The organism is Curtobacterium sp. BNK-1, from assembly GCF_048685235.1.
GTDB classification, from domain to species: Bacteria; Pseudomonadota; Gammaproteobacteria; order Enterobacterales; family Enterobacteriaceae; genus Pantoea; species Pantoea agglomerans.
In genome coordinates this window covers 2,749,805-2,807,475 of record NZ_JBLQTJ010000001.1, presented here as the reverse complement: position 1 = coordinate 2,807,475, position 57,671 = coordinate 2,749,805, and the positions used below count along the sequence as shown (strand labels likewise).

General features: G+C 53.8%; 54 protein-coding genes, 1 other RNA gene and 1 pseudogene (2 of these 56 running past the window's edge). 38 read left to right on the top strand and 18 right to left on the bottom strand.

All coding sequences use genetic code 11. The features are described from left to right. Together ACMGGP_RS13210 and ACMGGP_RS13205 are read right to left on the bottom strand one after the other, a co-directional pair. On the bottom strand, positions 1-708 hold the 5' portion of the coding sequence (locus tag ACMGGP_RS13210; protein WP_498798520.1) for a UvrD-helicase domain-containing protein. It extends 957 nt beyond the left edge of the window; 708 of the gene's 1,665 nt are visible here — the first part of the coding sequence; the start codon lies at positions 706-708; the stop codon falls past the left edge of the window. Then, on the bottom strand, positions 705-2,609 hold the full coding sequence (locus ACMGGP_RS13205; protein ID WP_498798519.1) for an ATP-dependent nuclease: 1,905 nt from the start codon (positions 2,607-2,609) through the stop codon (positions 705-707). Before ACMGGP_RS13205 ends, ACMGGP_RS13210 begins: the two co-directional genes overlap by 4 nt. A 1,234-nt stretch (positions 2,610-3,843) precedes the next feature. On the opposite strand from ACMGGP_RS13205, the pseudogene ACMGGP_RS13200 reads away from it, so the two are divergent. Then, a pseudogene (locus tag ACMGGP_RS13200) lies at positions 3,844-4,206 on the top strand (GrpB family protein); the annotation flags it as partial. Positions 4,207-4,546: 340 nt separating this feature from the next. Here ACMGGP_RS13200 and ACMGGP_RS13195 read toward each other — a convergent pair. Beyond that, the gene (locus ACMGGP_RS13195; protein WP_498798518.1) at positions 4,547-6,103 is read right to left on the bottom strand and encodes a phage/plasmid primase, P4 family; all 1,557 of its coding nucleotides are present in this window, start codon (positions 6,101-6,103) and stop codon (positions 4,547-4,549) included. Positions 6,104-6,124: 21 nt separating this feature from the next. On the opposite strand from ACMGGP_RS13195, the gene ACMGGP_RS13190 reads away from it, so the two are divergent. The 5 genes from ACMGGP_RS13190 (at position 6,125) to ACMGGP_RS13170 (ending at position 9,692) form a co-directional block, all read left to right on the top strand. Further along, positions 6,125-6,352: a hypothetical protein gene (locus ACMGGP_RS13190; protein WP_311979110.1), complete on the top strand. Its 228-nt coding sequence runs from the start codon at positions 6,125-6,127 to the stop codon at positions 6,350-6,352. 54 nt (positions 6,353-6,406) lie between these two features. Then, positions 6,407-6,766 (top strand): phage polarity suppression protein, encoded by a 360-nt coding sequence (locus tag ACMGGP_RS13185; RefSeq protein ID WP_498798517.1) that lies wholly within the window; start codon positions 6,407-6,409, stop codon positions 6,764-6,766. Positions 6,767-7,360: 594 nt separating this feature from the next. Beyond that, positions 7,361-8,299 (top strand): GIY-YIG nuclease family protein, encoded by a 939-nt coding sequence (locus tag ACMGGP_RS13180; RefSeq protein ID WP_498798516.1) that lies wholly within the window; start codon positions 7,361-7,363, stop codon positions 8,297-8,299. Positions 8,300-8,344: 45 nt separating this feature from the next. After that, entirely contained in the window at positions 8,345-9,214 is an 870-nt protein-coding gene (locus tag ACMGGP_RS13175) for a hypothetical protein (protein WP_311972851.1), read from the top strand. After that, on the top strand, positions 9,201-9,692 hold the full coding sequence (locus ACMGGP_RS13170) for a hypothetical protein (RefSeq protein ID WP_498798515.1): 492 nt from the start codon (positions 9,201-9,203) through the stop codon (positions 9,690-9,692). Before ACMGGP_RS13175 ends, ACMGGP_RS13170 begins: the two co-directional genes overlap by 14 nt. A 95-nt stretch (positions 9,693-9,787) precedes the next feature. Here ACMGGP_RS13170 and ACMGGP_RS13165 read toward each other — a convergent pair whose 3' ends face one another. The 3 genes from ACMGGP_RS13165 to smpB form a co-directional block, all read right to left on the bottom strand. Beyond that, the gene (locus ACMGGP_RS13165; RefSeq protein WP_311972853.1) at positions 9,788-10,984 is read right to left on the bottom strand and encodes an integrase domain-containing protein; all 1,197 of its coding nucleotides are present in this window, start codon (positions 10,982-10,984) and stop codon (positions 9,788-9,790) included. A gap of 193 nt (positions 10,985-11,177) precedes the next feature. Then, positions 11,178-11,539: a transfer-messenger RNA gene (gene ssrA / locus ACMGGP_RS13160) on the bottom strand. A gap of 43 nt (positions 11,540-11,582) precedes the next feature. Then, positions 11,583-12,065: an SsrA-binding protein SmpB gene (gene smpB / locus ACMGGP_RS13155; protein WP_010257694.1), complete on the bottom strand. Its 483-nt coding sequence runs from the start codon at positions 12,063-12,065 to the stop codon at positions 11,583-11,585. A 158-nt stretch (positions 12,066-12,223) separates the two neighbouring features. Here smpB and ACMGGP_RS13150 point away from each other — a divergent pair, with 158 nt between their 5' ends. Both ACMGGP_RS13150 and ACMGGP_RS13145 read left to right on the top strand, forming a co-directional pair. After that, positions 12,224-12,658 (top strand): type II toxin-antitoxin system RatA family toxin, encoded by a 435-nt coding sequence (locus ACMGGP_RS13150; protein ID WP_010257692.1) that lies wholly within the window; start codon positions 12,224-12,226, stop codon positions 12,656-12,658. Next, positions 12,651-12,944 (top strand): RnfH family protein, encoded by a 294-nt coding sequence (locus ACMGGP_RS13145; RefSeq protein WP_033758668.1) that lies wholly within the window; start codon positions 12,651-12,653, stop codon positions 12,942-12,944. The genes ACMGGP_RS13150 and ACMGGP_RS13145 overlap by 8 nt, the downstream gene beginning before the upstream one ends. A gap of 95 nt (positions 12,945-13,039) precedes the next feature. Here the strand turns inward: ACMGGP_RS13145 and bamE are convergent, their stop codons facing one another. From bamE to nadK, 3 genes are all read right to left on the bottom strand, one after another. Continuing rightward, the gene (bamE, locus tag ACMGGP_RS13140) at positions 13,040-13,387 is read right to left on the bottom strand and encodes an outer membrane protein assembly factor BamE (protein ID WP_010672176.1); all 348 of its coding nucleotides are present in this window, start codon (positions 13,385-13,387) and stop codon (positions 13,040-13,042) included. A 186-nt stretch (positions 13,388-13,573) separates the two neighbouring features. Beyond that, on the bottom strand, positions 13,574-15,235 hold the full coding sequence (gene recN, locus ACMGGP_RS13135; RefSeq protein ID WP_498798514.1) for a DNA repair protein RecN: 1,662 nt from the start codon (positions 15,233-15,235) through the stop codon (positions 13,574-13,576). A gap of 84 nt (positions 15,236-15,319) precedes the next feature. After that, positions 15,320-16,198 (bottom strand): NAD(+) kinase, encoded by an 879-nt coding sequence (gene nadK / locus ACMGGP_RS13130; protein ID WP_010672178.1) that lies wholly within the window; start codon positions 16,196-16,198, stop codon positions 15,320-15,322. Between the two features lie 122 nt (positions 16,199-16,320). On the opposite strand from nadK, the gene grpE reads away from it, so the two are divergent. Further along, positions 16,321-16,902 carry a nucleotide exchange factor GrpE gene (grpE, locus tag ACMGGP_RS13125; protein WP_010257683.1) on the top strand — a complete coding sequence of 194 codons (582 nt, stop codon included), beginning with the start codon at positions 16,321-16,323 and terminating at the stop codon, positions 16,900-16,902. Between the two features lie 59 nt (positions 16,903-16,961). On the opposite strand, the gene ung is transcribed toward grpE, so the two are convergent. Next, the gene (gene ung, locus ACMGGP_RS13120) at positions 16,962-17,642 is read right to left on the bottom strand and encodes a uracil-DNA glycosylase (RefSeq protein WP_307379003.1); all 681 of its coding nucleotides are present in this window, start codon (positions 17,640-17,642) and stop codon (positions 16,962-16,964) included. A 242-nt stretch (positions 17,643-17,884) separates the two neighbouring features. On the opposite strand from ung, the gene grcA reads away from it, so the two are divergent. Beyond that, positions 17,885-18,268, top strand: coding sequence for an autonomous glycyl radical cofactor GrcA (gene grcA / locus ACMGGP_RS13115; RefSeq protein WP_010257678.1), 384 nt, complete (start codon positions 17,885-17,887; stop codon positions 18,266-18,268). A gap of 217 nt (positions 18,269-18,485) precedes the next feature. On the opposite strand, the gene srmB is transcribed toward grcA, so the two are convergent. Beyond that, positions 18,486-19,814: an ATP-dependent RNA helicase SrmB gene (gene srmB, locus ACMGGP_RS13110; protein ID WP_010257676.1), complete on the bottom strand. Its 1,329-nt coding sequence runs from the start codon at positions 19,812-19,814 to the stop codon at positions 18,486-18,488. Positions 19,815-19,979: 165 nt separating this feature from the next. Here srmB and trmN point away from each other — a divergent pair, with 165 nt between their 5' ends. After that, complete coding sequence (gene trmN / locus ACMGGP_RS13105; protein ID WP_061901197.1) at positions 19,980-20,729, top strand: tRNA(1)(Val) (adenine(37)-N(6))-methyltransferase TrmN; 750 nt, start codon at positions 19,980-19,982, stop codon at positions 20,727-20,729. Here the strand turns inward: trmN and nadB are convergent. Continuing rightward, positions 20,714-22,336, bottom strand: a complete 1,623-nt coding sequence (gene nadB, locus ACMGGP_RS13100; RefSeq protein ID WP_498798513.1) for an L-aspartate oxidase — start codon at positions 22,334-22,336, stop codon at positions 20,714-20,716. The genes trmN and nadB overlap by 16 nt on opposite strands. A 303-nt stretch (positions 22,337-22,639) precedes the next feature. On the opposite strand from nadB, the gene rpoE reads away from it, so the two are divergent. The 11 genes from rpoE (at position 22,640) to acpS (ending at position 32,203) form a co-directional block, all read left to right on the top strand. After that, positions 22,640-23,326: an RNA polymerase sigma factor RpoE gene (gene rpoE / locus ACMGGP_RS13095; protein ID WP_498798512.1), complete on the top strand. Its 687-nt coding sequence runs from the start codon at positions 22,640-22,642 to the stop codon at positions 23,324-23,326. A gap of 27 nt (positions 23,327-23,353) precedes the next feature. Beyond that, a complete protein-coding gene (gene rseA / locus ACMGGP_RS13090) occupies positions 23,354-24,007 on the top strand; it encodes an anti-sigma-E factor RseA (RefSeq protein ID WP_010257667.1) in 654 nt (217 codons plus the stop codon). Continuing rightward, entirely contained in the window at positions 24,007-24,963 is a 957-nt protein-coding gene (rseB, locus tag ACMGGP_RS13085; protein WP_010257666.1) for a sigma-E factor regulatory protein RseB, read from the top strand. The genes rseA and rseB overlap by 1 nt, the downstream gene beginning before the upstream one ends. Continuing rightward, positions 24,960-25,424, top strand: a complete 465-nt coding sequence (rseC, locus tag ACMGGP_RS13080; protein WP_498798511.1) for a SoxR-reducing system protein RseC — start codon at positions 24,960-24,962, stop codon at positions 25,422-25,424. The genes rseB and rseC overlap by 4 nt, the downstream gene beginning before the upstream one ends. 218 nt (positions 25,425-25,642) lie before the next feature. Beyond that, positions 25,643-27,442, top strand: coding sequence for a translation elongation factor 4 (gene lepA, locus ACMGGP_RS13075; RefSeq protein WP_010257661.1), 1,800 nt, complete (start codon positions 25,643-25,645; stop codon positions 27,440-27,442). A 9-nt stretch (positions 27,443-27,451) separates the two neighbouring features. Continuing rightward, positions 27,452-28,426, top strand: a complete 975-nt coding sequence (lepB, locus tag ACMGGP_RS13070; protein WP_010257658.1) for a signal peptidase I — start codon at positions 27,452-27,454, stop codon at positions 28,424-28,426. 131 nt (positions 28,427-28,557) lie between these two features. Continuing rightward, positions 28,558-29,238, top strand: a complete 681-nt coding sequence (rnc, locus tag ACMGGP_RS13065; protein ID WP_010257656.1) for a ribonuclease III — start codon at positions 28,558-28,560, stop codon at positions 29,236-29,238. Positions 29,239-29,380: 142 nt separating this feature from the next. Beyond that, a complete protein-coding gene (gene era / locus ACMGGP_RS13060) occupies positions 29,381-30,286 on the top strand; it encodes a GTPase Era (protein WP_010257653.1) in 906 nt (301 codons plus the stop codon). Continuing rightward, positions 30,240-31,019, top strand: coding sequence for a DNA repair protein RecO (gene recO, locus ACMGGP_RS13055; RefSeq protein ID WP_498798510.1), 780 nt, complete (start codon positions 30,240-30,242; stop codon positions 31,017-31,019). Before era ends, recO begins: the two co-directional genes overlap by 47 nt. A 72-nt stretch (positions 31,020-31,091) precedes the next feature. Next, positions 31,092-31,823, top strand: a complete 732-nt coding sequence (gene pdxJ / locus ACMGGP_RS13050; RefSeq protein WP_010257647.1) for a pyridoxine 5'-phosphate synthase — start codon at positions 31,092-31,094, stop codon at positions 31,821-31,823. Then, positions 31,823-32,203, top strand: a complete 381-nt coding sequence (acpS, locus tag ACMGGP_RS13045) for a holo-ACP synthase (protein ID WP_010257645.1) — start codon at positions 31,823-31,825, stop codon at positions 32,201-32,203. Before pdxJ ends, acpS begins: the two co-directional genes overlap by 1 nt. Here the strand turns inward: acpS and ACMGGP_RS13040 are convergent. Together ACMGGP_RS13040 and ACMGGP_RS13035 are read right to left on the bottom strand one after the other, a co-directional pair. Further along, on the bottom strand, positions 32,200-32,448 hold the full coding sequence (locus ACMGGP_RS13040) for a YfhL family 4Fe-4S dicluster ferredoxin (RefSeq protein ID WP_187500644.1): 249 nt from the start codon (positions 32,446-32,448) through the stop codon (positions 32,200-32,202). The two genes, acpS and ACMGGP_RS13040, sit on opposite strands and share 4 nt — an antisense overlap. Positions 32,449-32,503: 55 nt before the next feature. Continuing rightward, a complete protein-coding gene (locus ACMGGP_RS13035; protein WP_010257643.1) occupies positions 32,504-33,343 on the bottom strand; it encodes a MurR/RpiR family transcriptional regulator in 840 nt (279 codons plus the stop codon). Between the two features lie 154 nt (positions 33,344-33,497). On the opposite strand from ACMGGP_RS13035, the gene yfhb reads away from it, so the two are divergent. Both yfhb and tadA read left to right on the top strand, forming a co-directional pair. Beyond that, a complete protein-coding gene (gene yfhb, locus ACMGGP_RS13030; protein ID WP_010257641.1) occupies positions 33,498-34,136 on the top strand; it encodes a phosphatidylglycerophosphatase C in 639 nt (212 codons plus the stop codon). A gap of 63 nt (positions 34,137-34,199) precedes the next feature. Beyond that, positions 34,200-34,691 carry a tRNA adenosine(34) deaminase TadA gene (gene tadA, locus ACMGGP_RS13025; RefSeq protein ID WP_010671307.1) on the top strand — a complete coding sequence of 164 codons (492 nt, stop codon included), beginning with the start codon at positions 34,200-34,202 and terminating at the stop codon, positions 34,689-34,691. On the opposite strand, the gene mltF is transcribed toward tadA, so the two are convergent. Then, positions 34,688-36,154 carry a membrane-bound lytic murein transglycosylase MltF gene (gene mltF, locus ACMGGP_RS13020; protein WP_010257637.1) on the bottom strand — a complete coding sequence of 489 codons (1,467 nt, stop codon included), beginning with the start codon at positions 36,152-36,154 and terminating at the stop codon, positions 34,688-34,690. The genes tadA and mltF overlap by 4 nt on opposite strands. 267 nt (positions 36,155-36,421) lie before the next feature. Between mltF and purL the strand changes: the two genes are divergently transcribed. From purL to glnB, 5 genes are all read left to right on the top strand, one after another. Continuing rightward, positions 36,422-40,309: a phosphoribosylformylglycinamidine synthase gene (gene purL, locus ACMGGP_RS13015; protein ID WP_498798509.1), complete on the top strand. Its 3,888-nt coding sequence runs from the start codon at positions 36,422-36,424 to the stop codon at positions 40,307-40,309. A 579-nt stretch (positions 40,310-40,888) separates the two neighbouring features. Further along, the gene (locus ACMGGP_RS13010; RefSeq protein ID WP_010257633.1) at positions 40,889-42,316 is read left to right on the top strand and encodes a sensor histidine kinase; all 1,428 of its coding nucleotides are present in this window, start codon (positions 40,889-40,891) and stop codon (positions 42,314-42,316) included. A 3-nt stretch (positions 42,317-42,319) separates the two neighbouring features. Further along, positions 42,320-42,988, top strand: a complete 669-nt coding sequence (gene qseG / locus ACMGGP_RS13005) for a two-component system QseEF-associated lipoprotein QseG (RefSeq protein ID WP_342606355.1) — start codon at positions 42,320-42,322, stop codon at positions 42,986-42,988. After that, positions 42,988-44,322, top strand: coding sequence for a two-component system response regulator GlrR (glrR, locus tag ACMGGP_RS13000; RefSeq protein WP_010257627.1), 1,335 nt, complete (start codon positions 42,988-42,990; stop codon positions 44,320-44,322). Before qseG ends, glrR begins: the two co-directional genes overlap by 1 nt. 184 nt (positions 44,323-44,506) lie before the next feature. After that, positions 44,507-44,845 (top strand): nitrogen regulatory protein P-II, encoded by a 339-nt coding sequence (gene glnB, locus ACMGGP_RS12995; RefSeq protein ID WP_003848647.1) that lies wholly within the window; start codon positions 44,507-44,509, stop codon positions 44,843-44,845. 236 nt (positions 44,846-45,081) lie between these two features. Here the strand turns inward: glnB and hmpA are convergent, their stop codons facing one another. Continuing rightward, the gene (hmpA, locus tag ACMGGP_RS12990) at positions 45,082-46,266 is read right to left on the bottom strand and encodes an NO-inducible flavohemoprotein (RefSeq protein WP_064690321.1); all 1,185 of its coding nucleotides are present in this window, start codon (positions 46,264-46,266) and stop codon (positions 45,082-45,084) included. Positions 46,267-46,593: 327 nt separating this feature from the next. Here hmpA and glyA point away from each other — a divergent pair, with 327 nt between their 5' ends. Further along, positions 46,594-47,847, top strand: coding sequence for a serine hydroxymethyltransferase (glyA, locus tag ACMGGP_RS12985; RefSeq protein ID WP_010257616.1), 1,254 nt, complete (start codon positions 46,594-46,596; stop codon positions 47,845-47,847). A gap of 128 nt (positions 47,848-47,975) precedes the next feature. Then, the gene (locus ACMGGP_RS12980) at positions 47,976-49,124 is read left to right on the top strand and encodes a 3-phenylpropionate MFS transporter (RefSeq protein WP_498798508.1); all 1,149 of its coding nucleotides are present in this window, start codon (positions 47,976-47,978) and stop codon (positions 49,122-49,124) included. Here the strand turns inward: ACMGGP_RS12980 and csiE are convergent. After that, positions 49,106-50,374 carry a stationary phase inducible protein CsiE gene (csiE, locus tag ACMGGP_RS12975; protein WP_045139747.1) on the bottom strand — a complete coding sequence of 423 codons (1,269 nt, stop codon included), beginning with the start codon at positions 50,372-50,374 and terminating at the stop codon, positions 49,106-49,108. The two genes, ACMGGP_RS12980 and csiE, sit on opposite strands and share 19 nt — an antisense overlap. 203 nt (positions 50,375-50,577) lie before the next feature. Here csiE and ACMGGP_RS12970 point away from each other — a divergent pair, with 203 nt between their 5' ends. From ACMGGP_RS12970 to ACMGGP_RS12960, 3 genes are all read left to right on the top strand, one after another. Then, positions 50,578-51,156 carry a DUF1007 family protein gene (locus tag ACMGGP_RS12970; protein WP_498798507.1) on the top strand — a complete coding sequence of 193 codons (579 nt, stop codon included), beginning with the start codon at positions 50,578-50,580 and terminating at the stop codon, positions 51,154-51,156. Beyond that, a complete protein-coding gene (locus ACMGGP_RS12965) occupies positions 51,147-52,127 on the top strand; it encodes a nickel/cobalt transporter (RefSeq protein WP_498798506.1) in 981 nt (326 codons plus the stop codon). The genes ACMGGP_RS12970 and ACMGGP_RS12965 overlap by 10 nt, the downstream gene beginning before the upstream one ends. Positions 52,128-52,331: 204 nt before the next feature. Further along, positions 52,332-53,345, top strand: a complete 1,014-nt coding sequence (locus tag ACMGGP_RS12960; protein ID WP_010257601.1) for a TIGR04086 family membrane protein — start codon at positions 52,332-52,334, stop codon at positions 53,343-53,345. 63 nt (positions 53,346-53,408) lie between these two features. Here the strand turns inward: ACMGGP_RS12960 and suhB are convergent, their stop codons facing one another. After that, positions 53,409-54,203, bottom strand: a complete 795-nt coding sequence (gene suhB, locus ACMGGP_RS12955; protein WP_003848661.1) for an inositol-1-monophosphatase — start codon at positions 54,201-54,203, stop codon at positions 53,409-53,411. A gap of 141 nt (positions 54,204-54,344) precedes the next feature. On the opposite strand from suhB, the gene trmJ reads away from it, so the two are divergent. The 4 genes from trmJ to pepB form a co-directional block, all read left to right on the top strand. Continuing rightward, a complete protein-coding gene (gene trmJ / locus ACMGGP_RS12950) occupies positions 54,345-55,097 on the top strand; it encodes a tRNA (cytosine(32)/uridine(32)-2'-O)-methyltransferase TrmJ (protein WP_010257594.1) in 753 nt (250 codons plus the stop codon). Positions 55,098-55,227: 130 nt separating this feature from the next. Beyond that, positions 55,228-55,725: a Fe-S cluster assembly transcriptional regulator IscR gene (gene iscR / locus ACMGGP_RS12945; protein WP_010257591.1), complete on the top strand. Its 498-nt coding sequence runs from the start codon at positions 55,228-55,230 to the stop codon at positions 55,723-55,725. Positions 55,726-55,813: 88 nt separating this feature from the next. Further along, complete coding sequence (locus tag ACMGGP_RS12940; RefSeq protein ID WP_498798505.1) at positions 55,814-56,974, top strand: IscS subfamily cysteine desulfurase; 1,161 nt, start codon at positions 55,814-55,816, stop codon at positions 56,972-56,974. Positions 56,975-57,135: 161 nt separating this feature from the next. Continuing rightward, positions 57,136-57,671 carry the beginning of an aminopeptidase PepB gene (gene pepB / locus ACMGGP_RS12935; RefSeq protein ID WP_010257585.1) on the top strand. It continues 751 nt past the right edge of the window, so only the first 536 of its 1,287 coding nucleotides appear in the window; the start codon lies at positions 57,136-57,138; its stop codon lies beyond the right edge, outside the window.

Genomic DNA, 57,671 nt, shown 5'->3' with positions numbered 1-57,671 from the left:
TGGTTTTGAGCGGAAATTGCGATACATGTTGAGCGGCACTGCATTAAAGTCCTTTGTGAAGGACTGGAAAATACCGTCCAGAGCACCTGCCCAGGCCATAATTTTCTGTTTTGTGTCTCCGACTGCAGTTATTCGAATTTTGGTTCCCTGAAAAGCGAGCTTTACCAAGTCATATTGTAAATGTGTGCAGTCCTGAAATTCATCAAGGAAAATGTCACTATAAGTTTGACGGATTGCATTTCGGGCTATTTTTGACGTTTGCAATATCTTAATTGCATAGGGAACCAGTTCGCCGAACGCTATTTCGTGACGAGACGCCCGGTTTTTCTTGTCCACAATAGTGTAACCAGCTTCTAAGGCATATTCTCCCGTGAGTACCGTTCTGAATCGATCTATTATGCGCTTAGCAAATGCGTGGAAGGTAAAACTGTCAAAGCGAGCAGCAAGATCCCGTCCACACCTGCGTTCAACGCGTTCCGTAAGGTTTCGGCTGGCATCAACCTTAAATGATATCGCTAAAATCCTTTTGGGGTATCGACACGTTCCTGTTCGTAAAAGAAAGTCAGCACGTTGTGCGAGCATTTCCGTCTTACCCGCGCCTGGTCCGGCAGTTAATGCCAGGCAACGTTTGCGCGTTTTTGCTGCTCGTTTTGCATTAGGTTCCAGCGTCAATCCATCCGCGGGCTGCCATTCATCCACTTTAATCATTCTGGCAGCTCCGTGAGTTTATCAATAACCGCATCAGCCAGCCTGTCCAGTGAATCCGGCATGCTTGCAAGCAAATCAGCATCGTCTAAATTAGTTAACGCCTCGATGTGTGCTGCGGGTTTACTGCCAAGTTTGAAGCGCTGATGGTAGGTGTTAAAAAGCGCTAATTCATCTTCGTTGTACTGAGTCGGATCGTAATGACTTTTTCCAAGAACAGCTTTAATGGTTGCCTCGTCGGGTTCATCTTCATCAACGTCATAGGCTTCCGGATACGCAAGTAACATTGAGAAATCTAAATCCATCGGATAGGAGAAAAACACACCGCGCTCTTCAAGTATGTTGAGATAGTTTTCGAAGTCGCGAACTTTATACTTTTCAGCATTCCATTTTGGAATTTTGTACTTTTCAGGAAGTTTATTATGCGGTTGATGTATCGCAAACTGTTCGTTTACGTACTTAAACCGCCCCCATCCTGCCGCATATCGTGCAACATCAAGATCAAGCAGTGTAAAATAGGGGATCTTTAATGCTGCAAGCAAACGCCAGAAATGGTTTACATGCCGCCCACCCAAAGGCGCTATTGTAATGGCGGACTCATCAACGGGTGCCCCCTTGGCCTGAAGCAAGCGTGGCAACACAATTTCTTCGCTGTCACCTTCACCAAGCACGACCAGCCGTGAAAAATAGATCTCCGGAAATGCCTGCACGGCTTCCCGCACAAATTTATGTGCATCATCAGTTTCATCAGGCAATTTGATACAAGTTACACACGTCTCTCGTGACTTATCCAGACGAAGATAACGTATAAGCTCAGGTGGTACCCGGCGCAGCATTGTGGGTGCATGTGTCGCAATGAGAGCTTGTGCATCCATGTTTTTTGTCATGACATTCAGGGAGCTTACAATGCGCCCCAGATAATATGGTGAAAGGCTGTTTTCTGGCTCCTCTAGTGCTACCAGCGTGAAGACCGGGGGACGTAATTTATCGGGATCAAACGATGCATCTTCTTCCGCAAGAACAGACCTGCCAATAGCTTGTGACGATAAGACAAGAGAAAGGTAAAGCATGGACTTTTGGCCATCGCTCAGCCTGGAGAAATCCACAAGTGAGCCGTCGTGACCGGGTGTAAATGAAACCGAAATATGCCTTAACAGCGATTCAATTTCTGATGCGACAAAGGTAATTCTAGGATCGGTAAAAAATTTCCCTTTATGCAGTGTTGCCCATGTTGCCTTTAAACTCTTACTGAAAGCATTCACTGAGGGGTTTGCCGCAAGGCTATCACTTATTTGATCGGTCAGCCCTTTAATCGTTTCGCGCTCAGCGTCCCAACGCACAGCCCGAAGTAACCGCCCGAGTAATGCGTTTGCACCGTAAGCAATATGGTCAGCGGGGTCGCGTCTGGCTGGCAGGTAGTGTACCTGGATATGATTACGTTCAGCCCGTGGGACCTGAGCGAAACTCAGGGGCGAATCATCTTCATTAACATCCAGGACATATACCAGAGTGTCTTCAATATCGCCATCCAGCCCCATAGTCGCATTAAGGCGAAAACGTACGCGCGGAATCCCATCCGGCTCGTCCAGTCGCATATGACTAAAATGGGGAGCTACGGTACTGTTGTCCTCGTCCTCTTCCAGTTCAGGAAACAGAAAATCAGCTTCTATCCACAGCTGGCGCTCAAGCGGGACCTCCTCCTCATCAAAGGGGACATGGAAGTCTGAACGCTGGATCCGCTTTAATGCGGGGTCGAATGCAAAGAGTCGACACAAAGCTTGGAGAACTGCAGTTTTACCTGAACCATTAGGACCAATGATATATGTTATATCTTCAAGGCTTAGTTCGGTTGATTCATGTCCAAACGACTGAAAACCAGATAAACGAATCGCTTCAAGCTTCATGCGCATCCCTACTAAGGTTAATTAAAATCTTTAAATCAGATATTTAAGTGACTTCTTATCTAACAGCGACATTCTGTTAAACTCATACTCAGATACGGTAAATACAGAAACTTCTTATTACTTTTGCTTAATAAATTTCAATATCAGTTTTTATGAAAACATTAAAGTCATTTTTGTTAATCCAGTCATTCGGTAATCTCGATTCCCGACAGCAGAACTGATACTTGGGGTTAGGGCTGAACGCTAATAGGTAAGTGAGTGACAAAGCGACTCTTGCATAAGGTCGCCCAGATGGCAGATTTCTTCACAGCTCAAGTACCGGGAAGCGAAGCAGTATGCGGAGATATGAACCGTGCAAAGCCCCGGATCGCGTCAGTGTGTTGTTCTAAAACTTAGTGGCCACTAAATTCGCTATTAGGAAGTTAGCTGCATGCGTCTTATTTACCATTAGACGCAAGCCACTAGGCCCGAAATGCTGCCTCTAGTGTTCCAGCTGACCTGCTCCCAAATGATTTACAAATATTCATACTAGTAAATCGCAAAGCTGCCAATCATGAAGGTTCGCTCTTCGCTCATAGCAGACGTTATGTTCCTTAGGCTTGGTCGCTTCGTGCAGAAGCAGAAGTAGCACATGCACTGTTATGGTAAATTTGAACGTCCGGCATGCTCACTTGAGGATAAGCATAATGCTTCAGGAAAAGCTCAGATTGCTTGAGTGCAGCCTTCACGGCAACAGGCGCAACGATCGGGAGTGGCTTGAGCTGATTCATCATCCTGGATGCCGGGAAATCACCCGGTCAGGCGTGATGGTGACCGTTCAGAGACCATTATGTCGCTGTTAAGCGAGAGGACTGCATCGTATATTCTCAGTAGCGATTTCCGACTCACCGAAATGGGGTGCGGCTGCGCCATACTTCATTACCGGACGTTTTACGCTGATGGCAGCTGCCCTGCATTGCGTTCCTCTCACTGGCTGTGTTCGGATAAAGGTCAGTGGACTCTGGTTTTTCACCAGGGAACGCCAGCAGCAGGCACTGCGTAGGTTTGCGGCTGAGCTCTTAAGTTAAATACTCAGGGCAGGGAGGATATATTTATGCGGAAAGTTATTGTTGTGCCTTACGATGATAAATGGCCTGAGATGTTTTGAAGATGAAAATTTACTGATAAAAACACTGCTCGATGGAGTGGCTAAAGATGTCCATCACATTGGCAGCACGTCAGTGCAGGTCTCTCAGCAAAGCCCGTAATTGACATTCTGCTCGAAGTCTCCGACATCAATGAACTTGATACATACAACTCTGCAATGGCTCGCATCGGATGTGTCGCTCGCGGTGAGAACGGGATTCCGGGGCGTAGATATTTCATCAAGGGTTGTAATCAGCGTAGTCATTAAGTGCATGCGTTTGCTATGGGAGATATGCAGGTATTAAAACATCTTGCTTTCCGTAATTTTCTTCGAAAAAACAGAGACATTGCAGGAAAGTATGCTGAGATAAAACACTCAGCAGCATTACTCGGTAGGAATGATGTTCATCGCTACAGCGCGCTTAAAGCGAACTTCATAGAGCATCATCTACGACTGGCGCTGGCTGTCTAAGAACGATAGAGATTGAGTTCATTGCCGGGGTGGTATGTTTAATGTGACAGAACTACCCTGTCATAATGATTTTGATGACTACTGTTCGCTCATGGCAGGCTAAACTCATTTAAAATATGGCAAGCTACATTTTCTTATAAAACAGAGAATGTATTGTTATAGGCAGCTGGATGAATTTAGCGCCACTGAAGATCGAAAAAAACCGGCTTTAGCCGGTTCTTATTATTTATGAAGTTAAGGCGGCATCGCACTTTGGCAGCCAGTCGCTGCTGCTTTCCTCAGTCAGATCGAGATTGGTCTGCATCCCCAGCTTCGTGCGCCGCTTCATGTAGTGCTGTCCTTACCCCCGCATGATGCTTTCCAGCGACAGGCCGAACATCTTCATGCTGAGCGGATTCTTGAAACCGTTGGCCTCCATGTAAGCAAGATAAGCGTGATAGAGATAACGTCTGGGCTGAAGCGGCCTGATGCTGGCGTTCCCCATATAAAGCGCGTTTGGCTCCGGCGTGGTAAACAGGTAGCCGCAGAAGTCCACCATCGGATCCGCGTCGCGCTTGATGCGCATCGCCTCGTCGGAGTTCTGCTGCGACTGAAGCAGCGACCGGGCCTGCTGTGGCTGGCTGAACTGCTGCATCAGCTGGCGCACGATAACGGCCAGCTCACCGCTGATTTTTTCCTTCAGCTGTGGGTCGCGCTCGTCTGCCGGGATAATTTCCGGGAAGTGCAGTATCACCCGGCGGCGCGACACGCCCCCGCTGCGGTCGGTGAAGCGCATCGGGTTGTTGTTCACCGCCAGAATCACCGCCGGAATGTGCGTTGAGTAGGCGTCGCGGTACTTCGGGTCCACGGAAACCGCATCACCGCCGGTTATGGCCTTGATGCCCGCGCCATCACCGCTCCACTTTTCCTGGTCGGGCAGGATAATCAGCGAATAGCCAATCACCGCCGCGCGTTCGCGCGACGACTCCAGCGTTTCGATGGTGGCGGAGGTGGTGTTGTCCGTTCCGGCCAGCATGGTGGCGATTTCCGCCATGATGCTTTTACCACTGCCGCCGGGGCCGGTAACTTCCAGAAACAGCTGCCAGTCGTAGCGGTTTGCCAGCACCATAAACAACGCGGCCAGAATGATGTCGCGTTTGGCAGGGTCACGTCCGGCGGCGCGGTCGAGCCACTGCCAGAAGTGCGGCGCGTGGTCCGCCAGCGTTTCGCCCTTAACAGGCTTTGTATAATCCACCTCGCTGACCGTGCGCAGCCAGAAGTTTTTACTGTGCGGGCTGAAGCCGCCGGTGCGGGTATCCAGTACGCCGTTACGGAATCCAATCAGGCGGCGTGCCGGGTCAGCCTGCTGCGGCAGCATCAGCTTCAGCGTGTCCACCACCCCCGAAATCTTACCCGCCGAAAACGGCGCGCGCAGGCGCTGGAACAGCTTCGCCACGTCACGCTCGAACTGCTTCCCGGAAATTACCTTCCACGCGCCGGAGCGGTAACGGGACAAAATTTTCCCGCTGGCGTCCATGGCCAGAGCGCTGTGGTACTGCTCCGCCACGTGCTCTGCCTTCTCACTGGCGCTCATGGCCGAAAATTCCGCCTCGCTCATCACGTCGAACGGACTGGCGGCGGGCGGCGTGGCAGCTTCGGCCAGCGCCCGTCGGGTTGTTTCCTCACCGTGCTGCATAAAGGCGTCATTCCAGTCACCGAACACCGGCGGCAGGGCCACGGCTGCGCGGCTGGCTTCGGCGGCCTGCTTCGCCTTCACCTGACCGTCACCATTCAGGTCGCGGTCAGCGGCAATCAGCAGCGGCAGCGTGGCGTGCTTTTCACGGGCAAGGCCAGCCAGAGAAAGGAGGTTAACGGACGACAGTGCTATCCACACCTCGTCACCGGTCAGATTATGCACGGTCAGGCCGGTGTCCTCTGAGTGGCGGCTGCGTATCGAAGACCTCAATACAAAGATGCTGCCTGGCTGGAGGCAAGACAGACCGAAAACGCCGCCACTGAAAATCTCAGCGAGCTGCGCCAGCGTAAGGCCGAGATGGAGCAGGCAAGCCGGGAAAACCGGGCACGCTTCCGTGAACTGCTGGGACAGAATGGCGGCAATGTCACGCCGGAGATGAAGACGCTGCGCGTGGAGTATCTGGAGCAGTAGGAAACGGCATCAGATCTTGCCGGGCTGATTGCCGAAAAGGAAAAGCAGCTGCCCGTGCTGGCAGACGTGACCGGGCGCAAGGCTAACGCTTACGTGTTCAGTCATGAGGGCATCACGGATGAACGCATTGATACACTTATTGATGACTTCTTTATCATTCATGGCGCCGAGCTGGGAAGCCTGCTCAGAATGAAGTACAGCCAGTTTGAACGGAATGGCTCAACGCATGTACCGGGCGTTATCGAAGGCGCGAACGATGCCGACACTTTGTACCGTGGATATGTCCAGAACCTTATCAAACGATGGACGAGCGTAAACCAGCCGCTGATGTTCCGTGATGACGTGCTAAGCGTGAGCGGTGCGCATCCTTTCCGAGGAGCCAGAAACGACCGCCGAAAGCGTAAACTTTTCTGACCCGCAGACTCAGAAATTCACCGAAGCCCGCCCCGTGCCGGGCTTTTTTACGTCCGCTACGTGAGTGCATGTCTATGCTGCATGAAAACGCATGAGTCTCCTGTATCCGGGAACGGCAGGAAAGGCCAGCGGCGGCGCGGCTCAGAACTAATCATGCAGGTGCATGAAAACCGCTGCATAAAGCGGGCAGGCGTGGCGGGGCTACGAGCGCGCGCAATGATTAAAACTTGAGAAGCTCTTGAATGAGCTTTCCAATACTATGTAATGTGGTCATATAGCTTTTCTTAGAGGGCAGATCGTTGGTTGCATGAGGATGTGAAAAATTTTACTACCATATGGCACAATCACATACTGCTCATGCCCTGCTAATCGCTGCTTCATTTAAAGGGATATTGGGAAATGAATAAACTAATAACAATTAACAAGTCATGGTGGGAATACTTACTGCCTAAGTAGCTTATTTCCCGCCGACGAGAAGTTGAAGAACTTATTAATGAATTTATTCGCGCACATCCATATGGCAGAGAATGGTTAGGAGTAGCACAAAATCCTAACGGTGTTTTTCGGGTTAAACTTGGTGATCTCATTCCAATTGTGCATTTAGTATTCATCAGCAAAAAGGTCGGTTTCATAGCCCCATTCGGAAGGGTTAAGGAAGGTCATAGAACTGTCGGAAGAGCATCTCAATTTTTATCTGGAAAAAAACTGGAAAATAATGAACTAGTAATCGTTCCAATTATTTCTGTGGAAATAGTCACCGACCCGCTGTTCATTTCTGCTTCTGCCCAAGGTATCACCAGACTAGATGAACGTATGATTACACAACCGAGTCAGATCTTCTCCATTCCAGCTCATTATCTCTTAGCTCCTCAGCTTTCACCTTCTGTTGCGTATGTACTTTACCAGCATATTTTCGGCCACGGTGCATCTTACCCTATAGATGGTTACTTTTACGTTGGAGTCACTAAACGCAGCTGGCAAAAGCGGTGGGCAGAACATAAACGTGCCATTAAAAATGATAGTCCGTTGCTATTTCACAAGAAATTTCGGGAAGAACTGCTCAATGGACGTGTTACATACTTACATCACAAAGTCATGGAGATCACTGATGATCTAGAGCAATTATATAAGGCCGAGGAATTTTTGGTTGAAGGGCACTGGGAAGATGAGCGTCGCCTTAATATGATTCCTGGGGGGAAATCAGGCTTACGTTATATGCGAGAGAACGGAATGCTTAAAGAGTCTGTTGTACCCCTGTCAGATGAACGAGATGGCATTGTAAGCTCATGGCTAAAGAAACACCCACGTAAAGGCCTCCCAGCTCCATGGGTCGCTGAAAAATGGAAAGATAATAATTGGGCTATAGCTCAAATTTGTGGGCGAAATGACCGATTATCAGCGGATCAGGTACGAGCGATTCGTAAATTGGCTAAGAACTTTACACCAGAAGAGATTTATACTCGGATAGGTGCAAAGGATGTGAATCAGGTTAATCGGGTTATTGATGGTAAAACATATTCTCGTGTCGATTGATTACATTAAATCATTAAATCGCCAACATATAAGAATGAGAGTCCAATGAAAAATGCTATTGCGATAAGATTTGATTATAGTAACGAAAGGAAAAGTCCTGAAGATATTTTAATGATATTAAGTGGCTATGTTAAGTTTTATAAAATGATAGGGGTCATATCCCTTTCATCAATAGATGAGAAAGATAGCGCCCAATTTAATCTTGTAAGCTTGCAAGATGGTTCTGCTGTAGCTTGGATAAAATGCAAGTTCGCAGAATGGGAAAATTTCATATTCAAATCAGCTGAAGATCTCGCAGATTACCTAGATGATAATCCTGAGATAGCAAGTGGTGAGGATCTTGAGGCGGCATCAAAGTTCTTGTCCACTTCAATTTCAGAAAATTTGGACCAGCAATTATTGATTGAACCACATATTGATATGGAACAATTGGGTAAAGCGTTGTCTGACTACTCAATCTTAAGTTCTAAGCTTTATACTGATGAGTCTGCTTCAATAGGCATTGGACAGCCAGGAACATCCGAATTTAATGATTTTAAAACCCTGACAAAAAAATTTGTTTTTACAGGCAATGTTGTTGATATGTTTTCCAGTGAAGTAAAACATTATAAAAGAAGTTCGAAATTTTATGTTCATGTTCTCGTAAATAAGGGGAATAATGTATGGCGTTTAGAAGAGTTATCTACCGAGAATCATTTTGCAGCAAGGGTCGTTAATAGTGATTGGTTAGAAAGTTATCAATCAGGATTTATAGACCCAATTGGTCCAAAAGATCTGATTGAGGCTGTTATTGAATATGATGAGGTAGTAACAAAAATAACCAATAAAAAATCTCGAAAGCAAATAAGAAATGCTAAGATTATAGAAGTTATCGACATAAAGAGAAGTCGAGGTGAGCAAGATGACCTCTTTTAAAAGAAATTCTTCTGAGAAAAAATCAATGTTAGCCGACATTTATGGTGAGGCTATTTTTTTGATGATTCCCTTTATGGGGTTAATTTTTGTCAATCTTTTTAAGAATACTTCGTCGTTTTCATCTATTCTCTTATCTTTGGTTTCTACAACAGACTGGTCTATTATGTCTGCTGTTGTTTTCGGACAGTGCGCATATAAAATTTCGAGAGTTATTCCTTTGATGGGATCTAAGGTGGATGGTCGAAGATTTACGTTTTATCTCTCCAAAAGAATACTCATGATAGTTATTTCATTATTTGTATATGCCGCTATGGTGTTTAAACCTAATATTTACATTGGTATTTCTCAAATAATATTGTTTTTACTGTCAGTTTTTTCTTTTTTAAAGATAGCCTTGCATCATATATTCTGCACTTCAGGAATAATGAAGATCGCAAATGAGGTTGCACATTCTTTAAATCACAGTGTGGTTGTATGACAGATTTAATACCTTCACTAGCCTCCAATTTTGGAAAAACTGTCCGTCAGGTCAATGTTAATAAAAATAATATTTTTAGGGTTGGGTAAATATTCTCAACCTCTCATTTCATGTACCGTAACTCCCCACCAATTCATAAGTACCACTCTTTTTTCAAGATATGTTGAGCGATTATAAGCGCGGCGTACTTCATTTTTATCACTATGTGCTAGAGCAGCCTCAATTACATCAGGATTGAATTCTGCCTCATTCATAGCCGTACTCGCTATTGAGCGCAATCCATGTGCGACTAATTTCCCACCATAACCAATACGCTTTAATGCAGCGTTAGCTGTCTGACTATTCATAGATTTTTTGGGATCATTTCGACTTGGAAAGACATGATCGCGATGGGAGCTAATTGGTTTCATTACTTCAAGAATATATAACGCCTGAGGTGACAAAGGAACAATGTGCTCCCGCTTTGCCTTCATTCGCTCTGCTGGAATTGTCCAAAGCTTTTTAGCTAAATCAATTTCTGCCCATAGAATACCAGAAGCCTCAGAGGGACGCACAAGCGTCAGGAGTTGCCATTCAATCAGACAACGCGTTGTCACAGAAAGATTCGACATATCCAAAGAGCGCAAAAATTTCGGCAATTCTTCTGGTCTTAGAGTCGGCATATTTTGCTTTTTGGGCTTTTCAAAAGCCATACTGATCCCAGAAGCAGGATTTGCATCAATCAATCCCGTGTTTACAGCATAAATCATAATCTCGTTAATACGCTGTACTAAGCGGCGTACTGTTTCAAGAGCACCACGGGCCTTAATCGGCTCAAGTGCTTCTACAAGCTTACGTGCTTTTATTTCCTGTACAGGAATCTCGCCAATGGCAGGGAAAACATCTTTCTCAAGGGAACGCCAGATATCCTTCGCGTAATCCGGGGTAACGCTAGCTTGCTTCAATGTAAACCAGTTAGCGGCCACGGTTGAGAAGATGCTGTCTAAGGCGTTCTGCTTCTGTTCTGTGAGCTGTTCGGCTTGCGTCTGTGGGTCAATTCCATTAGCGAGTAAGGAGAGGTAATCAGCGCGCAAGCGTCTGGCATCGGCTAACGATAGGGCAGGGAAGGCACCGAGGCCCATCATAGTGCGCTGCCTTGTTACTGGCCGCTGGTAACGAAAACGCCAAAGCTTCTTGCCGGTAGTCTTTACCACCATAAAAAGCCCATCGCCATCATGCAGCGTTAAATCCTTATCGATGGCTTTTGCGCGAAGTACTTCAGTGTTGGTTAAGGGGCGGGTTGTCCTTGCCATATGGGGCATTCCTGCGTGAATTGGTATACGTTTTTAGGATACATCTTACCGTATACCAATGCGTATACCAATAATCACCGGATTTGGTTGGATCACTTCGGAAGGTTACAGACACAAAAAAGCCCGCAGGGCTTACGCCATGCGGGCTTTCAGGACTTCTGCGGATGGCACTGGAACCATCTTTGAAGAATTTTGGTGGAGCTGGCGGGAGTTGAACCCGCGTCCGAAATTACTACACCGTCGGCACTACATGCTTAGTCAGTTTTTACATTCGCCGGTTAGCTGCGAACAGACACGCCACTAACAGACTAGCCTGATTGGATTTAACGCTTCAACCCCAGGCAAGGCATCCACGCGATCTCTTTTGGGTTTGACTTCTCTTGATCCCCGTCTTAAGAGCGGAAGCTAGGGAGAGAAGGCTCTAAGCAGGTTATTAAGCTGCTAGTGCGTAGTTTTCGTCGTTTGCGACTATTTTTTTGCGGCTTTTTACGAGGCAAACCGCCCCTCGGCATGCTCCTAAGGCTTCACAATCCCGTCGAGTCCAGAATCAGCCCCAGAACTTCAAATACTAACAACAAAACAACTCAAAATCCAGTGCTTAACGCTTTGAATTCTTCATGATACGTGCTTTGTCTAATTGCCATTCGCGGTCTTTAATATCATCGCGCTTGTCGTGCTCTTTTTTACCGCGTGCAACACCAATCTTCAGTTTGCACCAGGCGTTCTTCCAGTACAACGACAGTGCCACGATGGTGTAGCCTTCGCGGTTGACGCGGCCATACAGGGAGTCGAGTTCACGTTGCTTCAGCAGCAGCTTACGGCTGCGCGTTGGGTCACAGACCACGTGACTGGAGGCAACGGCTAAGGGTTGAAAGGTTGAACCGAACAGAAAGGCTTCGCCATCGCGCAGCAGAATATAGCTGTCGCTGATGTTGGCTTTACCAGCACGAAGTGACTTAACTTCCCATCCTTGTAACGACAATCCCGCTTCGTACTCCTCTTCAATGAAGTACTCGTGACGGGCGCGTTTGTTCATGGCAACAGTGGCAGAACCGGGTTTGTGTGCTTTTTTCTTTGTCATAGTGCGGCGTATTTTACATCACTTAGTCGGTTATCGCATCCCCAGTCCAGCGGGGCGGCAGGAAACGGGATATTCTAGCACACCCTCACTCGGGGACATTTTTGTTTAATCGCTGAAAATGCTATTATTCAGCGGTTTCGTGATGAACAGGAACCATTATGGCTCAGATTAGTCGTTCGGCGCTGGTCCCGTTTAGTGCCGGGCAGATGTACAAACTTGTAAATGATGTGGATGCCTACCCGCAATTCCTGCCGGGTTGCACCGGAAGCCGCGTGCTGGATGCGTCAGATAATCAGATGACTGCGTCCGTGGATGTGTCGAAAGCGGGCATCAGCAAGACATTTACCACCCGCAATACCCTGACAGATAACCAGAGCATCCATATGCAACTGGTTGATGGACCGTTCCGCAAGCTCACCGGCGGCTGGAAGTTCGTCTCGCTGGGCGATGACGCCTGCAAGGTTGAACTTAGCCTGGAGTTTGAATTCACCAACATGCTGGTAGAGATGGCCTTTGGACGTATCTTCAAAGAGCTTGCCAACAGCATGGTGCAGGCTTTCACTCAGCGTGCCAAAGAGGTCTACAGTGCCTGAGATCTCCGTTGAGGTGGTCTACGCCTTACCTGAAAAACAGTATCAGCTTTACGTGAAAGTGGAGCAGGGCAGCACGGTAGAGCAGGTCATCCAAAAGTCAGGGCTACTGGAACTGCGTCGGGAGATTGACCTCACCAGCAACAAAGTCGGCATCTACAGTCGGCCAGTGAAGCTGGGTGATGAGGTTAATGAGGGCGATCGTATTGAGATCTATCGTCCGCTGATTGCCGATCCCAAAGAGCTGCGCCGTCAGCGCGCAGAGCGAGCGGCAGAAAGCAAAAAATAAGTCGCTATCCTGTCAGGCTCAGTGGATAGCGGGCATAAAAAAAGGCGCTCAGTGCGCCTTTTTGCTGTCTGTTGTTTAAACGGTCTTACGTTCAATCAGTCGCTGTTTCTGGCCAGATTCTGCTTATTGTCGATGTTAGTCAGAACACCGTTACCATCAAAGTTCAGTGTCAGCGTCTGCTGCTTCACGCGCTCATGACCTGGCTCCTGACGGAACACGTAATACCATACGTTGCTGCCAAACGGGTCTTTCATCATCGGCGTACCGAGGGTGTAAGCCACCTGTTGCTGTGTCATACCGGTATGGATCTTGGCTACGTCGTTAGCTACCAGATAGTTACCCTGGTTGATATCAGGACGATAGACCACGCGCTCTAAGGTGGAACATCCGGCGGTCATCATCAACATTACTACTGCCGCGGCAGTCAGCGTTTTACAGCGCATCTATACATTCCTTTTCCGGGGCCAAACGCCTTTTACAGGCGGTTTTCTTGCCATCAAAATCTGAACTCTGCCTGCGGCAGGCTTTATTACTTTGGCGACATAAGTGCCGATGATAATAAACCTTTTCGCTATTGGAAACCTCTACAGAGCAAGCTTATGACCCCAGCCGGTTAAAAAAGTGCGCTGCTATGCGGCTAAAAGTTCTTTTGCGTTGGCCAGGGTGTTGCGTGTGACCTCGCTGCCACCCAGCAGTCGTGCCAGTTCCTGCAGACGTGCACGCTTGTCCAGCGGCTGCATACGGGTCTCGGTCATCGCACCATCAGTCTCTTTGCTGACATAAAAATGCTGATGACCACAACCGGCAACCTGCGGCAGGTGGGTTACGCACATCACCTGGGTCGATTCGCCCAACTGACGCAACAGTTTACCCACCACAGCGGCGGTCGGGCCGCTGATGCCGACATCCACTTCATCGAAAATCATCGCCGGTGTTTCCATTTTCTTCGCGGTGATGACCTGAATCGCCAGGGCGATACGTGACAGTTCACCGCCCGAAGCGACTTTGCCCAGCGGCTGCAGTGGCTGACCTGGGTTAGTGGTTACCTGGAAATCTACGCGGCTCGCACCGTCTGCGGTCAGCTGATCCGGATTAAAGGTCAGCGCGATTTTAAACTGGCCATGCGGCATTGAGAGCAGATGCATACTCTGGGTAATCAGCAGCTGCAACTCATCGGCATAGTGGCTGCGCTGCTGGTGCAGCTGCTCTGCGCTTTGCAACGCTGCCTGATAGTGTTCACCCACCAGTGATTGCAGGCTCTCCTGATCGCTCTCATGCTGAGACAGCAGTTCCGCTTCTGCCAGCAGTTGCTGATGCAGTTCAGGCAGCCCTTCAGGAGTAACGTGATGCTTACGGGCTAAGGCGATCTGGCGCGAAATACGCTGTTCCAGTTCGTACAGGCGGTTAGGGTCCAGATCGAGGCTGTCGCAGTAGTGGCGCAGCTCATCGCTGGCTTCGCTCAGCTGAATCGCCGCCTCTTCCAGCAGGTTGTGAACGCCATTCAGCTTCTCATCCAGTGAGGTCAATTCTGAAATCATCTCACGTGCGCTGTAGAGCAGGCTGTTGAGATTATTGTCATCGCTGTCTGCTAACAGTTGCAGTGCCTGCTGGCTGGTCGACAGCAGCTGTCCGCTGTTGGCCAGACGCTTGTACTCTTCGTCGATCTGCTCATATTCACCCTGCTGCGGAGCGAAGTCGTTCAGCTCTTTCAACTGATACTGCAACAGCTCGCGGCGGGATTCGCGCTCCTGCGCCTGCTGCTGATGCAGCGCCAGGGTGCGGCAGCTCTGATGCCAGGTCTGATAGCTGGCGCGCATTTGCTGCAGCAGATCGTCGTGATCGGCATAGGCATCCAGCAGATGTTTCTGATGGTCTGGTTTGAGCAGAAGCTGATGGGCATGCTGGCCGTGGATCTGAATCAGTAACTGGCCGAGATCGCGCAGCTGAGAGAGCGGCACCGCCGTGCCATTGATAAAGCCACGGGAACGTCCGTCAGCGCTGATAACCCGGCGCAGCAGACATTCGTTGCCATCGTCCAGATGATTATCAATCAGCCAGCGCTGAGCAGAAGGGGAGGACTTAAGCTGGAAGCGGGCGCAAAGGTCGGCCCGGCTGGCACCCTGACGCACCATGTCGGCATCAGCACGACCACCCAGACATAATCCCAGCGCATCAATCGCGATAGACTTACCGGCACCGGTCTCACCAGTGATTGCTGTCATGCCGCGTTGAAAATCAATGTCGAGCTCACGAACGATAGCGAAATTACTGATGGTCAGTTGGGCCAGCATAGGTTCACCTGTATGAATAAACACATATGGTTTTTCATACAGTATAAACTGGTTTTTTATCCAGTAAAGAGGGGAGGCCGCATTTCAGAACAATTTTTTTGACCAGCCCAGTTTTGAACTCAGCGTATTGAAATAGCTGTAGTTTTTGGGGTGAATCAGGTTCAGGTGGTTGCTGCTGCGTCGAATCAGTACATCCTCGCCTTCCTGAATCGGCAGCGCAATCTGGCTGTCACAGCTGATTTCCAGATCGCTGCGGCGCGAGGAAAAGCGCAAACGGATGGTACTGCTGCTGTTGATGACCAGTGGCCGCGCTGACAGCGTATGCGGGAACATCGGCACCAGCACTATCGCTTCGAGTGACGGCGTCAGAATCGGGCCGCCCGCAGAGAGTGAATAGGCGGTCGAGCCGGTGGGTGTCGAAATAATCAGCCCATCCGATCGCTGGGAGAAGGCGAACACTTCATCGATATAGACTTCAAATTCGATCATGTGCGCGACTTTGCCGGGATGCAGCACCACTTCATTGATAGCGGAGCCAATGCGCGGCGAGCAGTCAGATTTGCACACCTGCGCTTCCAGCAGAAAGCGGCTCTCGACGAAATAGTTGCCCTGCAGCACCTCATCCAGCTGCTGCTGCGCATTGTCCGGATCAAGGTCGGTGAGAAAGCCGAGATTACCGCGGTTAATCCCAATCACTTTAATATCGTAGCGCGCCAGCACCCGCGCTGCGCCCAGCATATTGCCATCACCGCCCACCACGACCGCTAAATCGGCCTGCTGACCAATCTCCGCCAGCGTGCCCGTCTGCACGTCGTGAAGCGACAGCTCCTGCGCAATTTGCTTCTCAACGATCACTTGATAACCTTTGGCTGTCAGCCAGCGCCAGAGCATCTCATGCGTGGTTAACGCGGTGGGATGGCGCGGATGACCCACAATACCAATGCAGTTAAAGTGTTTGTTCATCTGGTCGGTGTTCCTTATAAGCCAAAACGGTAAGGCAATGTGATAGGTTCCCTTGAATCCGTCATACCAATCCCCATAATAAGCCAACCAGCGAAATGAATGTGCAAAACGCGGAGAAATTCATGAGTAGTAAAGAACAGAACACCCCAAACGAGCAAGTCTCAGACGAAATTCAGCAGGATCAGCAGCAACCTCAGGAAGCGGAGACAGCGGCAGAGGTGGATCCGCGTGATGAGCGTATTGCTCAGCTCGAAGCTGAATTAGCGCAGTCGCAGACCGGTGTGCGCGATGCCCAGCTGCGTGCGCAGGCAGAGATTGAGAACATTCGTCGTCGTGCCGAGATGGACGTTGAGAAGGCGCACAAATTTGCGCTTGAGAAGTTTGCCAACGAACTGCTGCCGGTCATCGACAGTCTCGAACGTGCGCTGGAAGTGGCGAACAAAGAGGACCCACAGCTGGCTTCGATGATTGAAGGGATTGAACTGACCCTGAAAGGCCTGCTGGGCGCCGTGCGTAAATTCGGTGTTGAAGTGGTCGGCGAAACCGGCGTGCCGTTTAACCCGGAAGTGCATCAGGCGATGTCGATGATGGAGTCTGAAGAGTTTGAGCCTAACCATGTCATGCTGGTGATGCAGCGAGGCTATACGCTGAATGGTCGCCTGCTGCGCCCGGCGATGGTTGCGGTTTCCAAAGCTAAAAGCTGATTCAACGCCTGAATCCCGTTACACGGCCGCGCACTGACGCGGCCGTGTGCTTTCTGGCATTAGTTCGGTAAAACCGGCGTCCAGTCCACCGGCTTTTTACCGGCAGCGCTCAGCAGCTCATTGGTTGTTGAAAAGTGTTTGCAGCCGAAAAAGCCACGGTGCGCGGAGAGCGGCGAGGGATGCGGAGCCTGCAACACGTGATGGCGCTGGCGATCGATAATGCTGCCTTTCTTCTGCGCATGTGAACCCCACAGCAGAAAAATCACCCCTTCACAGTGCTGGTTAATCGCCGCAATCACATTATCCGTAAAGGTCTCCCAGCCAAATCGCGCATGGGAATGCGCTTTGCCCGCCTCAACCGTCAACACGGTGTTCAGCAACATCACGCCTTGTTTTGCCCAGCTCTCAAGAAAGCCGTGATTGGGCTTCTGAAAGCCTGGAATATCCTGCATCAGCTCTTTGTAGATATTTTGCAGCGAGGGCGGCACCTGGACGCCGGGCAGTACCGAGAAGGCCAGGCCGTGCGCCTGATGAGGCCCGTGATAGGGATCCTGACCGAGTATCACGACGTTGACGTCGCCCAGCTCCGTCAGGCGAAACGCGTTGAACACATCTTTCTGCGGCGGATAGACCGTGACACCTGCGGCGCGTTGATCGGCGACCTGCTTCAGCGTCTCGATAAAATAGGGTTTCTCTTTCTCTTCAGCCAGCACATCGTGCCAGGTCAGCTTTTCAGCCATGTTTAACTCCCTTAACGTTAGTGCCATAAGCTTAGCGGTTCCTGCCGCTGACCTGAAGGCAAAAATAATTTGAATAATACAAATTAAGTTTAGGTGGCAGGGGTATTGAGATCAACGGGTTAGCTTAAAAGCGGCCGGAATGCCTGATTAATATTGATACAGGTCAAAACTGTCCGAGATCAAAGGTGATATACCGGGGCCTCAAATTTGATTTATCCACGTATTACCCGGGAGACGCAATCATGATCACTGGTATCCAGATCACTCAATCAAACAATTCACAACTACTGAACTCCTTCTGGCTGCTGGACGAAGAGAAAGCCGAAGCGCGTTGCCTGTGTGCAAAAGCGGGCTACGAAGAAGATCAGGTTGTCGCCATCAGCGAACTGGGCGAATTCGCTTTCCGCGAGGTGCCGGTTGAAATCAAACCTCAGGTACGTGTTGAAGGTGGACAGCATCTGAACGTCAACGTTCTGCGTCGCGAAACGCTGGAAGATGCAGTTAAACATCCTGAAAACTATCCGCAACTCACCATCCGCGTTTCAGGCTATGCCGTGCGTTTTAACTCACTGACGCCTGAGCAGCAGCGCGACGTGATTACCCGTACCTTTACTGAAAGTCTTTGAGCAGCCTGAGTTAGCGGCTGCTGAAAATTAGCGCAAAGCTCACACAGCAATTTTTATTAATATTATGAATAAGATAAACAGTTAACTTCCCGGCACGCTGATGCCAGTGTCATGAAGAAAGCGCTCTGGCAGATAAAAGATTGTGAAAGGGCTGTTACTGATTATCAGATAAAAAAAATCGCCTCCTGTGAGGCGATTTTTTTATGCTTGCGATGATTTATTCCGCATTCTCGTTAGCTGGCGTACTGCCGCTTGCCTTGCGGCGTTTGCCGACATTTTTGGCATCACGATGGCGTTTTTTCACACGTGGTTTTTCTGTTTCACTGGCTTTCTGCTCTGCACGCTTCGCCAGAACCTTTTTCGACGGTTTGCCGGTCGTTTTGGCACTTGGCGCCCGCGTCTCAGGACGCAGCTCATCAATCACGCGCGCTTTGATCGGCTCGTTCACATAGCGGGTGATTTTGCCCAGCAGCACGAAATCGTGCGCTTCAACCAGTGAGATGGCGATGCCTTTACGGCCCGCACGACCGGTACGCCCGATGCGGTGCAGATAGGTATCAGCGGTGCGCGTCATGTCATAGTTGAAGACGTGACTGACATCTTCAACGTCAATGCCGCGCGCGGCGATATCCGTCGCAACCAGCACGTTAACGCGGCCTTCACTCAGACGTTTAATCGCTTCGTTACGCTTTGCCTGCACCATTTCGCCTTCAAGATAGCTGCTACGAATCCCCGCTTCGTGCAGCCAGCTCACCAGCTCATGCAGACGTTCACGCTTACGCACGAACACGATGCTGCGCGTCACATCCGGCTGTTTCAGCAGATGGATCAGTAATTTGGTTTTGTGCTGCAGATCGTCAGCGCGGTAGTACCACTGCTGGATCTTTTTGCGCTCACGGCGGCTTGGGTCCGCTTCCAGCTCAACCGGATCGTTCAGCAGACGCTCGGCGAAGTCACGGATATTGTCGCCTTCCAGCGTGGCAGAGAACAGCAGGGTTTGCTTGCGCCAGCGCGTTTCAGCCGCGATGGTTTCGATATCCTGGGCAAAGCCCATATCGAGCATGCGGTCCGCTTCATCCAGCACCAGGGTTTCTACTGCGCGGCAGTCAAAGTTCTCTTCTTTGATGTACTGCAGCAGACGGCCGGTGGTGGCGACCACGATGTCCTGGTTTTCGCTGAACACTTCGGCATGGTTCATATAAGCCACGCCGCCAGTGATGGTGGCGATGTCCAGATGGGTATGTTTCGCCAGCTCACGCGCATGATCGGCGACCTGCATCGCCAGCTCGCGGGTCGGGGTCACAATCAGGATGCGTGGCGGGCCAGATTTCTTACGCGGAAAATCAAGGAGGTGCTGCAACGCCGGTAACAGATACGCGGCGGTTTTCCCGGTCCCTGTAGGTGCCGAACCCAGAACGTCACGGCCCTCCAGCGCGGGCGGAATTGCAGCAGCCTGGATCACTGTTGGGCGCGTAAAGCCTTTTTCCTGCAACGCTTGTAGCAGGCTTTCGTCGAGTTCGAGTTCGGAAAATGTGGTTACTGTCATGGTCTACCTCAGTTTGGGGCGCTGATTATAGACAGATCAGACTGAATCTTCATCTGTTAATCCGTTTCGGCTGCGCCTGGGGTTGTCTGCCGCGTGAATTCCCTCTGTCGTCACGTTACACTCATGCGCTGCCGTACGGCAGGAAAAAAACGATGGTAGTGACGAATGATGCAGGATAAGCCGCGTGAACGGCCACAGTTAAACAAGAACGGTTTTACCTTTAAACAATTTTTTGTCGCGCACGATCGCTGTGCGATGAAAGTGGGCACCGATGCCATTCTGCTTGGGGCCTGGGCGCCGGTTGCCGAAGTAAAACGTATTCTGGATATTGGCAGCGGCAGCGGGCTTATCGCGCTGATGCTGGCGCAGCGTACGCCGTCGCCGGTCAACATCGATGCGGTTGAGTTAGAACCGGAAGCCGCGCTTCAGGCGCAGGAGAATGTGCAGCAGTCGCCGTGGCCTGAACGTATTCAGATTCATCAGCGTGATATCGCCGACTGGGCTGAACAGTGCGATAAACGTTACTCGCTAATCGTCAGCAATCCGCCTTATTTTGCACCTGGCGTGGCCTGTTCTACTGCGGCACGGGACAGCGCCCGTGCGACTGCCTCGCTCGATCATCAGACACTGTTGCGCAGTGCTGCATTACTGATTGAAGAAGAGGGGATGTTCTGCGTGGTGCTGCCCACCGCGACCGGCCAGGAATTCATCGCCCTGGCGCAGGCGGATGGCTGGCATCTGCGTTTCCGGCTGGACGTGGCGGAATATGCCCATCGTCCGCCGCACCGCGTCCTGCTGGGGCTGTCGCCGCAGGCCGGGGAAACCCTGCTGGAGCGCCTTGCTATCCGTACGCCGGACACCCGCTATTCTGATGAGTGGTGTAGTCTGACGCGGGAATTCTACCTTTTTATGTAGTCCGGCGGCGTCAGGATGGTTGGCCGCGCCTCGGGCAGTAAATCCGGGTAGTCGCGGATATAGTGCAGGCCGCGACTCTCTTTTCGTTCCAGCGCACAGCGCACCATCAGGTCAGCGACCTGCACCAGATTCCGTAGCTCCAGCAGGTTATTGGAGAGGCGGAAATGACGATAATATTCATCGATCTCCTGCTGAAGCAGGTTGATGCGACGCAGCGCCCGCTCCAGCCGCCGGGTCGTGCGGACGATTCCCATGTAATCCCACATGAATAATCGCAGCTCGTGCCAGTTATGCTGGATCACCACGCGTTCATCGGCGTCATCAACCTGACTTTCATCCCATGCGGGTAGCGCAGTAACGGCTTCAATTGCGGGCAGGGTGCGAATCAGCTCCTCTGCGGCGGACCAGCCATAAACCAGACACTCCAGCAACGAATTGGATGCCATGCGGTTAGCGCCGTGCAGGCCGGTATAACTCACCTCACCGATGGCATAGAGGCCACTGACGTCGGTCTGGCCATGCTGATCGACGACCACGCCGCCACAGGTATAGTGCGCGGCAGGCACAATCGGGATGGGTTCTTTGGTGAGGTCAAAGCCAAAGGTCAGCAACTTCTCATAGATCATCGGGAAGTGCGCGCGAACAAACTCCTCAGGCTGGTGGCTGATGTCGAGATACATACAGTCAACGCCCAGCCGCTTCATCTCATGATCGATGGCCCGGGCGACGATATCGCGCGGGGCGAGTTCGGCACGCTCATCGAAATCGGGCATGAAACGGCTGCCATCGGGACGCAACAGCCAGGCACCTTCTCCGCGTAACGCTTCGGTTAACAGGAAATTCTGCGCCTGCGGATGAAACAGGCAGGTCGGGTGGAACTGGTTAAATTCCAGATTGGCAACCCGGCAGCCGGCACGCCAGGCCATCGCGATGCCGTCACCGGAGGCGATGTCGGGGTTAGTCGTATATTGATAAACCTTGGCGGCACCGCCAGTTGCAACCACCACGGCCCGTGCCCGACAGGTTTCCACCTGTTCGCGATTACGGTTCCAGATCCATGCTCCCACCACGCGGCGTGGGCCTGGCAGGCCGATTTTATCTGAAAGAATCAGATCGACTGCGTTGGTGCGTTCCAGAATCCGGATATTGGGATGGCTCAACGCCTGGCTAACCAGCGTCGTTTCAACCGCGTGGCCGGTGGCGTCAGCGCTGTGCAGGATACGGCGATGACTGTGGCCGCCTTCCCGCGTCAGGTGATAACGCATGTCGCCGGCCGCCTGCGGATCGAGATCAAAGGCGACACCGTTGTCGATCAGCCACTGCACGCAATGCCGGGCATTACTGGCGATAAACGAGACGGCTTCACGGTCGCATAATCCGGCACCGGCAATCAGCGTATCCTCGATGTGCGACTCGATACTGTCAGTCTCATCAAATACCGCAGCAATACCGCCCTGGGCGTAAAGGGTTGACCCCTCATTGACCTGCGCTTTACTGAGAACTGTCACCTGATACTGTTTTGCCAGCCGCAACGCCAGCGACAGGCCAGCAGCACCGCTGCCCACAATGAGTACATCACACTGATAATCCGGGTTCTCATTCATCATAATGTTTAATTTACTAAACAAGAATAGGGCTGAGCATAAGCGCAATGGGGGTTGCTGTGAAGTATTTTAAACATCTGGCGCAGGTTTTTGTCTGATGATTTCCCAAAGTTACTTAATATCAGTGAGTTAAAACCGGGCTGCTTTTGGCGCGGTTTTTTATAGCAAACTTATTAAACCTAAAGGATTTAATGATGAAAAAGCTGTTGTCATAGGTTACTCTGCCTGCGATTTACGCTCCTTACACTGAACGAAAACGAAGAACCTGTGTAATGTCCATCGGAGCGGTAAATATCAGGGCGAGAAGTGAACTTCGCACCACATCACAACTCTAAGCGCATGCTTGCTCAGAACCATGAGATGTGCTGGCAGTTACTTTATGCGTATGAAAAATTTGGGGAGACATTACCTCGGATGAGCGAGCAGTTGACGGACCAGGTCCTTGTCGAGCGCGTACAGAAGGGAGATCAAAAAGCTTTCAACTTACTGGTGATTCGTTACCAGCATAAAGTGGCGAGCCTGGTTTCACGCTATGTTCCCTCGGGCGACGTACCTGATGTAGTACAGGAATCGTTTATTAAAGCGTATCGCGCACTGGATTCATTCCGGGGCGATAGCGCGTTTTATACCTGGCTGTACCGCATTGCGGTAAATACAGCGAAAAATTACCTGGTTGCTCAGGGGCGTCGTCCGCCATCCAGCGATGTGGATGCTATTGACGCAGAAAATTTCGAAAGTGCGGGTGCATTAAAAGAAATTTCGAACCCTGAGAACTTAATGTTGTCAGAAGAATTGAAACAAATTGTCTTTCGTACCATCGAGGCGCTACCCGAGGACTTGCGTATGGCAATCACCCTCAGGGAACTGGACGGTCTGAGTTATGAAGAGATCGCCGTCATTATGGATTGCCCGGTAGGCACTGTTCGATCACGTATCTTTCGTGCGCGAGAGGCCATTGATAACAAAGTTCAACCGCTTATCCAACGTCAGTGATAACGGCTACTGGAAGGGTACATAGGCATGCAGAAAGAAAAACTTTCCGCTTTAATGGATGGTGAGACCTTAGATAACGAGCTGTTTTCCGCCTTGTCTAAGGACGCAGAATTACAGAAAAGCTGGGCAAGCTATCATCTCATTCGCGATACCATGCGCGGTGATGTGGGCGATGTCCTGCATTTTGATATTTCTGCGCGCGTCGCTGCTGCCATCGAAAAAGAACCGTTGCGTACGGTTACAACGCTGATCCCTGAAGCTCAGCCAGAACCTTCCCGCTGGGAAAAAATGCCGTTCTGGAAAAAAGCGCGCCCGTGGGCTGCGCAACTGACCCAGGTCGGTGTCGCTGCCTGTGTTTCACTGGCCGTGATCGTAGGCGTTCAGCACTATAACCAGCCAGAGGGCAGCGCCACGCAGACCTCTGACTCTCCGGTGTTCAATACGATGCCGATGATGGGCAAAGCGTCTCCGGTGAGCCTGGGCGTGCCGTCTGATGCATTTGACACCAACAGTTCTAACCAGCAGGTTCAGGACCAGCGTCGTCGCGTAAATGCCATGCTGCAGGATTACGAACTGCAACGTCGCCTGCACGCTGACCAGCTGCAGTTTGAAACCACTGCGCCAAAACAGGCGCAGGTTGATGTTCCCGGAAATCAATCATTAGGACAGCAACAGCAGTAATGAAGCCGCTTTGGTATGCTGTTAGCCTGCTGACAGGCAGCCTGTTGTGGTCATCTGCCGCCCCGGCGCAACCTTCTGCGTCCGGGGCGCTATTGCAGCAGATGGAGCAGGCAAGTCAGAACCTCAACTACGAATTCGCCTATATCAACGTCTCCCGCATCGGCATCGAATCGCTGCGTTATCGTCATGCTGTAATCGATAACCGGATATTCGCGCAGCTGTTGCAGATGGACGGGCCACGTCGGGAAGTGATCCAGCGTGGCAACGATATTAGTTACTTCGAACCCGGCCTCGATCCCTTTTCGCTCCCCGGCAATCACATTATCGATGCTTTGCCGTCGGTGATTTTTGCTGACTTCACCAAGCTCGCCACAGCCTATGATTTTATTACCGTGGGCCGCTCGCGCATTGCCGATCAGATGTGTGATGTGTTGCGCATCGTTTCACGCGATGGCACCCGTTACAGCTATGTGGTCTGGCTGGATGTGGACACCAAGCTGCCGCTGCGCATCGACCTGCTCGATCGTGATGGCGAAACGCTGGAGCAGTTCCGCGTCATCAGCTTTGCGGTGGACGAAGGAGTGCGCAATCTGATGCAGGGGCTGGAGAAAGCCAATCTGCCTCCGTCGCTTTCGGTGCCGAAAGGGGATGCGGTCACGCTCACCTGGCAGCCAGGCTGGATACCTGCCGGTATGTCGCTGGTGTCGCAGAATCGCCGCACGCTACCCGGTCTGAATAAAAATATGGAATCGAAGCTCTACAGTGATGGCCTGTTTAGTTTCGCTATCAACGTGACGCCGGCCGATAAAACCAGCACAACGCAGACATTGCGCACTGGGCGTCGTACGGTCCAGACCGTTGTGCGCAATAATAACGAAATAGCGGTGATCGGCGAATTACCGCCCTCGACCGCAAAACGTATTGCGGACAGCATCGACCTGGGGTCACAAAAATGATGAGAGAATGGGCCACCGTGGTGGCATGGCAGGATGGCATCGCCACGCTGCACACCGAAGCTAAAACCTCCTGTAACAGCTGCCAGGCACGTAAAGGTTGTGGCAGCCATATGCTGAATAAGCTCGGTCCGAAGAATGCCCACGTGATGCAAATCGCCAGCAGCAAGCCGCTGCAGCCGGGGCAGCGGATCGAACTTGGTATCAAAGAGAGCAGCCTGCTGGGTTCAGCGTTGCTGGTCTACATGACGCCGCTGTTTGGCCTGTTCCTGGTTTCCGGGCTGTTTCAGGCGCTGTTCAGCAGCGATCTGGCCGCCGCCTGCGGTGCGCTGCTGGGCGGCATCGGGGGTTTTATTGTCGCCAAAGGCGTTTCAATGAAATTCGGCGATCGAGAAGCCTTTCAGCCGTTCATTCTGAACATCGCCTTGCCTCCCGATGCGCTGCGTGTTGAAAGCGAAGCGTAACGCACGTCCAGGCCGCGCATCCCGCGGCCTTTGTCTTTTCTGCCTCGCGCAGATATCTGTTTCGCTTCCACCACGTTCCATTCTTTTATGCGCGGCGTTAACAGTGTAATATGCGTCGTCATTAATGAGGCTGACAGGATTGTGGGTAAAGAGCGATCTTCCTGAATGTGTCTGTGCTCAGGTTTTCAACTGAATTTTAAGCGAAGATATCCCAATAAATGAAGCACATAAGAAATTTCTCCATCATCGCTCATATCGACCATGGCAAATCTACGCTCTCTGACCGCCTGATTCAGATTTGCGGCGGCCTCACCGCTCGTGAAATGGCTGCGCAGGTTCTTGACTCTATGGATCTGGAGCGCGAGCGTGGCATCACCATCAAAGCACAGAGCGTCACACTCGATTATCACGCGAAAGACGGCCAAACTTACCAGCTCAATTTCATCGATACCCCAGGCCACGTAGACTTCTCCTATGAAGTTTCCCGCTCACTGGCCGCCTGCGAAGGCGCGCTGCTGGTGGTGGATGCCGGTCAGGGTGTTGAAGCGCAGACACTGGCGAACTGCTACACCGCGATGGAGATGGATCTGGAAGTGGTGCCGGTTCTGAACAAAATTGACCTGCCCGCTGCCGATCCCGATCGCGCCGCGCAGGAAATTGAAGATATCGTCGGCATTGATGCAACTGATGCAGTGCGCTGCTCAGCCAAAACCGGCGTCGGCGTTCCGGAAGTGCTGGAACGCTTAGTGCGCGACATTCCGCCGCCAGAAGGCGATCCGGAAGCGCCGCTGCAGGCACTGATTATCGACTCCTGGTTCGATAACTACCTGGGTGTTGTTTCCCTGGTGCGCGTGAAAAACGGCACCATGCGCAAAGGCGACAAGATCAAAGTCCTGAGCACCGGCCAGGTTTATAACGCTGACCGCCTGGGTATCTTCACCCCGAAACGGGTTGATCGTAATGAGCTGAACTGCGGTGAAGTAGGCTGGCTGGTCTGCGCCATTAAAGATATCCTCGGCGCACCCGTGGGCGATACGCTGACTACCGCACGTAACCCGGCAGACAAAGCGCTGCCAGGCTTTAAAAAAGTGAAGCCACAGGTTTACGCCGGTCTGTTCCCAATCAGCTCTGACGACTATGAAGCGTTCCGTGATGCGCTCGGTAAGCTTAGCCTGAACGACGCCTCGCTGTTCTATGAGCCAGAAAGCTCAACGGCGCTGGGCTTTGGTTTCCGTTGCGGCTTCCTCGGTCTGCTGCACATGGAGATCATCCAGGAGCGTCTGGAGCGCGAATACGATCTCGATCTGATCACTACCGCACCGACGGTGGTGTATGAAGTCGTGACCACCAGCGGCGAAATCGTTCATGTCGACAGCCCATCCAAGCTGCCGGCACTGAACAATATCGAAGAGCTGCGTGAACCGATTGCCGAATGTCACATGCTGCTGCCGCAGGAGTATCTGGGCAACGTCATCACGCTCTGTATTGAGAAGCGTGGCGTGCAGACCAACATGGTTTACCACGGCAATCAGGTGGCACTGACTTACGAAATTCCGATGGCTGAAGTGGTACTCGACTTCTTTGACCGTCTGAAATCAACCTCGCGCGGTTATGCCTCTCTGGATTACAACTTTAAACGTTTCCAGCCTTCAGACATGGTACGTGTTGACGTACTGATTAACTCTGAGCGTGTGGATGCGCTGGCGCTGATTACCCACCGTGACAACGCGCCTTATCGCGGACGCGATCTGGTTGAGAAAATGAAAGAGCTCATCCCGCGTCAGCAGTTTGATATTGCGATTCAGGCTGCCATCGGCAACCACATTATCGCGCGTTCAACGGTGAAACAGCTGCGTAAAAACGTTCTCGCCAAGTGTTATGGCGGTGACGTCAGCCGTAAGAAGAAACTGTTGCAGAAGCAGAAAGATGGTAAGAAGCGAATGAAGCAGGTTGGTAACGTTGAGCTGCCACAGGAAGCGTTCCTCGCCATTCTGCATGTCGGTAAGGACAGCAAATAAGGATTTCCAATGGCTAATATGTTCGCCCTGATTCTGGCGATAGCGACGCTGATTACTGGCATCGTATGGGTAATTGATCGTTTTAAATGGGCACCCGCGCGTCGCGCGAAACAGGCTGAGGCTCAGGCCCAGACCGGTAACGCGCTCGACAGCAAAACGCTGGCGAAGGTCGCTGCAAAGCCAGGCTGGGTTGAAACGACCGCATCCGTGTTCCCGGTGCTGGCCGTGGTTTTCATCGTGCGTTCGTTTATCTACGAACCGTTCCAGATTCCCTCTGGCTCGATGATGCCGACGCTGCTGATTGGTGATTTTATCCTGGTGGAGAAGTTTGCTTACGGCATCAAGGATCCGATCACCCAGACGACGCTGATCCCAACCGGTCAGCCGAAGCGCGGCGATATCGCGGTATTTAAATACCCGAAAGATCCGAGCCTGGATTACATTAAGCGCGTTATCGGCCTGCCGGGCGACAAAGTCATTTATGATCCTTACAGCAAAACGCTGACGGTGAAACCGACCTGCTCCGATGATAAAGCCTGTGACACAGCGTTAGCGGTAACTTACACCGACGTTGAGCCAAGCAACTTTGTTCAGACCTTTAGCGGCTTTGATGGCAACGAAACCGGCAACGGTTTTTATCAGGTGCCGCAGGGCGATACCCTGCGCGGTGGTTTGCGCCTGGGAACCCGCAAAGAGACAATCGGTAACGTGACGCATGACATTCTGCTGGTAAACGAAGCGCAGAGTCAGGCAGGCATGTATTATCAGCAGCCGGGTCAGCCGCAGGCGAGCTGGGTCGTGCCGAAAGGGCAATACTTCATGATGGGCGACAACCGTGATAACAGCGCCGACAGCCGCTACTGGGGCTTTGTCCCGGAGCGTAATCTGGTCGGTAAAGCGGTCGCTATCTGGATGAGCTTTGAGAAACAAGAAGGCCAGTGGCCAACCGGCGTGCGATTCAGTCGCATCGGTGGTATCCACTAACATTATTGTCTGATTAACAGGCAAATCGGGTGGCCTCCTCAGGGAGGCCACTGCACACCAAACGGAACGTGTTGGATTACCAGCCCCGTTTGGTATGCAGAGTCACAGACGCAACAAAGAACTGGAATCGCATGAACCCCATCCTGATTAACAAGCTTCAGCGCAAACTGGGCTACACTTTTACTCATTCGGAACTGTTACAGCAGGCCCTGACTCACCGCAGCGCCAGCAGTAAGCACAACGAACGCCTGGAATTTCTTGGCGATTCTATTCTTAGCTATGTGATTGCTAATGCCCTTTATCACCGCTTCCCGCGGGTTGATGAAGGTGACATGAGCCGCATGCGCGCCACGCTGGTGCGGGGCAACACGCTGGCTGAAATGGCACGCGAATTTGATCTTGGCGAGTGCCTGCGCCTGGGACCCGGTGAGCTGAAAAGCGGCGGTTTCCGTCGTGAATCGATCCTGGCGGATACGGTGGAAGCGCTGATTGGCGGTATCTTCCTCGACAGCAGTATCGAGCGGGTAGAGCAGCTGATCCTCGACTGGTATCAGACCCGCCTCGACGAAATCAGTCCTGGCGACAAACAAAAAGATCCGAAAACGCGCCTGCAGGAGTATCTGCAGGGACGTCATCTGCCGCTGCCAAGTTATCTGGTAGTACAGGTACGTGGCGAGGCCCACGATCAGGAATTCACCATTCACTGTCAGGTGAGTGGCATGGCCGAGCCGGTTGTCGGCGTCGGCTCCAGCCGTCGTAAAGCCGAGCAGGCAGCGGCTGAACAGGCACTGATAAAATTAGGTCTTGAATAGATCTGTCGGGGTGACAGTGCCGGAACCGGCACTGAACCATTAACCTGACACTCTATCCCGGCGTCAGAAGACGCTGAATGACACATGACTCAAATAGCACTCTTTCGGCGCCGCATCAGGCGCTGAACAATTCAGGACTCGAATGAGCGAAAACGTTACTTATTGCGGCTTTGTCGCGATTGTTGGCCGACCAAACGTCGGTAAATCCACCTTACTGAACCAGTTGCTGGGGCAGAAGGTGTCGATCACCTCGCGTAAGCCGCAAACCACGCGCCACCGCATCATGGGCATTCATACCGAAGGCGAATATCAGGCGATCTACGTCGATACCCCAGGTCTGCACATGGAAGAGAAGCGCGCCATTAACCGTCTGATGAACCGCGCAGCCAGCAGTTCTATTGGCGACGTTGAACTGGTGATTTTCGTGGTTGAAGGCACCCGCTGGACGCCCGATGATGAGATGGTATTGGGCAAACTGCGCGACAATAAAGTGCCGGTGGTGCTGGCGATCAATAAGGTCGATAACATCCAGGATAAAAGCATTCTGCTGCCGCATCTGCAGTTCCTGAGCCAGCAGATGAACTTCCTCGATATCGTGCCTATTTCTGCTGAGAGCGGCAAAAACGTCGATACCATTGCGGCGATTACCCGCAAGCATCTGCCGCAGGCCGATCATCACTTCCCGGAAGATTACATCACCGACCGCTCACAGCGTTTCATGGCGTCAGAGATGATCCGTGAAAAACTGATGCGCTTCCTGGGGGCTGAACTGCCTTACTCCGTTACGGTTGAGATTGAGCGCTTCGTGACTAACGAACGTGGCGGTTATGACATTCACGGTCTGATTCTGGTTGAGCGCGAAGGGCAGAAGAAGATGGTGATTGGCAACAAAGGCGCCAAAATCAAAGTCATCGGAACAGAAGCGCGCAGAGACATGGAAGAGATGTTCGAAGCGAAAGTGCATCTCGAACTGTGGGTGAAAGTGAAATCCGGCTGGGCAGATGACGAACGTGCGCTGCGCAGCCTGGGTTATACAGACGATCTCTGATTCAATGGAAGGCTGGCAACGCGCCTTTGTGCTGCATAGTCGCCCCTTCAGCGAAACCAGTCTGCTGCTCGACCTGTTCAGCGAAAGTGAAGGGCGGGTGCGGGTTCTGGCCAAGGGCGCACGTTCGCGGCGCTCGCAGCTGAAGGGGGCGTTACAGCCTTTTACCCCGCTGCTGGTTCGCTGGAGCGGGCGCGGGGAAGTCAAAACCCTGCGCAATGCCGAAGCGGTGTCGCTGGCTTTACCGCTCAGCGGCATTACGCTCTACTGCGGTCTCTACGTCAATGAGCTGGTCTCTCGCGTATTGCAGCAGGAATTCCCCTTCTCAGAACTCTTCTTCGACTATCTCAACTGCCTTCAGGCATTAGCCTCAACGCACGGCAAGCCCGAACCGGCACTGCGACGTTTTGAACTGGCGCTGCTCGGTCACCTGGGTTATGGCGTCGATTTCCTGCACTGCGCCGGCAGCGGCGAGCCGGTCAGCGACAACATGACGTACAGCTACCGCGAAGAGCGCGGCTTTATTGCCAGCCTGGTGGTCAATCAGCGTAGCTTTACCGGCCGCGAATTGCGCGCCCTGTGCGAGCGAGAGTTTCCCGATGCCGACACCCTGCGCGCCGCGAAGCGGTTTACCCGCATCGCCCTGAAGCCCTATCTTGGTGGCAAGCCGCTGAAGAGTCAGGAGCTGTTCCGCCAGTTTATTCCGAAGAAAAAGCCTGAACAGGCAGAAGAATAGCGCTGGTCGTACCGCCTGTTTCACTTTGCGCGGTACACTCAACATCACGATGAAAAACAAGTGAGGACGGTCATGGCTGAGTTGCTGTTAGGCGTCAATATCGATCACATTGCTACGGTGCGTAACGCCCGTGGGACAAACTATCCCGATCCGGTGCAGGCGGCGTTTATCGCCGAGCAGGCGGGCGCAGACGGCATTACCGTGCACCTGCGCGAAGATCGCCGTCACATCACTGATCGCGACGTGCGTATCCTGCGTGACACTATCCAGACGCGGATGAATCTGGAGATGGCGGTCACCGATGAGATGATCGGCATCGCCTGTGATATCCAGCCCCATTTCTGCTGCCTGGTGCCGGAAAAGCGTCAGGAAGTGACCACTGAAGGCGGGCTGGATGTGGCGGGGCAGCAGGAGAAGATGAACGCGGCCGTACGACTGCTGAGTGACGCAGGCATTCTGGTTTCGCTGTTTATCGATGCCGATCACCGTCAGATTGAAGCGGCCGTGGCCAGCGGCGCGCCTTACATCGAAATTCATACCGGCGCTTACGCCGAAGCACCAGAGGGACTGGCGCGTGACGCTGAGCTGGCGCGTATCCGCCACGCCGCGACCTTTGCCGCCAGCCTGGGACTGAAGGTCAATGCCGGTCACGGTCTGACCTACCACAACGTGCTGCCGATTGCGGCGCTGCCGGAAATGCATGAGCTGAATATCGGCCATGCGATTATTGGTCGTGCGGTGATGAGTGGCCTGCCGGATGCGGTGAAAGAGATGAAGCAACTGCTGCGTGAAGCCCGTCGCTGATGGCTATTCTGGGACTGGGTACGGACATCGTTGAGATTGAACGTATCGCCGGGGTGATTGAACGCTCCGGCGACCGGCTGGCACGGCGGGTGCTGAGCGAAGCCGAATGGCAGCAATATCAGGCGCACAAGCAGCCGGTGCGCTTTCTCTCTAAACGCTTTGCGGTAAAAGAGGCGGCGGCAAAAGCCTTTGGCACCGGTATTCGCGGTGGTCTGGCGTTTAATCAGTTTGAAGTTTACAACGATGCGCTGGGAAAACCGGGATTACGCTTCTTTCAGCATGCCGCTGAAGTGGCAGAGAGGCTGGGCGTTAAACACGTTCACGTGACGCTGGCCGATGAGCGTCACTACGCCTGCGCCACGGTGATCATTGAAAGCTAGCCGTGCAGCAGCACGAACTTCTCCCACAGCGCATCGCGTGATTCGGTGTGCTGTGGGTCAATGATGATGGTGTTGTCGATGGGGCATACCTGCTGACAGGTTGGCGTCTCATAATGCCCGACGCATTCCGTGCAGCGGCTGACATCAATCTCATAGATCGCAACGCCCAGTGAAATGGCCTGGTTCGGGCACTCCGGTTCACACATATCGCAGTTAATGCATCTGGCCGTAATCAACAGCGCCATTTTACCCACCTGATAACAACAGAAAAAGCGCGGGTATTATACGCGCTGCCGCTGATCAGACCAGCTTTTTCACCAGCGCTTCGCTGTGGCGAATATGACTGGACGCGCGTTCCGGATCGTTTTGCACCAGCGCCATAAACAGCAGATCGGTCAGGGCCAGTTGCGCCGTGGTCGAGGAGATGGCCGCGCTGCGGGTACTCTGCTCCTCCGCCACCGTATAGAGACAGTAACTGGCGCTCTGCTGCAGCGTATTCGGCGTAAAGCCGGTAAAGGCCACCACATCGGCGCCCACCTGAACCGCTTCCTGCGCGGCCAGATTGATCTCCCGCCGTTCACCGGTGTAAGAGATGGCGAGCAGCACATCGCCGGGCCCCATCGCCTGCACGCTGGCCAGCAGGGCGTGCATATCCTGCTCCGCCACCGCATTGATGCCGATCTTCATCAGCTTCCAGGAGAAGTCCTTCGCCACCAGACCCGAAGCGCCAATGCCTACCAGTAAAATACGCCGGGCATTTTTCAGCAGCTGTAACACATCGTTGAGCTTCTCTTCGCTGTTGATGTCAAGCGTGGCGCGGATCGCCGAGAGTTTCTCCGTCAGCAGCTTCTCACCCACCATTTTAAGGGGATCGTCGCTGAGGATATGGTTATGTACGGTAATGGCATCTTTGTCCGCCAGTGACTCACTCAGGGCCAGCTTAAGCGCCGGAAAACCTTTGTATCCCAGTTTCTGAGCAAACTTCACCACGCTCGACTGGCTGACGCCAGACTCTTCCGCCAGCTTTTGCGAACTCAGGTGGCGCGCCCGATCGGGTTGCGACAGTAAAAAATCAGCCAGCCGACGCTCGTTCAATGCCAGACGTGGATAAAGCTGGCGAATGCGCAGCAATGAACTCATGCCCAATCCTCGTAATTCAGGGATAATCTGTGAAGAATAAACTATTCATCAGGCATTGTAGTCATCGGAATTAAAAATGACAGTCATCGCCGTAGCGCCTGATGATGGCTACACTACTCTTTATCATTCCAGAATCAGCCTGAAGGAGAGTTGTTTGACCAGGGGAACACAACGTCGCGTCGTATTTTTTGACCTGGATGGCACTTTGCACCAGCAGGACATGTTCGGCACTTTTATGCGCTATCTGCTGCGTCGCCGACCGCTTAATCTGCTGCTGGTGGTGCCGTTATTGCCGGTAGTGGGTATCGGCTTGCTGTTTAAAGGCCGGGCGGCACGCTGGCCCATGAGCCTGCTGCTCTGGTCTATTACTTTTGGCCGTTCTGAGCGGACGCTGCTGCAACTCGAAGCCGAATTTGCGCAGTGGTTCCGCCTGCGCGTCAAAGCCTTTCCGGTGGTTCAGCAGCGCCTGACCGATTATCTCGGCAGTGATGATGCTGACGTCTGGCTCATCACCGGATCGCCACAGTCTCTGGTGGAGCAGGTCTATTACGACTCCGCGTTTCTGCCACGCGTGAAGCTGATTGCCAGTCAGATGCAGCGCGGCTGGGGCGGGCGGGTACTGGCAATGCGCTGCCTCGGCCATGAGAAAGTGGCACAGCTGGAAGAGAAAATCGGCACGCCGCTACAGCTCTACAGCGGTTATAGCGACAGCAAACAGGACAACCCGCTGCTGTTTTTCTGTCAGCATCGCTGGCGCGTAACACCCGCAGGTGAGCTGCAACAGCTGGAATAAGTTTCTAAAGGATCGGTGAGACCGCTATAATGCGCCGCTTTTCTGTCGCCCGGAGTGGTCAGCATGAAACAACAAGATGAATACTGGATGCGCCATGCGCTTGACCTGGCGCGCCGGGCGTGGGAGCAGGGCGAAGTGCCGGTGGGTGCGGTGCTGGTTCAGAATGACCGGGTTATCGGTGAAGGCTGGAACCGGCCCATCGGCCAGCACGATCCGACGGCGCATGCGGAGATTATGGCGTTGCGGCAGGGCGGTAAAGTACTGGAAAATTATCGTCTGCTGGACACCACGCTCTACGTGACGCTGGAGCCGTGCGTGATGTGCGCCGGCGCTATGGTTCACAGCCGCATCAGCCGGCTGGTCTACGGTGCGCACGACATCAAAAGTGGGGCGGCAGGATCGCTGCTCGATGTGCTGGGACACCCCGGCATGAATCATCAGGTTGAATTACAGAGCGGCGTGCTGGCTGAAGAGTGTGCCGCTATGCTGAGCGACTTCTTCCGTATGCGTCGCGAGCAGAAAAAAGCGCTGCGGCAGGCGCAACGCCAGGATTAGTTCATGGCGATCTTCGGTTCGACCGCCGGATAGCCTTTGGCCAGTTCGGCCTGTGCTTCTTGTGCTTCAGCCTGCTGCGCCAGGCGCTTTTCCTGCTCCTGCAGATAACCCACCAGGCTTAACTGATATTTGCGGATGTTCTCCACATAGTTATAGGCTTCATGCCCACGGGCATAGCCATAAGCCGTCTGGGTGTAGTAACGCTTCTGACTCAGCATGGGCAGACGCAGCTTCACATCCGCCCAGCTATCCGGATTACCCCCCTGGCGGGCAGTGAGTTTACGGACATCCAGCATATGGGCATAGCCCATGTTATAGGCCGCCAGCGCAAACCAGATGCGCTCATCTTCCGGGATGGTCTGCGGCACCTTCGCCATCATATCCTGCAGATACTGACTGCCGCCGCGAATGCTCTGTTCGGGATCGGTCCGGTCGCCCACATCCAGGCTCTCAGCGGTGTTACGGGTCAGCATCATCATGCCGCGCACGCCGGTAGGGGAGGTGGCCTGCGGGTTCCAGTGCGACTCCTGATAGGAGATTGCCGCCAGCAGTCGCCAGTCAATGCTGGTGGCGTACTTCTCAAACAGCGGTTTGATGTCAGGCAGCGTGTTGTCGATGGCGCGCAGGAAAGTGCGGGTATCGACATAATCAAAGGTGCCGACGTGGCCGAGATATTTCTCCTCCAGCCGCGCCATCGCCCCTTCTTCACCCATACCGTTAAAGAAGTCGAGCATCGCGGCATTCAGGCTGTCGTCATCGCTATGCCGCACATACCAGGTGACCGGCTCTTCATCAGTGACGTCAAACGCCACCGCCAGCTGCGGATAGATGCGCTGCAGCAGAGCGATGGTCACGGAGTCGCCAATCGTATAGTCGAGCTTGCCGTCTGCCACCGCTTCCAGCAGGGCTTTAGGACTTTGATCGGTGGAGATCGCCCAGTCCAGATCGGGGTACTGATTTGACCGCGCGCTCTTCAGCGTTGACAGATACGCCGATCCTGACGCAACAGTCAGCCGCCCCTTTAAGTCACCGAGGTTTTTAGGGCGCGGCTTATCCACGCGATAGACCAGCTGCTGCGAAACGTTGTAGTAGCCTGGCCCGGTCTGATAGCGGGTCAGGCGTTCGCTGTTGTAGTTCAGACCCGCGGCCAGCAAATCGGCTTTGCCATCATCTAAATCGTCAAACAGATCGCTCAGGTTGGGACGTACTGTCACCTTGAGTTTGACGCCCAGATAATCGGCGAAGCGTTTTGCCAGCTCATAATCCATACCGGCCGGAGATTGGTTCACTGTGTAGTAAGTCAACGGGGAATTGATGGTACTGACACGCAGTACTCCCCGTGATTTAATCTGTGAAATCTGGTCCTGCCCACCCCCATACCAGGGAATGGATGGCCATAGCGCCAACGCTAACAGCACGGCAACCAGACCGATAAACAGATAATTAAATTTTAGGCGTTTCAAATAGTTATCTCTCGCTGGCTCTAAGGCCTCTGTCTTTTAAAGGCAGTATTTGTCTTCTTTGAACTCCCAGAGCGAGGGGCATTTTGCGCAACAAAATCACGCTGAGCAACTTTTATAGCAGCTTTTGCGCAAAATTCAGGCAAATCCGGGTCGCCAAAAATTGTGCGCAAACGGTTTCGTCGCGAGGTCGCTTTCTCTATAATACGCCCCGTTTTCCCTGTTGCGCCCAATGAAGCGTCGCCCGGCGCCCTGACGAGAGATTTATTAATGGAAATTCTGCGTGGTTCGCCCGCCCTGTCGGCATTTCGTGTAAACAAACTGCTGACCCGCTTTCAGGACGCTCATCTGCCGGTGAGTGATATTTACGCTGAGTACATCCATTTTGCTGATGTCAGCACGCCCTTAAGCGCTGACGAACAGAGCCGTCTGCAGCGCCTGCTGAAATATGGTCCCTCTCTCGCTGAACATGCCCCACAGGGTCGTCTGCTGCTGGTGACGCCTCGTCCCGGCACCATTTCGCCCTGGTCATCCAAAGCCACTGACATTGCCCACAACTGCGGCCTGCCGCAGGTACGTCGTCTGGAGCGCGGCCTGGCCTTTTATGTACAGGCCCCGCAACTGACGGAAGCGCAGTGGCAAACGCTGGGCACACTGCTGCACGATCGGATGATGGAAACGGTCTTCGGCGATCTGACGCAGGCTGAACAGCTGTTCGCGCACCACACGCCACAGCCGGTGAAAAGTGTCGATCTGCTGGGTGAGGGCCGTCAGGCGCTGGTTCAGGCGAATATCTCACTGGGTCTGGCGCTGGCCGACGATGAAATCGACTACCTGGTGGCGGCGTTTACCGCACTGGGCCGCAATCCCAATGACATTGAACTCTATATGTTTGCGCAGGCGAACTCTGAGCACTGTCGTCACAAGATCTTCAACGCCGACTGGATTATCGACGGCGAGAAACAGCCAAAGTCGCTGTTTAAGATGATCAAAAACACCATGGAGCAGACGCCGGACTACGTTCTCTCTGCTTACAAAGATAACGCCGCCGTGATGGAAGGCTCAGAGGTTGGCCGCTTCTTTGCTGACGCCGGAGAGAGCGAATACCGCTGGCATCAGGAAGCCGCACACATCCTGATGAAGGTGGAAACTCATAACCACCCAACGGCCATCTCGCCCTGGCCTGGTGCTGCGACCGGTTCCGGTGGTGAAATCCGTGATGAAGGCGCAACCGGAAGGGGTTCGAAGCCAAAAGCGGGCCTCGTCGGTTTTTCCGTATCGAACCTGCGTATCCCAGGCTTTGAACAGCCGTGGGAAGAGGACTTCGGCAAACCGGCCCGCATCGTCAGCGCGCTGGAAATCATGACCGATGGCCCGCTGGGCGGCGCTGCATTTAACAATGAATTTGGCCGTCCGGCTCTGAATGGTTACTTCCGTACCTATGAAGAGCAGGTCACCAGCCACAACGGCACTGAGCTGCGTGGCTACCATAAGCCGATTATGCTGGCGGGCGGCATCGGGAATATCCGTGCCGATCACGTGCAGAAAGGTGAAATCACCGTAGGCGCGAAGCTGGTGGTGCTGGGCGGTCCGGCAATGAACATCGGCCTGGGCGGCGGCGCGGCGTCATCGATGGCCTCGGGTCAGTCTGATGCCGATCTCGACTTTGCCTCGGTACAGCGTGATAACCCGGAGATGGAGCGCCGTTGTCAGGAAGTGATCGACCGCTGCTGGCAACTGGGTGATGAGAACCCGATTCTGTTTATCCACGACGTGGGCGCTGGCGGTCTCTCCAATGCGATGCCGGAGCTGGTCAGCGATGGCGGTCGTGGCGGCCGGTTTAACCTGCGTGACATCCTGAGTGATGAGCCAGGCATGAGTCCGCTGGAGGTCTGGTGTAACGAATCACAGGAACGTTATGTGATGGCAGTGGCACCCGATCAGCTGGCGCAGTTTGAGGCAATTTGCCAGCGTGAACGCGCACCGTTCGCGGTCATTGGTGAAGCCACCGAAGAGCTGCACCTGAGCCTGGAAGATAGTCATTTCGGTAACAAGCCGATCGACATGCCGCTTGATGTCCTGCTGGGCAAAACGCCGAAGATGACGCGGGATGTGGTGACGCAGCAGACACAGGGTACTGCCCTGCAGCGTGACGGCATTACGCTGGTCGATGCGGTAAACCGCGTGCTGCATCTGCCTGCCGTGGCGGAAAAAACCTTCCTGATCACCATCGGTGACCGCAGCGTGACCGGCATGGTTGCGCGCGACCAGATGGTGGGACCGTGGCAGATCCCGGTTGCCAACTGTGCGGTGACTACCGCCAGCCTCGACAGCTATCACGGCGAAGCGTTTGCCCTGGGCGAACGTTCACCGGTTGCGCTGCTGGACTTCGCGGCATCGGGTCGTCTGGCCGTCGGTGAAGCACTGACCAACCTGGCGGCTACCCATATTGGTTCGCTGAAGCGTGTGAAGCTTTCCGCAAACTGGATGTCCGCAGCCGGTCATCCGGGTGAAGATGCCGGTTTATATGCGGCGGTGAAGGCAGTCGGCGAGGAGCTTTGCCCGGCGCTGGGGATCACTATCCCGGTCGGTAAAGATTCGATGTCGATGAAAACACGCTGGCAGGAAGGCAGCGAACAGCGCGAAATGACCTCACCGCTGTCGCTGGTGATTACCGCTTTTGCCCGCGTCGAAGATGTCCGTCGCACCGTCACGCCACAGCTGCAGGCCGATCAGGATAATCTGCTGCTGCTGATCGATCTGGGCAACGGCGCGAATACGCTGGGCGCAACCGCGCTGTCGCAGGTTTACCGTCAGCTTGGCGACAAACCTGCCGACGTGCGCGATGCCGCTCAGCTGGCGGGCTTCTTCAATGCCATCCAGGCGCTGGTGGCTGAGCAGAAACTGCTGGCTTATCACGATCGCTCCGACGGTGGTCTGCTGGTGACGCTGGCCGAGATGGCGTTTGCTGGTCACTGCGGCATCGACGTTGACATCGCCTCGCTGGGTAACGATGCGCTGGCTGCCCTGTTTACCGAGGAGCTGGGCGCGGTGATTCAGATCAACGCCGCCGATCGCGCCGTGGTTGAGCAGATCCTGGCGGATCACGGCCTTGCCGACTCGACGCATCTGCTGGGCAGCGCGCAGCCGGGCGATCGCTTTGTGATCCGTTCTGGTGACAGCGCGGTCTACAGTGAAAGCCGCAACACATTGCGTACCTGGTGGGCGGAAACCACCTGGCAGATGCAGCGTCTGCGCGACAACCCGGCGTGTGCCGATCAGGAACATGAAGCGAAGAAAAACGACAGCGATCCTGGCCTGAACGTTAATCTGACCTTTAATCCGCAGGAAGATGTTGCTGCCCCGATGATCGCCACTGGCGCACGTCCAAGGGTCGCGGTGCTGCGTGAGCAGGGCGTGAACTCCCATGTAGAGATGGCCGCCGCCTTTGATCGGGCAGGTTTCACCGCCATTGACGTTCACATGAGCGATCTGCTGGCCGGACGTCGCGGTCTGGAAGAGTTCCAGGCGCTGGTCGCCTGTGGCGGCTTCTCCTACGGCGATGTGCTGGGTGCCGGTGAGGGCTGGGCGAAATCGATTCTGTTTAATCCGCGCGTGCGTGACGAGTTCGAAACCTTCTTCCACCGTCCGCAAACCCTGGCGCTGGGCGTCTGCAACGGCTGCCAGATGATGTCTAATCTGCGTGAACTGATCCCAGGCAGCGATCTCTGGCCGCGCTTTGTGCGTAACCAGTCTGAGCGCTTTGAAGCGCGTTTCAGTCTGGTAGAAATGGCCGCCAGTCCATCGCTGTTGCTGGACGGCATGGCCGGTTCGCATATGCCCATCGCCGTTTCGCACGGTGAAGGCTTTGTTGAAGTGCGTGATGCTTCGCATCTGGCGGCGCTGGAGTCGAAAGGGCTGGTGGCACTGCGCTTTGTCGATAACTTCGGCAAGGTAACAGAAACCTATCCGGCTAACCCGAATGGCTCACCAAACGGCATCACTGCCGTGACTAATGAAAGTGGTCGCGTCACTATCATGATGCCGCATCCGGAGCGGGTGTTCCGCACCGTCAGCAACTCCTGGCATCCGGCAGAGTGGGGCGAAGACAGCCCGTGGATGCGTATTTTCCGCAATGCGCGCAAACAGCTGGGTTAATGTAATCCGCTGAAAAGAGCAGGAGGCCAGTGTGCCTCCTGCTCTTTTTTGTGGCTCTGTTGGCAAATGGCGACAATGAGCATGTCGCACTGTCTCTTTTTGGCGACATCTATCTCGTTGATTTTTAATGAACGCTCATCCGGCGCGATTTCATGTCGCTCAGCGGAGACAGTTTTCCCTTACTGTAATCAGATTTTGCGCAGCAGTTGTCCGACAAGCTTATTCAATCTGCTGAAAAATATAATGATTTATTTTCTGGCATGGAACTTGCTATACTCATGCAGCTGCTCATTCACCTGTTTATGATTGCCCCGCTTAGCGGAGAAGAGCTCATAAAGCCCGAATGACGCACCAAACGGAGCCTGCCGTCCAACTGACCGATAATCGCTTGCGTTATCAAACACCGGACGTAACGTTGAGTAAGGCTCCACCCATTTTTACGCGATGCATCACGCGTCGTGCCAGCGGCAGGCCATCGAGCCTGCCGTTTTCTTTTCTTCCCCTTTCTTCCGCCGACACCTTTCTTCCGCTGACAGAGTCCGTTAGCATCCAGACAGCAAATCTTAAGGAAGCGGCTGCGTGAAAAAATGGCGTTTATTTCCCCGTTCTCTGCGTCAGCTGGTGCTGATGGCGTTTGTACTGGTGCTGCTGCCGTTGCTGGTGCTGGCCTGGCAGGCGTGGGAAAGTCTCTCTGCGTTAAGCGAACAGGCAGCGGATACCAACCGCAATACTTTCACCGACGTTCGCAGAAGTGAGGCGATGGCGCGAACGGCAGTGGAGCTGGAGCGCAGCTATCGCCAGTACTGCGTGCTGGATGATGCCTCGCTGGCGCGCCTTTATCAGACCCAGCACACCCGCTACAGCCAGATGCTGAGTTCGCACAGCGCCAGCCTGCCCGAGCTGCCCGCATTCCAGACTTTACAGGCGACGTTGCCGCTGCTGACACCGTTAAAGTGCGATAACGGCAATCCGGTTACGCCTGCCGCAGAGGCGCTGGATCGTTTTTCTGCCACCAATGCGCAGATGGTGCAGGACACGCGCGAAGTGGTGTTTTCGCGCGGCCTTCAGCTGCAGCGCGAAATTGCCGATCGCGGCCAGTTTTTTGGCTGGCAGGCGCTGATTCTGTTTATCATCAGTCTGGCGTTGATGACGCTGTTTACCGGCATGATTATCGGGCCGGTCAAGCGTATTGAGCGGATGATCAACCGGCTTGGCGAAGGCCGGGAACTGGGTAACAGCGTGACATTTCGCGGCCCGCGCGAGTTACGCTCGCTGGGACAGCGCATCGTCTGGCTCAGCGAACGGCTTCAGTGGCTGGAATCGCAGCGCCATGAATTCCTGCGCCATCTTTCTCACGAACTGAAAACGCCGCTGGCCAGCCTGCGTGAAGGCACCGAACTGCTGGCGGACGAGGTAGCCGGGTCGCTGAACGCCGATCAAAAAGAGGTGGTCACTATCCTCGACGGCAGCAGCCGTCATCTGCAGCGGCTGATTGAACAGCTGCTTGATTACAACCGTAAACTGGCAGATGGCCCGATCCAGCTGGAACCGGTCAGCGTGGCGGAAATTGTGGAGGGGGTGGTGAATGCACATGCACTCTCGGCGCGCGCCAAACTCATGCAGACGGTTGTCGATCTGGAGGTCAGTCACTGCCTTGCCGAACCGATGTTACTGATGCGGGTCATCGATAATCTCTATTCGAACGCCGTGAACTACGGCAGCGAATCCGGTACCATCTGGCTGCGCAGTCAGCAGCAGGGCGATCGGGTCTGGATTGATGTCGCGAACAGCGGCACGCCGATCCCGCCGGAAGAGCAGGCAATGATTTTCGAACCTTTTTTCCAGGGTAGCCAGCAGCGCAAAGGGCCGGTAAAAGGCAGCGGGCTGGGATTGAGTATTGCCAAAGATTGCCTGCGCCGGATGCATGGCGACCTGACGCTGGTCTCCTGCGAGCAGGCTGACGTCTGTTTTCGAATTGAACTGAACACCACAGCCGGGAATGTCTGACTGATGAAATATTTACCCGCTTTGCTGCTGAGCACACTGACCACGCTGCTGCTCAGCGGATGTACGACCTCCCCGGCCACCTCATCCCTGCCGTCAGGCCATCAGGTAGCGGAACCCGAGGTCAGCGTGGCTGATTACCTGGCGACCCGCTGCAGTGACCTGTGGACGATAGAGAATAGTGCGGCACTGAGTAATCCCCTCTACTGGATGCGGGCGATCGATTGTGCTGAACGCCTTTCCCCCGCCGAGGCCCGAGCCGAAGCTCACCGCTGGCCGGTTGAGAGCTGGTCGCGCGCCTTCAAGCAGGGCGTGCTGATGTCGAACGGCAACGTGACGCCAGTGGAGCGTCGTCGCTATGTTGAAACCCTGGATCGCTACAGCAGCGATTTCCCGCAGTCTGTGCGTCCGCTGCTCCAGTTGTGGCGCAGTAATCAGGCCGCGCAGCTCGACCTGAGTGAAGCGCGCACCCGTTATGTTCATCTGCAACAGAGCAGCGATACCCAGCTGGAGGCGATACGCCAGCAGATGGTTAAACAGCAGCAGCAGCTCAGCGACACGCAGCATAAGCTGGAGCGGCTTACTGATATTGAGCGCCAGCTTTCATCGCGGAAAGCCCCGGATGTTTCTGACAGCAGCCATGGCACTGCGCTGCCGCAGGATGAGGAGCAATAATGGTCAGACAAGCGGCAAAACTGCTGCTGGTGGATGACGATCCCAGCCTGCTAAAGCTGCTGGGCATGCGTCTTCGCAGCGAAGGTTATCAGGTCACCACCGCGGCCAGCGGACCCGAAGCGTTGCGTCTGCTGCAGAAAGAAAAAATCGAGCTGGTGATCAGCGATCTGCGGATGGATGAGATGGATGGTCTGGCGCTGTTTGGCGAGATCCAGAAACGCCACACCGGTCTGCCAGTGATTATCCTGACGGCACACGGTTCTATCCCGGACGCAGTTTCCGCCACGCAGCAGGGCGTCTTCAGCTTCCTGACTAAACCGGTGGATAAAGATGCGCTTTACAAAGCGATCGATGAAGCACTGGCTCAGCAGGCGCCGGTCAGCGATGACCGCTGGCGGGAAGCGATCGTCACCCGCAGCCCGCTGATGTTACGGCTGCTGGAGCAGGCGCATATGGTGGCGCAGTCGGACGTCAGCGTGCTGATTAACGGGCAGAGCGGTACCGGTAAAGAGATGCTGGCACAGGCGATTCACGCCGCCAGCCCGCGAAACGGCAAGCCCTTTGTCGCCATTAACTGCGGCGCACTGCCGGAGCAGTTACTGGAGTCAGAGCTGTTCGGGCATGCCAAAGGGGCCTTTACCGGCGCAGTCAGTGCCCGTGATGGTCTGTTTAAAACTGCAGGTGGCGGCACGCTGTTCCTGGATGAGATTGGCGATATGCCGCAACCGCTACAGGTTAAGTTGCTGCGGGTGTTGCAGGAGCGTAAGGTCAGGCCGCTGGGCAGCGATCATGATATTGAGATCGACGTGCGCATTATTTCAGCCACGCATCGAGATCTGCCGAAGGCGATGGAGAAAAAGGAGTTTCGTGAGGATCTCTTCTATCGTCTTAATGTGGTGAACCTGAAGATTCCGGCGCTGCATCAGCGCACTGAAGATATTCCGCTGCTGGCTAATCATCTGTTGCGTCAGGCGGCGGAACGGCATAAACCGCAGATCCGCAGTTTTTCCGTTGATGCGATGAAGCGGTTGATGGCGGCCAGCTGGCCGGGCAATGTGCGTCAGCTGGTTAACGTGATTGAGCAGTGTGTGGCGCTGAGTTCATCGCCGGTGATCAGCGATGCGCTGGTGGAGCAGGCGTTAAGCGGTGAGAACAGCGCTTTGCCGACCTTTGCTGAGGCGCGCAATCAGTTTGAGCTGAACTATCTGCGTAAGCTGTTGCAGATGACCAAAGGCAATGTGACCAATGCCGCACGTCTGGCTGGACGCAACCGCACGGAGTTCTATAAGCTGCTGTCTCGTCATGAGCTGGATGCCAGTGATTTCAAAGAGTAGCGGAGGCTGCGGAGTGATACCGGCAGGTTGCCTGCTCAGGCCCGAATCAGAATGGGTGCGGTCAGCATAATCTGGCAGCGCTTGCGGCAACCTGAAGAATCCCGGATATTACCGCCCGACAGCGCCAGCAACATTTATACTTGATAAACCCTCTGACCATGGAGGGAGTGAAAAAGGGTCTGACATGAAAAAGATTGATGCGATTATCAAACCATTCAAACTCGATGATGTCCGTGAAGCCTTAGCGGAAGTCGGCATCACCGGGATGACCGTGAGTGAAGTAAAGGGTTTTGGCCGCCAGAAAGGGCACACCGAGCTTTACCGCGGCGCAGAGTATATGGTCGACTTTTTACCTAAAGTTAAAATCGAGATGGTGGTGGGCGACGATATCGTTGATACCTGCGTCGAGACCATTATGCGTACTGCGCAGACCGGCAAAATCGGTGATGGTAAAATCTTTGTCTTCGACGTGGCGCGCGTGGTGCGCATCCGTACTGGCGAAGAGGATGAAGAGGCGATCTGATTATATCTTTATCAGCTCTTTATCAGCATAAAGAAGCCCGCGCTGCGGGCTTTTTTATGCCTGAGGAACCTGATACGGATGATTGTGCGATCGTGCCTGCTCAGGGAACACGGTCAGATCGGAAAGACGCAAAACCCGCCATCCATGGCACGCTCGGCCCGCGCCGTCCTGGCGCGGGACGCTTTCCTCTTCTGCCCGTGTTCCCTTCGCTTTAGGCTAATTCGTTGCTGCCAGATTTACATCCCTTTGTGCGGTCCAAAAAGTTCGTAATGAATGCGTGTATCTGCCACGCTGACATCACGCAGTTGCGCCACCACATGCTGCATAAAGGGCAGCGGACCGCAGAGGTAGAAGTGGGTGTCGGGTGAGGCGAGACGTGCGGAGATCGCGGTGATATCCATCAGACCCTGCGCGTCATAGCGACCGGCATCTTCAGCGGCGGGATCGCGATACCAGACCTGACTGACGAAATCGGTGAGCTGCGCGCCCGTAGCTATCACTTCCGGGCCAAATGCATGCTGTTTGCCGTTCTCTGCTGCGTGCAGCCAGCTGACCGGCGCGCGGTGCTGGCGGGCCGCCAGGGCATGCAGCATGGCCAGCATCGGCGTCTGACCCACGCCCGCGGATATCAGCGCCACCGGGGTTGCAGCATCGACCTCAAGGAAGAAGTCGCCATGCGGTGCGGCCAGCATCAGCTCATCACCCACTTTGCCATTCTGATGCAGCCAGCCGGAGACGGTGCCCTGCGCTTCACGTTTCACCGCAATCCGGTAATCTTTGCCATTACTGAGGTGAGTAAGCGAGTACTGGCGAATCTGGTGATGTTCGAAACTGGCGGGCTGCAGATGCACCGTCAGATACTGACCCGGTTTAAAGGCCGCTACCGGGCCGCCATCTACCGGACTGAAGGTAAAGCTTTTAATCACCTCGCTCTGCTGCTCAATAGCACTGATGCGAAACGCACGAGTGCCGCGCCAGCCACCGGTTTGCTGCTCCGTCGCCTGATAAATTTCCTCTTCGCGATTAATGAACACATCCGCCAGTACGCCATAGGCCCGGCCCCAGGCTGCCAGCGCCTCTTCACCCGGATTCAGCAGCTCTTTAATGGTTGCCAGCAGATTTTCACCGACGATGGCGTATTGCGCAGGCTGAATATTCAGGCTGGTATGTTTCTGTGCAATCTTTTCCACTGCGGGCAGCAGCACGGCCAGGTTCTCCAGATTCGCGCCATAGGCGCAAATGGCGTTGAACAGCGCTTCACGCTGATCGCCATTGCGCTGGTTGTTCATATTGAAAACATTTTTGAGTTCCGGATGGTGCGACAGCATGCGGTCATAGAAGTGTGCGGTAAGCGCAGGACCACAGGCGGCGATGGCAGGCAGGGTCGATTTAACCGTGGCGATAGTGTGTGCATCAAGCATAAAAACGGCCTCTCATTTAAAGATGTATTTTAAATGCATCTTATAGCCGTCTCGCCTGTGGTGTAAATAACCCGATAAATTTCCCGGTTGTCAAAGTGGCAACTTTTTGGTGCATCCTGAGAAGCCGCCGTCACATCCTGAAGAAAAATCGTGGCGTCTGAACAGGGTGAAAAGGTGTAAAAAAGCCCTGCCAGTAGCCAGCCAATCGTTTGCGTAAAAAGAGGAGGTTCACCCTACCTTCACCTCTTAAAACGGTTTACACTGTGGGCCTTCGCCCCTGAAGGGGGGTAAATACCGTCAGAAAGTTAGCTGAGTCAGGAGATCCGGATGTTAAAGCGTGATATGAACATTGCCGATTACGATGCCGAGTTGTGGCAGGCGATGGAGCAGGAGACAGTGCGTCAGGAAGAGCACATTGAACTGATTGCTTCTGAAAACTACACCAGCCCGCGTGTTATGCAGGCACAAGGTTCTCAGCTCACCAATAAATACGCTGAAGGCTATCCGGGCAAACGCTACTACGGCGGCTGTGAGTACGTTGATATCGTTGAGCAACTGGCAATTGATCGCGCAAAAGAACTGTTTGGTGCCGATTACGCTAACGTTCAGCCACACTCAGGTTCACAGGCTAACTTTGCGGTTTACACCGCGCTGCTGCAGCCGGGCGATACTATTCTGGGGATGAACCTGGCGCACGGTGGGCACCTGACTCACGGCTCACCGGTTAACCTGTCGGGCAAACTCTATAACGTTGTGGCTTACGGTATCGATGAGACCGGTAAAATTGACTACGACGAACTGGCTGAACTGGCGAAAACCCACAAGCCAAAAATGATCGTTGGCGGATTCTCAGCTTACTCCGGCGTTTGCGACTGGGCGAAAATGCGCGAAATCGCGGATAGCGTAGGTGCATGGCTGTTTGTGGACATGGCACACGTTGCCGGCCTGATTGCTGCAGACGTTTACCCGAGTCCGATCCCGCATGCGCACATCGTGACCTCTACCACTCACAAAACGCTGGCGGGTCCGCGCGGTGGTATCATTCTGGCGAAAAACGGCGACGAAGATTTCTATAAGAAACTGAACTCTGCTGTCTTCCCTGGCGGTCAGGGCGGTCCTCTGATGCACGTTATCGCTGGTAAAGCGGTTGCGTTCAAAGAGGCGATGGAGCCGGAATTCAAAACCTACCAGCAGCAGGTGGCAAAAAATGCCAAAGCGATGGTTGAGGTGCTGATTGAGCGTGGCTATGACATCGTTTCTGGCGGCACGTATAACCATCTGTTCCTGATCGATCTGGTGAGCAAAAACCTGACCGGTAAAGAAGCGGATGCGGCATTGGGCCGTGCCAACATCACGGTTAACAAAAACAGCGTGCCTAACGATCCGAAAAGCCCGTTTGTGACTTCTGGTATCCGTATCGGTACGCCAGCTGTTACCCGTCGTGGCTTCAATGAAGCGGACGTGCGTGAGCTGGCTGGCTGGATCGCGGATGTGCTGGATAACGTCAATGACGAAGCGACCATTGAGCGCACCAAAAAGAAAGTACTGGAAATCTGCAGCCGTCTGCCGGTCTACGCTTAATCGTTAACCTGTTGTGAGACAGCATACAAAGGATGGCATCAGCCATCCTTTTTTATTGCCTGTCCTGCGGCGCTCTGCCAGAGTAGCGCCCACTCATGCTGCCAGGCAGCACTCTTGCTGGAGGGAATATGGCAATCGGCTCCGCCAGATGGCTCGGATTGGGCTACTTCACTTACTTCTTCTGTTACGGCATCTATCTGCCATTCTGGGGCGTGTGGCTGAAAGGCACCGGTCTTGATGCTGAAAAGATTGGCCTGCTGCTCGGCTGTGGCATGGTGGCACGCTTTGTCGGCAGTCTGCTTATCGCTTCTCAGGTCAAAAATCCTTCACGGTTGATTACGGCGCTGCGTCTGCTGGCGCTGATGACCTGCCTGTTCGCTGCTGGTTTCTGGGTGGGTGAGCAGTGGATGTGGCTGCTGACGGTCATGATCGGCTTTAACCTCTTTTTCTCGCCGCTGGTCCCGCTTAGCGATGCGCTGGCCGCCACCTGGACACAGCAGATAGGACTGGCGTATGGGCCGGTCAGGCTGTGGGGTTCGCTGGCCTTTGTGATCAGCTCGGCATTAACCGGCGTGCTGGTCAGTGCTTACTCTTCAAACGCCATTCTGCTGCTGCTTTCCGTCGGCGTCATCTCTATGCTGGCAGGCATGATGCTGTCACCCGCCACCCAGCCACAGGGTAATGAACGGCAGGGCGCGGCGGGCGGCGGCTGGCAGGTGTGGCATGAATTGCTGCGTGAGAATGCGGTATGGCGATTTATGCTCTGCGTAACGCTGCTGCAGGGTGCGCACGCCGCCTATTACGGCTTCAGTGCTATCTGGTGGCAGGAGAGTGGCTACTCCGCCTCCACGGTGGGTTATCTCTGGTCGCTGGGCGTGGTGGCCGAAATCGTCGTGTTTGCCCTGAGCAACCGGTTGTTCCGCCGCTGGAGCGCGCGCGATCTGCTGCTGCTTTCGGGCATTTGTGCGTTGATCCGCTGGAGTCTGATGGGCGCCACTACCGCGCTGCCGCTGCTGATTGTGGCGCAAATCCTCCACTGTGGCAGCTTCACCGTCTGTCATCTGGCGGCGATGCGTTTTATTGCGGCGCGTCAGGGAGCGGAAGTGATCCGTCTGCAGTCGCTCTATTCCGCGCTGGCGATGGGGGGTGGCATTGCGATAATGACCATGATCTGCGGCGTGCTGTTCGCTCATCTGCAGGGACATCTGTTCTGGGTGATGGCACTGGTGGCGCTGCCCGCGCTATTTCTGCGTCCCGGCTACGACTCCAGTAAATAACGAATCCGCTGCTGATGGTGTAACGTCAGCGGCAGTTCCGCATGCACCAGCGGCGGAGAGAAGAGTGGCAGCGAGGTGGGGTAGGGCGAAATGATGATGTCCACATCCCGCGGTGCGCCATCCCGCTGAAACTGTTTCACGTCCTGATAGGTAATATTGATCGGCAGCAGCGTGATCTCCCGGATCTGCTGCTCCACATCCTGCTCCAGATCGGTATCGTCACCCGTCAGAATCAGCACCTGCTTCTCCTGCAACGCATTCTCCTGCATCAGCCAGGCACCAAAAATAACGGTAATTAAGCTCACCTCTTCCGGGCTGAACGCAATCCCGTATTGCTGCTCAAACGCATGCAGCGCCTGCTGAGTGGTACGCAACAGGCGGGGATAGAGGCGGCTGACATCCAGCGCCACGCTGTTGTCGATGCCGATAGTGAAGTGGGTGCGATCCAGCGCCTGTGCCAGATGAGGATAGAGCTGGTTAAGCAACTCGTCGCGATCAGCAAAAGTGATGTCGGCACACCGTTCAAAGTCATTAATTAACTGCTGGGTCGCAGCCATTAACTGCTGCTCAGCAGGATGGGCAATCGCATCCACGACAGGCGTATGTATCTGGCTGAACAGCAGTGTCCAGAAGTCGGTTTCACTGACGGGCGGCGCAAGGTGGCAGCGTTTGCGCCAGTGGTGAATCACATCCTCGGCAGCCTGCCGCTCAGCCTTCTGCTGCAGCCAGTGACACTGCGCCTCACTGAACAGCACCGGCTGGCGCTGGCACAATCCATACTTCATGAAAATCTGCAGAAAAAGCCGGTCGCGTTCGCTGAAATCGCGCTTCAGACGCAGGCTACAGTGCTGGATCAGCGCCTGTAAATTGGTCTCATCCCACAGCGCCTTCTCAATCTTCATCACCTTCAGGCGCTGACGCAGGGGGGCTGCAAAATGATCGCAGACGAAATCCTGCGATAAACGCAAACTGCGTCGCAGGTTGTGCAGCAGACAGAGGCGCCGATCCAACTCTGTGCCATGAAGACGAAAGCTGCCATCCACCATCTGATGCAATTCCAGCTGGTGATATCGCTGTATCTCAAGGCCCACATCCGCGATATCCTGTCGGGCAACGGCAGGATCGACGCCATTCAGCTGGCAGACTTTTTCAAGCGTAAGCACGGGTGTCGGCAGAAACAGCAGCAATAAAAGATGGCACTGACGCTGTGAGCGGGTGAAGAGTGGTGCCAAAGGGGTAGCAGAACTCATCAATCAGGTTTCCAGCAGGCTATTTTGAGCTAAGAATAGTCAACCCCGTCAGCGCCTGCGCGGTTTACGCGGTTTATTTGCCGGAGGTTTAAGGCGGGTCACAAAATTTTGTTACTTATAGATTCTTTTCATCGGGAACGTTACTTTATAACATTATGAAACGCACACTCTTTGCCCTCTTGATGGTCTTAAGTCCGGCTGTAATGGCACATCCTCACAGCTTCATCGATATGAAAACCGAACTGGTGGCGCAGGATGACACCTTTACCGGATTAAAGATGACCTGGACCATGGATGAGATTACCTCCGCCGATCTGCTTTACGACGCGGGCGAGGCGAAACCAGGCAGCGTGGTGTGGAAGAAGCTGGCGGCAGGCGTGATGGCGAACGTGCTGGGCCAGCACTACTTTTCTGAAATCTGGCACAACCAACAGCGGGTAAAGTTTTTGAATCTGCCAACCGAATACAACCTGTCACGTAACGGCCATAAAGCGGTGCTGGAATTTATTCTGCCGCTGGCGGAACCCCCGAAGCTGACCGGGCAGCGCTTTGAGATCCTGACTTTTGATCCCACCTATTTCGTCGATATGTTCTATGACAATCCCGGTGCATTAACGCTGCCGCCGGCGCTGCAGGCGCGCTGCAAGTTCGCGCTGAACACGCCAAAGCCCAATGATTCACTGAAGCAGTATGCGCTGTCGCTGGATAAAGCCGACGCGCCTGCAGAGGAGATGGATTTAGGCCGCCAGTTTGCCCAGACGGTGATACTGACATGTCAGTAATCTCCACACCGTTACGGGCTTCCCGCCTCTGGCCGCTGTGGCTGATGGCGGGCGTGCTGCTGAGCAGCGCGTTGCTGGTCTGGCTCTACTGGCCGCAGATTCTGATGCAGAGCGTACTGTGGCAAAAAGATCTGCATCGGCAGATGACTCAGCTGCTACAGCAGGTAGCGGAGCAGCCCCACCAGGCAGGCATTTCGCTGGTGATATTCAGCCTGCTGTATGGCGTACTGCACGCGCTGGGGCCGGGCCATGGCAAAGTGGTGATCGCGACCTTTCTGGCAACCCATCCCACCAGAGTGAAAACCAGTATCAGGCTGACGCTGCTCGCCTCACTGCTGCAGGGTTCGGTGGCGATTGCCCTGGTGACGGTGATGCTGGTACTACTGAAAACGTCATCTCGCCAGCTGCATCTCAGCAGTTTCTGGCTGGAGAAGGGCAGTTATCTGTTGGTGATCGGGCTGGGCGTGATGATCGGTTATCGGGCGCTGCGTTCGTTGTGGCGGGCATTGCGTCCACGTCCGGCCCCGGTATTTCGCGCCTTTAAACCTCACCATCAGCATGACGATCAGTGCGGATGTGGACACGCGCATCTTCCGACACCGCAGCAGATGAGCGGCAATCTCAGCGTGAAAACCCAGCTGCTGGTGGTGGTGTCGATGGGATTACGTCCCTGTTCCGGCGCGATTATGATGCTGCTGTTTGCCAAAGTGATTGGTGTCTATGGCTGGGGGGTTATCTCTGCTGCAGTGATGGCGCTGGGCACGGCACTGACCATTTCGGCGATTGGCCTGCTGGTTCAGCAGGCGCGCACGGTGGCGCAACGGCTGGCACAGCCTGGCGTTACCGCAGGCATGACGCGACTGCTGATCCCCGCGCTGGCCTTAACCGGCAGCCTGATTTTAATCGTAGCGGGTATCGCGCTATGGCAGTCAGCGCAGATGACGCTGGGTGGCGGAATTCGACCTTTCTGAATAAAAGCGCAGCGGAAATAAAATTGCCGCTGCGCTCTTCTCTTCGTTAATTATCTCTGAATTCATCTCTTTATTTTTTTCTCTGGCTGGTTTAGTGGTGAAATGACTATTCCCTGTCTACGCTGATAATACCAAAACGGCATTCCGCCGTCGGGATGATAAAAGATCAAGACCGCTTTCTGTTTATTGCGAGGAGTATATTTCATGGCTGATACCCGTATTAATAATGGCTACACCGAAACGCTGGCGACCGGGCCTGCTGGATTGCCGTTAAAACGTATTTCCTGGAGCGCCGTCTTTGCCGGTGTCATTTGTGCGTTGATCGTTCACATTATTCTGACGCTGCTGGGAACCGCCATTGGTGCAACAACCATTGATCCGATGAAAGAACAGAATCCACTCGACGGCCTGGGCACAGGCGCGCTGGTCTGGACTGCCATTGAAATGCTGGTCGCGATGGCTGCAGGTAGTTATGTTGCAGGCCGACTGGCTCAGCGCGAAGGCGCACTGCACGGTTTACTGATGTTTGGCCTTAGCACAATTTTCACTATTTACCTGGCTATTGCGCTGGCGACCAGTGTATTAGGCGGCGCGATGAATATTGTGGGCTCAGGCTTCCAGGCGCTGGGTAGTGGTATTTCCGCCGCTGCGCCATCCGTTACCCAAATGGCAAAAGACAAACTGCAGGAGAGTAATATTAATTTAGATAACCTGCAGAACGAACTGGAAACGACTTTACGCCAGACCGGGAAACCGGAATTACAGCCAGAGAATTTAAAGCAGGATGCAAATAAAGAAGCGCAGAATGCTGAAAACCAGGCTAACAACACCGCAAACCATCCACAGACAGCGGATACTGATCTGGCTAACTGGTTAAAAGGGGTGATGGATCGTCATTCCGATACCCTGCAGGCAGCCGATCGTGATGCGCTGAAAAATATTATCAAAGCGCGCACCGGCAAAAGCGATCAGGAAGTGGATCAGATCGTGGCCAAAACTGAACAGAGCTATCAGCAGGCCGTTCAGAAGTATCAGGAACTGAAACAGCAGGCTGAACAGAAAGCGCGTGAAGCCGGTGAAAAAGCCGCTGCCGCGACTGCGAAAGCGAGCTGGTATGCCCTGATTCTGCTGATCATCGAAGCGGTGCTGGCAGGTGTGATGGGTATGGTAGGTCGTCGTACTCAGCCTCGTCAGGTGCTGTCACACGAACGTCGTTAATCATCACTGAGTAACAGGCAATAAAAAAGGCGGCTGAGAAGCCGCCTTTTTCTGTACTGAGACTTAGCGTTTTAACGCTTCGCTCAGCTCATCACGCATGTTCGACAGCATCGATTTCACCACACGTGGGTTACCCGCGACCAGGTTACCTGACAGCAGATAGCCGTGGTTGCCGGTGAAGTCGGTCACCAGACCGCCCGCTTCACGGACCAGCAGTTCACCCGCCGCAAAATCCCACGGCTTCAGGCCAATCTCAAAATAGCCATCTACGCGACCGGCAGCCACATAGGCCAGATCCAGCGCAGCAGAACCGGTGCGGCGGAAGTCAGCACACTGGGTAAAGAGTTTGGTCATGATATTCATGTAAGCCGGCGCGTGCTGCTTCATTTTGAACGGGAAGCCGGTCGCCAGAACGGTGCCATCCAGATCGCGGGCCGTGCTGCCACGCAGACGATAGCCATTCAGCTGAGCGCCCTGACCGCGTGAAGAGGTGAAGAGTTCATTGCGCATTGGATCGTAAACGACGGCGACTTCGGTGCGGCCTTTAATGCGCACAGCGATAGAAACAGCAAAGTGGGGTAAACGTTTGATGAAGTTTGATGTGCCATCCAGCGGATCGATAACCCATTGAACATCCTGATCTTCGCCCGCCAGTTCACCGCTTTCTTCAGTGATGATGGTATGTTTCGGGTAAGATTTACGAATAATTTCGATAATCAGGCGTTCTGCTTCGCGGTCAACATTCGTTACGAAGTCGTTGCTGCCTTTCTGGCTGGCTTCGACGGCGTCCGGGGTTTCATAATATTTGGCAATTAAATTTCCGGCCTTGCGCGCTGCGCGCACGGCAATGTTGAGCATTGGATGCATCGGTATCTCTCGCTGGATGTTAAAGAACGGGGAAAACGGCGCGGAGTATAGCAGCGTGTTCGGTAAATGTCCTGCTTTATGTTAATATTCTCTCTACTGATTTTACTGACCCGTTTCTGAGTATCCCTAATCATGTTGCAAAATATTCGTATCGTGCTGGTCGAGACTTCTCACACCGGTAACATGGGCTCCGTTGCGCGCGCCATGAAAACCATGGGCTTAACCAACCTCTATCTGGTTAATCCGCTGGTCAAGCCTGACTCACAGGCTATCTCACTCGCGGCCGGTGCCAGCGACGTTATCGGCGACGCCAAAATTGTCGACTCGCTGGATGAGGCCATTGCCGGATGCAGTCTGGTGGTCGGCACCAGCGCACGTTCCCGCTCGCTGCCCTGGCCGATGCTGGATGCGCGCGAATGTGGCGTGAAAAGCGTGGAAGAGGGCCAGCAGGCACCGGTTGCGCTGGTATTTGGTCGTGAACGTGTCGGCCTGACCAATGACGAGTTGCAGAAGTGCCACTATCACGTCGCGATTCAGGCAAACCCGGAATACAGCTCGCTGAACCTGGCGATGGCCGTACAGATTATTGCCTATGAAGTGCGCATGGCATGGTTACAGGCGCAGGAGCAGGCCAGCCCGCCGCCGCAGTATGAAGAGTCACCTTATCCGCTGGTGGATGATCTCGAGCGCTTCTATCAGCATATGGAACAGATGATGCTGAACAGTGGCTTTATCCGTGAAGCCAATCCTGGCCAGGTGATGAGCAAACTGCGTCGTCTTTACACCCGCGCCCGCCCGGAACGTGACGAACTGAACATCCTGCGCGGCATGCTTTCGTCGTTCGAAAAGCGAAAAAACGATAAAAAAGAAGCGGATAATAGTTGAGTGAATTACCAGGTTAAATACCTGACTAATTTACCAGGTTAAATAGTTGACCAATTTACTCGGGAATGGCAGACTTCAGAGCATCTGTTGCTAATCCTCCGATAACCGGACGCTATTGAGGTCGTACGCTATGAGACTGACATCCAAAGGACGTTATGCCGTTACTGCAATGCTGGACGTTGCCCTTCACTCCCATGAAGGTCCGGTCCCGCTGGCTGATATTTCAGAGCGTCAGGGCATTTCGCTCTCCTATCTGGAGCAGTTATTCTCCCGATTGCGTAAAAATGAGCTGGTGTCCAGCGTACGTGGTCCGGGCGGCGGTTATCTGTTGGGCAAAGCGTCTAATACCATCTCTGTCGGTGAAGTGATCACCGCCGTTGATGAGTCTGTTGATGCCACCAAATGTCAGGGTAAAGAAGGCTGCCAGGGCGGCGAGCGTTGCCTGACTCACGTGCTGTGGCGCGATCTGAGCGTGCGTATCAGTGACTTCCTGAACAATATTACACTGGCTGAGCTGGTGAATAATCAGGAGATCCTGGATGTAGCCGATCGTCAGAATGCGATTGATAATCGTCGCTTCCAGAGCCCGCGCACGCAGGAAATTAACGTCAACCAACGCGCCTCGTAATCCCCGCTGTTGCGGCCCTTACTGCTAACGCGGTCAGGGCCGAATCTGCTATAAAGACGTATGATTTTTTATACGGAGCTGTAGCGCAATGAAATTACCGATTTACCTGGATTACGCCGCCACCACGCCGGCCGATCCGCGTGTGGCCAGCAAAATGATGCAGTTTCTGACGCTGGATGGCACCTTCGGTAATCCGGCCTCGCGATCGCACCGTTTTGGCTGGCAGTCTGAAGAAGCGGTTGATGTTGCGCGTAATCAGATCGCCGAACTGGTCAATGCCGATCCGCGTGAAATCATCTTTACCTCTGGCGCCACTGAATCCGATAACCTCGCGATTAAAGGTGCAGCTCACGCCCATCAGGCGCGCGGCAAACATATCATCACCAGCCAGACAGAACATAAAGCGGTGCTTGATAGCTGCCAGCAGCTTGAGCGTGAAGGCTTTGCTGTCACTTATCTCACCCCGGCGGCTAACGGCATTATCTCGCCTGACCAGCTGCGTGCGGCGCTGCGCGACGACACGATTTTAGTCACCCTGATGCACGTTAATAATGAAACCGGAGTGATTCAGGATATCGCCGCCTTTGGCGAACTTTGCCGCGAACGTGAGATTCTGTTTCATGTGGATGCGACCCAGAGCGTCGGCAAGCTGCCTATCGATCTCAGCCAGTTACCGGTTGATTTGATGTCCTTTTCTGCCCACAAACTCTATGGCCCGAAAGGCATCGGCGCACTTTATGTCCGGCGTAAACCGCGTGTGCAGATTGCTGCGCAGATCCACGGCGGCGGACATGAACGCGGTATGCGATCCGGGACATTGCCGGTTCATCAGATTGTCGGCATGGGCGAGGCGTATCGTATCGCAGCAGAAGAGCGCGAAACCGAGATGTCGCGCCTGCAGACTCTGCGCGATCGCCTGTGGCAGGGCATCAGCACACTGCCCGACGTCACCCTCAATGGCGATCTGCAGCAGAGCGCACCGAACATTCTTAACCTCAGTTTCGCTGACGTTGAGGGTGAATCACTGATCATGGCGCTGAAAGATCTGGCGCTCTCTTCCGGCTCGGCCTGTACCTCCGCCAGCCTGGAGCCTTCCTATGTATTGCGGGCGCTGGGCCTGAGTGAAGAGCTGGCGCACAGTTCGCTGCGCTTCTCGCTGGGACGCTTCACTACCGAGGAAGAGATCGACTACGCCATTGCCCTGGTGCAGAAATCAGTGACCCGTCTGCGGGCCTTAATGAAATCCTGATATCCGGTCATAGTCCGGAAATTGCGCCTATATTTGCACTTCGCTGGCAACACCTGACGGAATCTGTTATCAGGTCTCTCTGCGAATTATATTTAACATCTTATTAAAGCCGTTATAACAATCAGGCTGGATGAAACAGATAACGATTATGGAGCTTTTCGATGACCACACAACCCATGAATATTACGCTTAGCAGCCAGCCCGCCGATGCGCGCTGGGGCGAAAAAGCGATTCTCAGCAGCAACGACAGCGGCATGACACTGCATCTGACCGGCGCGGATGCGCTGAATATCATTCAGCGTGCGGCTCACAAAATCGACAGCCAGGGGATCCGCCATGTGGCGCTGACCGGCGAAGGCTGGCACCTTGAGCAGTGCTGGGCATTCTGGCAGGGCTTCCGTGGTCCGAAAGGTCAGCGTCAGGTTGAGTGGCCGGCGCTGGGCGAACATGAGCAGGCGGAGTTTGATCGCCGTCTGAAAATTATCGACTGGGTTCGCAACGTTATTAACCTGCCTGCGGAAGATCTTGGGCCAGAACAGCTGGCACACAATGCAGTCGATCTGATCAGTGAAGTGGGCGGCAGTGCCGTCAGCTATCGCATCACCAAAGGCGACGATCTGAGGGTACAGGGGTATATGGGCCTGCACACCGTTGGACGCGGTTCAAATCGTCCGCCGGTATTTCTGGCGCTCGATTA

Coding starts and splice junctions, on each gene's coding strand:
- rnc (WP_010257656.1), top strand. CDS start 28,558: ATGAACCCCATCCTGATTAACAAGCTTCAGCGCAAACTGGGCTACACT.
- csiE (WP_045139747.1), bottom strand. CDS start 50,374: ATGAGTTCTGCTACCCCTTTGGCACCACTCTTCACCCGCTCACAGCGT.
- ung (WP_307379003.1), bottom strand. CDS start 17,642: ATGGCTGAAAAGCTGACCTGGCACGATGTGCTGGCTGAAGAGAAAGAG.
- trmN (WP_061901197.1), top strand. CDS start 19,980: ATGATGCAGGATAAGCCGCGTGAACGGCCACAGTTAAACAAGAACGGT.
- purL (WP_498798509.1), top strand. CDS start 36,422: ATGGAAATTCTGCGTGGTTCGCCCGCCCTGTCGGCATTTCGTGTAAAC.
- recO (WP_498798510.1), top strand. CDS start 30,240: ATGACGAACGTGCGCTGCGCAGCCTGGGTTATACAGACGATCTCTGAT.
- tadA (WP_010671307.1), top strand. CDS start 34,200: ATGAAACAACAAGATGAATACTGGATGCGCCATGCGCTTGACCTGGCG.
- ACMGGP_RS12980 (WP_498798508.1), top strand. CDS start 47,976: ATGGCAATCGGCTCCGCCAGATGGCTCGGATTGGGCTACTTCACTTAC.
- nadK (WP_010672178.1), bottom strand. CDS start 16,198: ATGAACAAACACTTTAACTGCATTGGTATTGTGGGTCATCCGCGCCAT.
- bamE (WP_010672176.1), bottom strand. CDS start 13,387: ATGCGCTGTAAAACGCTGACTGCCGCGGCAGTAGTAATGTTGATGATG.
- ACMGGP_RS13040 (WP_187500644.1), bottom strand. CDS start 32,448: ATGGCGCTGTTGATTACGGCCAGATGCATTAACTGCGATATGTGTGAA.
- nadB (WP_498798513.1), bottom strand. CDS start 22,336: ATGATGAATGAGAACCCGGATTATCAGTGTGATGTACTCATTGTGGGC.
- ACMGGP_RS13150 (WP_010257692.1), top strand. CDS start 12,224: ATGGCTCAGATTAGTCGTTCGGCGCTGGTCCCGTTTAGTGCCGGGCAG.
- lepB (WP_010257658.1), top strand. CDS start 27,452: ATGGCTAATATGTTCGCCCTGATTCTGGCGATAGCGACGCTGATTACT.
- grpE (WP_010257683.1), top strand. CDS start 16,321: ATGAGTAGTAAAGAACAGAACACCCCAAACGAGCAAGTCTCAGACGAA.
- glyA (WP_010257616.1), top strand. CDS start 46,594: ATGTTAAAGCGTGATATGAACATTGCCGATTACGATGCCGAGTTGTGG.
- recN (WP_498798514.1), bottom strand. CDS start 15,235: ATGCTGGCCCAACTGACCATCAGTAATTTCGCTATCGTTCGTGAGCTC.
- ACMGGP_RS12940 (WP_498798505.1), top strand. CDS start 55,814: ATGAAATTACCGATTTACCTGGATTACGCCGCCACCACGCCGGCCGAT.
- era (WP_010257653.1), top strand. CDS start 29,381: ATGAGCGAAAACGTTACTTATTGCGGCTTTGTCGCGATTGTTGGCCGA.
- ACMGGP_RS12960 (WP_010257601.1), top strand. CDS start 52,332: ATGGCTGATACCCGTATTAATAATGGCTACACCGAAACGCTGGCGACC.
- ACMGGP_RS13165 (WP_311972853.1), bottom strand. CDS start 10,984: ATGGCAAGGACAACCCGCCCCTTAACCAACACTGAAGTACTTCGCGCA.
- glrR (WP_010257627.1), top strand. CDS start 42,988: ATGGTCAGACAAGCGGCAAAACTGCTGCTGGTGGATGACGATCCCAGC.
- srmB (WP_010257676.1), bottom strand. CDS start 19,814: ATGACAGTAACCACATTTTCCGAACTCGAACTCGACGAAAGCCTGCTA.
- grcA (WP_010257678.1), top strand. CDS start 17,885: ATGATCACTGGTATCCAGATCACTCAATCAAACAATTCACAACTACTG.
- qseG (WP_342606355.1), top strand. CDS start 42,320: ATGAAATATTTACCCGCTTTGCTGCTGAGCACACTGACCACGCTGCTG.
- ACMGGP_RS13170 (WP_498798515.1), top strand. CDS start 9,201: ATGACCTCTTTTAAAAGAAATTCTTCTGAGAAAAAATCAATGTTAGCC.
- suhB (WP_003848661.1), bottom strand. CDS start 54,203: ATGCTCAACATTGCCGTGCGCGCAGCGCGCAAGGCCGGAAATTTAATT.
- pdxJ (WP_010257647.1), top strand. CDS start 31,092: ATGGCTGAGTTGCTGTTAGGCGTCAATATCGATCACATTGCTACGGTG.
- ACMGGP_RS13205 (WP_498798519.1), bottom strand. CDS start 2,609: ATGAAGCTTGAAGCGATTCGTTTATCTGGTTTTCAGTCGTTTGGACAT.
- acpS (WP_010257645.1), top strand. CDS start 31,823: ATGGCTATTCTGGGACTGGGTACGGACATCGTTGAGATTGAACGTATC.
- rseC (WP_498798511.1), top strand. CDS start 24,960: ATGATGAGAGAATGGGCCACCGTGGTGGCATGGCAGGATGGCATCGCC.
- glnB (WP_003848647.1), top strand. CDS start 44,507: ATGAAAAAGATTGATGCGATTATCAAACCATTCAAACTCGATGATGTC.
- rseB (WP_010257666.1), top strand. CDS start 24,007: ATGAAGCCGCTTTGGTATGCTGTTAGCCTGCTGACAGGCAGCCTGTTG.
- ACMGGP_RS13035 (WP_010257643.1), bottom strand. CDS start 33,343: ATGAGTTCATTGCTGCGCATTCGCCAGCTTTATCCACGTCTGGCATTG.
- ACMGGP_RS12965 (WP_498798506.1), top strand. CDS start 51,147: ATGTCAGTAATCTCCACACCGTTACGGGCTTCCCGCCTCTGGCCGCTG.
- smpB (WP_010257694.1), bottom strand. CDS start 12,065: ATGACAAAGAAAAAAGCACACAAACCCGGTTCTGCCACTGTTGCCATG.
- ACMGGP_RS12970 (WP_498798507.1), top strand. CDS start 50,578: ATGGCACATCCTCACAGCTTCATCGATATGAAAACCGAACTGGTGGCG.
- ACMGGP_RS13175 (WP_311972851.1), top strand. CDS start 8,345: ATGAAAAATGCTATTGCGATAAGATTTGATTATAGTAACGAAAGGAAA.
- lepA (WP_010257661.1), top strand. CDS start 25,643: ATGAAGCACATAAGAAATTTCTCCATCATCGCTCATATCGACCATGGC.
- iscR (WP_010257591.1), top strand. CDS start 55,228: ATGAGACTGACATCCAAAGGACGTTATGCCGTTACTGCAATGCTGGAC.
- rseA (WP_010257667.1), top strand. CDS start 23,354: ATGCAGAAAGAAAAACTTTCCGCTTTAATGGATGGTGAGACCTTAGAT.
- trmJ (WP_010257594.1), top strand. CDS start 54,345: ATGTTGCAAAATATTCGTATCGTGCTGGTCGAGACTTCTCACACCGGT.
- hmpA (WP_064690321.1), bottom strand. CDS start 46,266: ATGCTTGATGCACACACTATCGCCACGGTTAAATCGACCCTGCCTGCC.